Annotated in this window: 42 protein-coding genes, 1 tRNA gene and 3 rRNA genes (1 of these 46 running past the window's edge); 10 read left to right on the forward strand and 36 right to left on the reverse strand. The window is 70.6% G+C overall.

What is annotated here, in order from left to right; translation table 11 throughout:
- Positions 1 to 47: 47 nt before the first annotated feature.
- Positions 48 to 1100 carry a response regulator transcription factor gene (locus IFT73_RS11930; protein WP_192167830.1) on the reverse strand — a complete coding sequence of 351 codons (1053 nt, stop codon included), beginning with the start codon at positions 1098 to 1100 and terminating at the stop codon, positions 48 to 50.
- A 68-nt stretch (positions 1101 to 1168) separates the two neighbouring features.
- Positions 1169 to 2134, reverse strand: coding sequence for a glycoside hydrolase family 6 protein (locus tag IFT73_RS11935; RefSeq protein WP_197984149.1), 966 nt, complete (start codon positions 2132 to 2134; stop codon positions 1169 to 1171).
- 216 nt (positions 2135 to 2350) lie between these two features.
- On the opposite strand from IFT73_RS11935, the gene IFT73_RS11940 reads away from it, so the two are divergent.
- Positions 2351 to 3679, forward strand: a complete 1329-nt coding sequence (locus IFT73_RS11940) for a collagen binding domain-containing protein (protein ID WP_192167832.1) — start codon at positions 2351 to 2353, stop codon at positions 3677 to 3679.
- Positions 3680 to 3815: 136 nt separating this feature from the next.
- Here the strand turns inward: IFT73_RS11940 and IFT73_RS11945 are convergent, their stop codons facing one another.
- The 6 genes from IFT73_RS11945 to IFT73_RS11970 form a co-directional block, all read right to left on the reverse strand.
- Complete coding sequence (locus tag IFT73_RS11945) at positions 3816 to 4793, reverse strand: ribose-phosphate diphosphokinase (RefSeq protein WP_056610633.1); 978 nt, start codon at positions 4791 to 4793, stop codon at positions 3816 to 3818.
- Positions 4786 to 6258: a bifunctional UDP-N-acetylglucosamine diphosphorylase/glucosamine-1-phosphate N-acetyltransferase GlmU gene (gene glmU / locus IFT73_RS11950; RefSeq protein WP_371811253.1), complete on the reverse strand. Its 1473-nt coding sequence runs from the start codon at positions 6256 to 6258 to the stop codon at positions 4786 to 4788. The genes IFT73_RS11945 and glmU overlap by 8 nt, the downstream gene beginning before the upstream one ends.
- Positions 6259 to 6308: 50 nt before the next feature.
- Positions 6309 to 6390 (reverse strand) — tRNA-Gln (locus IFT73_RS11955).
- Positions 6391 to 6445: 55 nt separating this feature from the next.
- The gene (locus IFT73_RS11960) at positions 6446 to 7216 is read right to left on the reverse strand and encodes a methyltransferase domain-containing protein (RefSeq protein WP_192167833.1); all 771 of its coding nucleotides are present in this window, start codon (positions 7214 to 7216) and stop codon (positions 6446 to 6448) included.
- Between the two features lie 46 nt (positions 7217 to 7262).
- Positions 7263 to 8612 carry an amidase gene (locus IFT73_RS11965; protein WP_192167834.1) on the reverse strand — a complete coding sequence of 450 codons (1350 nt, stop codon included), beginning with the start codon at positions 8610 to 8612 and terminating at the stop codon, positions 7263 to 7265.
- A gap of 87 nt (positions 8613 to 8699) precedes the next feature.
- A complete protein-coding gene (locus tag IFT73_RS11970) occupies positions 8700 to 9392 on the reverse strand; it encodes an SDR family oxidoreductase (protein ID WP_192167835.1) in 693 nt (230 codons plus the stop codon).
- A 104-nt stretch (positions 9393 to 9496) separates the two neighbouring features.
- Here IFT73_RS11970 and IFT73_RS11975 point away from each other — a divergent pair, with 104 nt between their 5' ends.
- Positions 9497 to 9985, forward strand: coding sequence for a MarR family winged helix-turn-helix transcriptional regulator (locus IFT73_RS11975; protein ID WP_192167836.1), 489 nt, complete (start codon positions 9497 to 9499; stop codon positions 9983 to 9985).
- Between the two features lie 23 nt (positions 9986 to 10008).
- Complete coding sequence (locus IFT73_RS11980; RefSeq protein WP_192167837.1) at positions 10009 to 11814, forward strand: ABC-F family ATP-binding cassette domain-containing protein; 1806 nt, start codon at positions 10009 to 10011, stop codon at positions 11812 to 11814.
- Between the two features lie 6 nt (positions 11815 to 11820).
- Here IFT73_RS11980 and IFT73_RS11985 read toward each other — a convergent pair whose 3' ends face one another.
- From IFT73_RS11985 to IFT73_RS12010, 7 genes are all read right to left on the reverse strand, one after another.
- Positions 11821 to 12738, reverse strand: coding sequence for a 4-(cytidine 5'-diphospho)-2-C-methyl-D-erythritol kinase (locus IFT73_RS11985; RefSeq protein WP_371811254.1), 918 nt, complete (start codon positions 12736 to 12738; stop codon positions 11821 to 11823).
- A 170-nt stretch (positions 12739 to 12908) separates the two neighbouring features.
- Positions 12909 to 13025 (reverse strand): 5S ribosomal RNA (gene rrf / locus IFT73_RS11990).
- Positions 13026 to 13158: 133 nt separating this feature from the next.
- Positions 13159 to 16261: ribosomal RNA gene (locus tag IFT73_RS11995) — 23S ribosomal RNA — on the reverse strand.
- A gap of 359 nt (positions 16262 to 16620) precedes the next feature.
- Positions 16621 to 18136, reverse strand: a 16S ribosomal RNA gene (locus IFT73_RS12000).
- The 16S, 23S and 5S rRNA genes sit together here, the layout of an rRNA operon.
- Before the next feature lie 484 nt (positions 18137 to 18620).
- Positions 18621 to 19880, reverse strand: coding sequence for a tyrosine--tRNA ligase (tyrS, locus tag IFT73_RS19015; RefSeq protein ID WP_371811255.1), 1260 nt, complete (start codon positions 19878 to 19880; stop codon positions 18621 to 18623).
- 20 nt (positions 19881 to 19900) lie between these two features.
- The gene (locus IFT73_RS19020; RefSeq protein WP_244633412.1) at positions 19901 to 21085 is read right to left on the reverse strand and encodes a hypothetical protein; all 1185 of its coding nucleotides are present in this window, start codon (positions 21083 to 21085) and stop codon (positions 19901 to 19903) included.
- A gap of 76 nt (positions 21086 to 21161) precedes the next feature.
- On the reverse strand, positions 21162 to 21548 hold the full coding sequence (locus tag IFT73_RS12010; protein WP_192167838.1) for a universal stress protein: 387 nt from the start codon (positions 21546 to 21548) through the stop codon (positions 21162 to 21164).
- Positions 21549 to 21622: 74 nt separating this feature from the next.
- On the opposite strand from IFT73_RS12010, the gene IFT73_RS12015 reads away from it, so the two are divergent.
- Positions 21623 to 22285 (forward strand): DsbA family protein, encoded by a 663-nt coding sequence (locus IFT73_RS12015; RefSeq protein WP_192167839.1) that lies wholly within the window; start codon positions 21623 to 21625, stop codon positions 22283 to 22285.
- Positions 22282 to 22404: a hypothetical protein gene (locus IFT73_RS19310; RefSeq protein ID WP_256435512.1), complete on the forward strand. Its 123-nt coding sequence runs from the start codon at positions 22282 to 22284 to the stop codon at positions 22402 to 22404. The genes IFT73_RS12015 and IFT73_RS19310 overlap by 4 nt, the downstream gene beginning before the upstream one ends.
- On the opposite strand, the gene IFT73_RS12020 is transcribed toward IFT73_RS19310, so the two are convergent.
- The 6 genes from IFT73_RS12020 to IFT73_RS12045 form a co-directional block, all read right to left on the reverse strand.
- The gene (locus IFT73_RS12020; protein ID WP_192167840.1) at positions 22394 to 25387 is read right to left on the reverse strand and encodes a glycosyl hydrolase; all 2994 of its coding nucleotides are present in this window, start codon (positions 25385 to 25387) and stop codon (positions 22394 to 22396) included. The genes IFT73_RS19310 and IFT73_RS12020 overlap by 11 nt on opposite strands.
- A gap of 115 nt (positions 25388 to 25502) precedes the next feature.
- The gene (locus IFT73_RS12025) at positions 25503 to 26627 is read right to left on the reverse strand and encodes an aminotransferase class V-fold PLP-dependent enzyme (protein ID WP_192167841.1); all 1125 of its coding nucleotides are present in this window, start codon (positions 26625 to 26627) and stop codon (positions 25503 to 25505) included.
- Positions 26624 to 27466 (reverse strand): carboxylating nicotinate-nucleotide diphosphorylase, encoded by an 843-nt coding sequence (gene nadC / locus IFT73_RS12030; protein WP_192167842.1) that lies wholly within the window; start codon positions 27464 to 27466, stop codon positions 26624 to 26626. The genes IFT73_RS12025 and nadC overlap by 4 nt, the downstream gene beginning before the upstream one ends.
- Positions 27459 to 29015, reverse strand: a complete 1557-nt coding sequence (gene nadB / locus IFT73_RS12035; protein ID WP_192167843.1) for an L-aspartate oxidase — start codon at positions 29013 to 29015, stop codon at positions 27459 to 27461. The genes nadC and nadB overlap by 8 nt, the downstream gene beginning before the upstream one ends.
- A gap of 17 nt (positions 29016 to 29032) precedes the next feature.
- A complete protein-coding gene (nadA, locus tag IFT73_RS12040; RefSeq protein ID WP_192167844.1) occupies positions 29033 to 30319 on the reverse strand; it encodes a quinolinate synthase NadA in 1287 nt (428 codons plus the stop codon).
- Positions 30316 to 31008 (reverse strand): NUDIX domain-containing protein, encoded by a 693-nt coding sequence (locus IFT73_RS12045; RefSeq protein WP_056611706.1) that lies wholly within the window; start codon positions 31006 to 31008, stop codon positions 30316 to 30318. The genes nadA and IFT73_RS12045 overlap by 4 nt, the downstream gene beginning before the upstream one ends.
- A 270-nt stretch (positions 31009 to 31278) precedes the next feature.
- On the opposite strand from IFT73_RS12045, the gene IFT73_RS12050 reads away from it, so the two are divergent.
- Positions 31279 to 32781, forward strand: coding sequence for an ATP-dependent DNA ligase (locus IFT73_RS12050; RefSeq protein WP_192167845.1), 1503 nt, complete (start codon positions 31279 to 31281; stop codon positions 32779 to 32781).
- A 13-nt stretch (positions 32782 to 32794) separates the two neighbouring features.
- On the opposite strand, the gene IFT73_RS12055 is transcribed toward IFT73_RS12050, so the two are convergent.
- The 12 genes from IFT73_RS12055 to IFT73_RS12110 form a co-directional block, all read right to left on the reverse strand.
- Positions 32795 to 36196 (reverse strand): error-prone DNA polymerase, encoded by a 3402-nt coding sequence (locus tag IFT73_RS12055; RefSeq protein ID WP_192167846.1) that lies wholly within the window; start codon positions 36194 to 36196, stop codon positions 32795 to 32797.
- 21 nt (positions 36197 to 36217) lie between these two features.
- On the reverse strand, positions 36218 to 37726 hold the full coding sequence (locus tag IFT73_RS12060) for a DNA polymerase Y family protein (RefSeq protein ID WP_192167847.1): 1509 nt from the start codon (positions 37724 to 37726) through the stop codon (positions 36218 to 36220).
- The gene (locus tag IFT73_RS12065; RefSeq protein WP_197984151.1) at positions 37726 to 38400 is read right to left on the reverse strand and encodes a hypothetical protein; all 675 of its coding nucleotides are present in this window, start codon (positions 38398 to 38400) and stop codon (positions 37726 to 37728) included. Before IFT73_RS12065 ends, IFT73_RS12060 begins: the two co-directional genes overlap by 1 nt.
- A gap of 203 nt (positions 38401 to 38603) precedes the next feature.
- Positions 38604 to 40310, reverse strand: coding sequence for a dipeptide ABC transporter ATP-binding protein (locus tag IFT73_RS12070; RefSeq protein ID WP_192167849.1), 1707 nt, complete (start codon positions 40308 to 40310; stop codon positions 38604 to 38606).
- Complete coding sequence (locus IFT73_RS12075) at positions 40307 to 41284, reverse strand: ABC transporter permease (protein ID WP_056611688.1); 978 nt, start codon at positions 41282 to 41284, stop codon at positions 40307 to 40309. The genes IFT73_RS12070 and IFT73_RS12075 overlap by 4 nt, the downstream gene beginning before the upstream one ends.
- The gene (locus IFT73_RS12080; protein ID WP_056611686.1) at positions 41277 to 42203 is read right to left on the reverse strand and encodes an ABC transporter permease; all 927 of its coding nucleotides are present in this window, start codon (positions 42201 to 42203) and stop codon (positions 41277 to 41279) included. The genes IFT73_RS12075 and IFT73_RS12080 overlap by 8 nt, the downstream gene beginning before the upstream one ends.
- A 95-nt stretch (positions 42204 to 42298) precedes the next feature.
- On the reverse strand, positions 42299 to 43891 hold the full coding sequence (locus IFT73_RS12085) for an ABC transporter substrate-binding protein (protein ID WP_197984153.1): 1593 nt from the start codon (positions 43889 to 43891) through the stop codon (positions 42299 to 42301).
- A 273-nt stretch (positions 43892 to 44164) separates the two neighbouring features.
- On the reverse strand, positions 44165 to 45112 hold the full coding sequence (locus IFT73_RS12090) for an electron transfer flavoprotein subunit alpha/FixB family protein (protein WP_192167851.1): 948 nt from the start codon (positions 45110 to 45112) through the stop codon (positions 44165 to 44167).
- 19 nt (positions 45113 to 45131) lie between these two features.
- Positions 45132 to 45914: an electron transfer flavoprotein subunit beta gene (locus tag IFT73_RS12095; RefSeq protein ID WP_371811256.1), complete on the reverse strand. Its 783-nt coding sequence runs from the start codon at positions 45912 to 45914 to the stop codon at positions 45132 to 45134.
- Between the two features lie 166 nt (positions 45915 to 46080).
- Positions 46081 to 46251 carry a hypothetical protein gene (locus tag IFT73_RS12100; protein WP_157432712.1) on the reverse strand — a complete coding sequence of 57 codons (171 nt, stop codon included), beginning with the start codon at positions 46249 to 46251 and terminating at the stop codon, positions 46081 to 46083.
- An 87-nt stretch (positions 46252 to 46338) separates the two neighbouring features.
- A complete protein-coding gene (locus IFT73_RS12105; protein ID WP_192168187.1) occupies positions 46339 to 47286 on the reverse strand; it encodes a hypothetical protein in 948 nt (315 codons plus the stop codon).
- Positions 47287 to 47335: 49 nt separating this feature from the next.
- Positions 47336 to 49957, reverse strand: coding sequence for a hypothetical protein (locus IFT73_RS12110; protein WP_192167853.1), 2622 nt, complete (start codon positions 49955 to 49957; stop codon positions 47336 to 47338).
- Positions 49958 to 50218: 261 nt separating this feature from the next.
- Between IFT73_RS12110 and IFT73_RS12115 the strand changes: the two genes are divergently transcribed.
- Genes IFT73_RS12115 through IFT73_RS12130 form a run of 4 tightly spaced genes read left to right on the forward strand, consistent with a single transcriptional unit; the run spans position 50219 to position 53993 of the window.
- Positions 50219 to 51475, forward strand: a complete 1257-nt coding sequence (locus IFT73_RS12115) for a glycosyltransferase (RefSeq protein ID WP_192167854.1) — start codon at positions 50219 to 50221, stop codon at positions 51473 to 51475.
- A 32-nt stretch (positions 51476 to 51507) separates the two neighbouring features.
- Positions 51508 to 52221, forward strand: coding sequence for a bifunctional 2-polyprenyl-6-hydroxyphenol methylase/3-demethylubiquinol 3-O-methyltransferase UbiG (locus tag IFT73_RS12120; protein ID WP_192167855.1), 714 nt, complete (start codon positions 51508 to 51510; stop codon positions 52219 to 52221).
- Entirely contained in the window at positions 52222 to 53277 is a 1056-nt protein-coding gene (locus tag IFT73_RS12125) for a prenyltransferase (RefSeq protein ID WP_192167856.1), read from the forward strand.
- A complete protein-coding gene (locus IFT73_RS12130; RefSeq protein ID WP_371811257.1) occupies positions 53265 to 53993 on the forward strand; it encodes a class I SAM-dependent methyltransferase in 729 nt (242 codons plus the stop codon). Before IFT73_RS12125 ends, IFT73_RS12130 begins: the two co-directional genes overlap by 13 nt.
- A 103-nt stretch (positions 53994 to 54096) precedes the next feature.
- Here IFT73_RS12130 and glgB read toward each other — a convergent pair whose 3' ends face one another.
- The 3 genes in view from glgB to treS are tightly spaced (each overlapping or abutting the next) and all read right to left on the reverse strand, a layout consistent with a single transcriptional unit that may run on beyond the window.
- The gene (gene glgB, locus IFT73_RS12135) at positions 54097 to 55995 is read right to left on the reverse strand and encodes a 1,4-alpha-glucan branching protein GlgB (protein ID WP_192167857.1); all 1899 of its coding nucleotides are present in this window, start codon (positions 55993 to 55995) and stop codon (positions 54097 to 54099) included.
- On the reverse strand, positions 55992 to 57404 hold the full coding sequence (locus IFT73_RS12140) for an aminoglycoside phosphotransferase (protein WP_192167858.1): 1413 nt from the start codon (positions 57402 to 57404) through the stop codon (positions 55992 to 55994). The genes glgB and IFT73_RS12140 overlap by 4 nt, the downstream gene beginning before the upstream one ends.
- Positions 57401 to 57671 carry the final stretch of a maltose alpha-D-glucosyltransferase gene (treS, locus tag IFT73_RS12145; protein WP_192167859.1) on the reverse strand. 1574 nt of this gene lie beyond the right edge of the window, so the window shows 271 of its 1845 coding nt (coding positions 1575-1845); its start codon lies beyond the right edge, outside the window; it ends in the stop codon at positions 57401 to 57403. Before treS ends, IFT73_RS12140 begins: the two co-directional genes overlap by 4 nt.

Here is a 57671-nt window from a genome sequence, read left to right on the forward strand (position 1 = left end):
CCAGCCGGTTCGGCTGGGGCCTCTGGCGTGTCGTCGGGCGGTCGGGGTCAGCCGACCTCGCGGTCGGACGCCAGCCGGTAGCCCACGCCCCGGACCGTCTCGATGAAGCGCGGCGTCGCCGAGGAGTCGCCGATCTTGCGCCGCAGGTTCGCCATGTGCACCTCGACGGCCCGCTTGTCGGCGTCGTTGACGTAGTACGTCGTCACGTAGGTCTCGCCGCGCAGCGCCAGCACCAGATCGGCCTTGCTGCGCACCCGGCGACCCGAGCCCATCAGCGTCGCGAGGAGGTCGAACTCGCTGCGCGTCAGCTCGACGCCACGGGCGTCGACCTGCACCAGGCGCGTCTGCGTGTTGAGCTGCAGGCCGCGGTGCTCGAGCCATCCGTCGGCCGACGGTGCCGGGGCCACGGACATGGGCTCCTGGACGGGCTGGCGGTAGGGCCGGTCGGGAGCCGGAGGGTGCTGCGGCGCCTGGTGCTGCGGCGTCGGGACCGGCGCGTAGACGGGCGGGGCCGGTGGTGGCGCGTAGGTGGGCGCCGGCTCGGCGGGAGCGACCGGAGGGTGCTCGACGACCGGGAAGGGCACGGTGGGCGGGGCCTGCTGGGCAGGCTGGGCGAACGGCTCGGGTGCCTGCTCGAAGGCCGGTTCGGCGGCACGGGCGGGAGCGGCGGAAGCCGCCGCCGGCGACGGAGACGGCGCGCTCGACCCGACGCCGGCGCGGTCACGGGGCCGGCGCAGCATCGTCTCGATGCGCGCGCGCAGCTCGCGCGGGCGGAACGGCTTGAGCAGGTAGTCGTCGGCGCCCGAGTCGAGGCCCTGCACGATGTCGATCTCGTCGGCCAGCGCCGTCAGCATCACGATGTACGTCGTGCTGAACTCGCGGATGCGCTTGGCGGCGGCGAACCCGTCCATGCCGGGCATCGAGACGTCGAGCGTCGTGAGGATCGGGTCGTGCGTGCGCACGGCCTCGATGCCATCGGCGCCGTTGGTCGTGAGGATCGTCTGGAACCCGCTCTGCGTCAGCACCGTCTTCAGCAGGTGCCGCACATCGGCATCGTCTTCGATGATGACCGCGAGCTTGGGCTCGCCTCCCTCAATCATGACCCCGATCCTAGTGGTCCGCGGGGACGAGCGGAGTCAACGCGGAGAACCGTGACGAGACGCATGTCTCACCACCCCGCGGCGCGCGCCATCGCCAGAGCGCGCTCGGTCCAGAACTGACCCGCCGGAGGGCCCCCGCCGCACGTGCCGTCGCTCTCGCCCGGGGGCTTGATCCACAGGTAGGCGTCGAGCGCGCCGTCGGTGCTCGCGGCGGGTTCGCGACCGAGGGCCCGGCCCTCCGGATTGCACCACTCGCCGTTCGACCCGGCACCGTTGCGCCCGGTGTCGGTGACGTAGTGCGCACCGTCCAGCGCGGTGCTGATGGTCTCGGCGTAGGTCCGCTCGTCGGCGTCCGACTCGTAGCCCGAGACGTTCGTCGAGAACCCCCGCGCCTTCTCGACCCCGGCGTCCCGCAGCAGGCCCGCCATGACCTGCGGGTCGGTCCAGCTCGCGTGGCCGGCGTCGAGGTACACCACGGCGCCCCGGTCGGCCAGCACCGTCACGGCGTCGCGCAGCAGGGTCGCGCGCTGCTCGCCCTGGCCGCACTCGGCAGCCGTGGCCAGCGCGTCGGGCTCGACGACGACGGCGGCGTCCGAGCCCATCGCGGACGCGATCTCGGCCACCCACGTCGGGTACTGGTCGGCGGGCAGGCCGCCGCTGGACTCCTCGCCGCTGCAGTCGCGGTCGGTGATGCCGTAGACGACGAACACCGGCGTGCGCTTCTCGACCTCGGCCTGCGCCGCGACCTTGGAGACCCGCGCGCCGACCTGGCCGACCGGGAAGGCCTCGGGCGTCAGCCACGTGCCCTGCGGCACCTTCGACAGACGGTCGAGCAGGTCTCGGTCGCCGCCGGACGCGCTGGCCGCCGCGCCGGCTGCCGCGGTGTCGGCGACGACGAGGGGCGGCCGGTCGACGAACGGGTTGCCCGGGGGGCCGCCACCGATCATGCGGGCGCCGATGAACACCACGACGAACAGGAGGACGGGGACGACGACCAGCAACGGCCGACGGAGCCCTCCACGCGCTTCGGACATGCGATCGACACCTTCCTCCACCTCGCGACGCCGGTTCGGGACGGCTCTACGATCCACTCGTCGCATGGTATCTCCCGCACCGGGCACGGGCTCCCCGATCGGTGCGGGGTGACGCAGGACACGAGGGCCGGGATCGCCCGTGGTTGACACCGATCGCGGCTAAAATGATCGCGTGTCGGAACCCCGCGGCACCGTCCCGGACGGAGATCCACACCCATGCTCGCTCGACGTCGCCCGCTCGTGGCCGCACTGCTGTCCGTCCTCGTGACGGTCGGCGCACTCGTGGGGGTCTCGACGCCTGCGCAGGCCGCCGGCCCCCAGGTCTACGGCCGCGTCACCGACGCCTCGACCGGGTCGCCCGTCAGCACCGTGCGGGTGCTGCTGTTCGACGCCAACTGGACCTACCTCAAGCGCGTCAAGGTCAGGGGCAACGGCATCTACCAGCTCGTGCCGCCCGGTCCCGGCAACTACCACCTGCAGTTCGTCGACGGCCGTCCCGCCTACAACACCAAGGCGTACGCGGCCCGTCTCGACGTGCGGGTCCGCGTCGGATCGGGTCCCGTCCAGAAGAACGTCCGCATGAAGCGCGGCGGGGCGATCGGCGGCGTCGTCAAGGTCCGGGGCAAGCGGGCGGCCAAGGCGCACATCCGCGCGGTCAGCAACGGCGGCCAGGTCATCGAGGTCGACGCCAACAAGAAGGGCGAGTACGCGCTCGGCGGTCTCGCCAAGGACGACTACCGGGTCTTCGCCTACGACGCGCGCAACCGCCGCGTGGGCAAGAGCAAGCTGATCCGCTCGGTCAAGCTGCGGACGTTCCGCCAGGCCTCGTTCAACCTGACGACCAAGCCCGGCGCGATCCGCGGCTTCCTGACGCTCGGCGGCGCACGGGCGCGGGGCGTCACCTACGTCACGGCGGTCAACAAGAAGTCGGGCGAGTACTGGGTCAAGAAGGTCTCGGCCGGCAACATCTCGCTGCGCGGCCTCACGCCCGGTCCGTACCGCCTCCAGGTGCCCGACACCAACGGCTACTTCGGCGGCTCGTTCACCATCGGCTCGGTCCGCGCCGGCGGCAAGCGCAACGTCACGATCGACCTCGGCACCCGCGGTGGCACGTTCACCGGCCAGGCCGTCGACAAGAACGGTGTCGGCATCCCCAACATCAGCGTGCGGATGACCGACGCGCAGGGCCGGGTCCTCGACGAACGACCGACCAACCAGGACGGAACCTTCGCGATCGGCGGGACGGCTCGTCAGCAGGGTGGCGTCACGGTCGTGGTGTTCCCGTACAGCACCATCCAGGGCCACACGTACCAGGCGTGGACGTCGTCGGTCCTCACGCTGTTCAACAACCAGGACCTGAGCCTCGGACGCATCACGCTCCAGCGCGAGCCCGATCCCGTGACGCCCACGACCACCGCGCCGACAACCCCGGCGCCGACCACTCCCGCGCCGACCACTCCCGCGCCGACCACTCCGGCACCGACGACCACCGCGCCGACGACTCCGGCGCCGACGACCAGCACCGCGCCCGCTCCGGTCGCCTAGGTCGTCCGCTCGGGTTCCCCGCGGGGCGGGTCGGCCTGATCGCCCGCCCGGGAGGCTTCGCTGCGGGCGGCTGCGCCGCGCGGCGCTCACGCTCCGCTAGCCTCCTTCGGCGCTCGCTCGCAGAGCTCGCTCGGCCTCAGGACTTGAACAGGCTGGTGACGCTTCCTTCTTCGAAGACCGCGGCGGACGCCTGCGCCAGCAGCGGGGCGATCGAGAGCACGGTGAGCTTGTCGAACCGCTTGTCGTCGGCGATCGGCAGCGTGTTGGTCACGATGACCTCGCGGGCCGTCGAGTTCTTGAGCCGGTCGACGGCGGGGCCCGAGAACACCGCGTGCGTCGCCGCGATCACGACGTCCTCGGCGCCGTCGGCCATCAGGGCCTCGGCGGCCTGGACGATCGTCCCGCCGGTGTCGATGAGGTCGTCGACCAGGATGCACACGCGCCCCGTGACGTCACCGACGACCCGGTTGGCCTTCGACTCGTTCGGGCGGCGCGGGTCACGGGTCTTGTGGATGAACGCCAGCGGCGCCCCACCGAGCGCGGCGGCCCACTGCTCGGCGACCTTGATGCGTCCGGCGTCGGGCGAGACCACCGCGAGGTCCTTGTTGCCGTAGTGCTTCTTGACGTGACGCGTCAGGATCGGCATCGCGAGCAGGTGGTCGACCGGCCCGTCGAAGAATCCCTGGATCTGCGCCGTGTGCAGGTCGACCGTCATGAGCCGGTCGGCGCCGGCGGTCAGGAACAGGTCGGCCATCAGACGGGCCGAGATCGGCTCGCGGCCCAGGTGCTTCTTGTCCTGGCGGGCGTAGCCGTAGAACGGCAGGATCACGGTGATGCGCTTGGCCGAGGCCCGCTTGAGGGCGTCGATCATGATGAGCTGCTCCATGATCGCCTCGTTGATCGGCGCGGCGTGGCTCTGCAGCACGAAGGCGTCGCAGCCGCGGACCGACTCGTCGAAGCGCACGTAGATCTCGCCGTTCGCGAAGTCGTAGGCCGTCGTCGGGACGACCTCGATCTCGAGCAGGTCGGCGACCTCCTGGGCCAGCGTGGGGTGCGCCCGTCCCGAGAAGAGCAGCAGGTTGCGGGTCGGGGTGCGGCGGGAAAGGCTACTCACCGGAGTCCTCCATGGTCGTTGCGCTGTCGGCCTCGCGCGCGGCTTGGTCTGACGGGGTGCCCGGACGCTTGCTGGCGACCCAGCCCCCCATGTTCCTCTGTCGGCCCGCGCTGACCGCCAGCGCCCCCGGCGGGACGTCCTCGCGGATCGTCGCGCCCGCTCCCGTGAAGGCGCCGTCGCCGACCGTCACGGGGGCCACGAACGTGTTGTTGGAGCTGGTCTTGGCGTGCCGGCCGATCGTCGACCGGTTCTTGTGGACGCCGTCGTAGTTGGCGAAGATCGTGCCGGCACCGATGTTGGCGCCCTCACCGATGTCGGCGTCCCCGACGTACGACAGGTGCGGCACCTTGGCTCCGGGGCCGATCGAGCTGTTCTTCACCTCGACGAACGTGCCGATCTTGCCGCCCTCGCCCAGCTCGGCGCCGGGCCGCAGGTACGCGAACGGGCCCACCGTGGCGTCGACGCCGATCACCGCGTCGGACCCGTGGGTGCGCTCGACCGTGGCCCCCGCCCCGACCTCGACGTTGCGCAGCGTCGTGTCGGGACCGATCGTCGCGCCCTCGCCGACCTCGGTCGCGCCCAGCAGCTGCGTGCCGGGCAGGAGGGTGACGTCGGGCGCCAGCGTGACGGCGGAGTCGATCCACGTGGTGGCGGGGTCGACGATCGTGACGCCCTCGGCCATCCAGTGCCGGGTGATGCGCCGGTTGAGCTCGTGGCCCAGCCGGGCCAGCTGGACGCGGTCGTTGACGCCCTCGGTCTGCCAGACGTCCTCGAGCACGTGCGCCCCGACGGGCCGTCCCTCGGCGACGGCGGTGCCGACGATGTCGGTGAGGTACAGCTCGCCCTGGGAGTTGTCGGACCTCAGCCGGGCGACGGCGTGGTCGAGGAACGGTCCGTCGACGACCAGGATGCCGCTGTTGATCTCACGGATCGCGAGCTCGTCGTCGGACGCGTCGCGGTGCTCGCGGATCGCCAGGACCGAGCCGTCGCGGTCGCGCACGATGCGCCCGTACCCCGTGGGGTCGGCCACCTCGGACGACAGGATCGTGACGGCCCGCCCGGCGGCGCGGTGGCCGACGACCAGCTCGGCGAGGGTCTGCGACGTCAGCAGCGGCACGTCGCCGTAGGTGACGACGACGGTGCCCGTGACGGGCGCGCCCAGCGCCTCGAGCGCGACGCGGACGGCGTGGCCCGTCCCGTTCTGCTCGTGCTGGACGGCCAGGACGATCGCGGGATCGTGCTCGGCGATCGCGGCCGACACCTGGTCGCGGTCGTGCCCGACGACCGCGACGGTCGTGTGGACGCCTGCCCCCGCGACGGCGGCGAGGGCGTGGCCGAGCATGCTGCGGCCGGCGATCTCGTGCAGGACCTTCGCGCGCTGCGAGCGCATCCGGGTGCCGGCACCGGCCGCCAGCACGATCGCGGTGACGGCGGTGGCGTCGGTGGAGTGCGGGCTCGTGGTCACAGGGCTCCTCGGTCGACGGCGGGGGTCCGCGCGGGCGCGGAGCGGTGGCGTGGCTCCCCGGGTAGGAGTCGAACCTACGTCGCTTGTCCGCATTCAAAGTGCGGCGGGCCCTGCCGGCAGACCAACCGGGGAACAACCGTCGGGGGTCGGCGGGCCGACCCGGGACAGCCCGCCCAGCGTACCGGAGTCAGTCCGTCCGGCGGGCGGCGGCGAAGACGCGGGCGAACGGCATGACGGTGCCCCAGGGCTGCGCCGGATAGGCGGCCCGCAGCGCCGCGCGGTACTCCTCGACGAACGCCTCGCGCAGCGGATCGGGCAGGGCGGCCAGCACCGGCCGGGCTCCCGTGCCGAAGATCCAGTCGAGGACCGGGTCCTCCCCGGGCAGCACGTGCAGGTAGGTGGTCTCCCACACGTCCGTCGCCCAGCCGAGACGGCTGAACAGGTCGAGGTAGGCCGCGGGCGGCGTGCCGCGGTCGTCGTGCAGGCCCTCGGTCAGGTCGCGGTACGGCGGCTGCGAGGCGATCTCGGACAGCAGCCGGTGGCTCGGCCCGCCGTAGTTGTTGGGGGTCTGCAGGGCGAACGTCCCACCCGGAGCGACGTGGGCCGCGAGGCGCTCGATGACGGTCAGCTGATCGGGCACCCACTGGAACAGGGCGTTCGAGACGATCAGGTCGACCGGGCCGTCGGGCTGCCACGTCGCGACGTCGGCCAGCTCGTACGACGTCCGGGCGTCGGTGTCGTCGGCCCGGGCCCGCTCGATCATCTCGGGCGACGAGTCGACGCCGACGATCGTCGCCTCGGGCCAGCGGGCCCGCAGGACGGCCGAGAGGTGGCCGGGGCCGCAGCCGAGGTCGACGATCGAGCGGGGCTCGCCCTCGATGCGGGCGACGAGCTCGACGAACGGCCGCGACCGCTCGTCGGCGTATCGCAGGTAGCGGTGGGGGTCCCAGTTCGTCATGCCCCGACGGTACGACGCATATATCTTGATGTCAAGATACTTGACGTCATGACACCGGCCGTCGCTCCCACTGGCCCGCCAGGGCCATGAGTCGCGCGTCGTCGCCGCGGCGCGCGACGAGCTGGATCGCGAGCGGCAGCCCGTCCTCGGTCGACCCCGACGGCATCGACACCGCCGGGACGCCCGCGTGGTTCCACTGCGCGGTGTACGGGTAGAACGCGTTCATCGCGAGCACCGTCGACAGCCCGCCCCGTCCCTTCCAGTGCTCGACCGGGATCGCCGGACCGCTCATGACCGGCGTCAGCAGCACGTCGACGTCCAGGACGTCGTGCACCGACCCGCCCCACGTCGCACCCTGCCGTCGCGACCACGCGACGGCGCGTCGCCCGAAGGGACGGCCGAGCCGGGCGATCGACCGCGTCCTGGCCTCGACCGCCTGCGGGTCGTCGAGGTCGGCGGCGGCCTGCGCGATGCCGCCGAGGTAGCGCGCGGTCAGCGCCTTGGCCGCCACGGGGTACGGGATGTCGACCTCGGTCACGGCGTGTCCCGCGTCGCGCAGGAACGTCGCGGCGCGCTCGACCTGCTGCCGCACCCGCGGGTCGAGGGGTGCCGCCTTGGTCGCGGCCGCGGCACTGAACGAGACGCCGATCCGCAGCGGGGCCGGGTCGGCGGACGCCGCCTCGACGAGGGACGTCCCGAAGCTCCCGAACGCGTCCAGGAACACGGCGCTGTCGACGACCCGGGCGGCCAGACACCCCTGCGTCGAGAGGTCGTGCCACCCGCCCGAGCTCGGCATGGTGCCTTGAGTCGGCTTGAAGCCCACCAGCCCGCAGCACGCGGCCGGGATGCGGATCGAGCCCGCGCCGTCGGACGCCGTCGCGAGGCCGACGGCTCCCGCGGCGACGAGGGCCGCCGAGCCGCCCGACGACCCACCGGGCGTGTGGCCCGGGTGGTGGGGGTTGCGGGTGACGCCGGTCAGCTCGGACTCGGTGAACCCCGTGATGGCCAGCTCCGGCAGCGTCGTCTTGGCCACCACGACCATGCCGGCGGCGCGCATCGCGGCGACGAGGTCGGCATCGGCGGTCGCCACCGCCGTGGCCCCTCGGCTGCCCCGGCCCGTCACGTGACCACGGATGTCCAGGTCGTCCTTGACCGCGACGGGGATGCCGAGCAATGGGCCCGACTCCCCCGCCGCACGCCGGCGGTCGGCGTCGTCGGCGGCCTCGAGCGCCTCCTCGGCCAGGACCGCGACGGTCGCGTTGATCGCGGGCTCCGCCGCCTCGATCGCGGCCACGGTTGCCTCCGTGAGGCGTCGTGACGTCAGGTCGCCGGCGCGCATCAGCTCGGCGAGGCGTGTGGGACCGGCGGCGACGAGGGCCGCGTCATCGAGGGACATCTCATGACCGTACCGCCGTGGCCCGGGCCGCGGCGGCGGTTCCGTCCGACCCCCAGGACGTTCGCGGGCCTGCCGTACGTGATCCCGCTACGGCGTGAACGCGTCCGAGCCGAGCACCTTCTCGCCGTCGGTGACGGCCCGGACGATGCGGGCGGCGACGGCGTCCGGGTCGAGCCCGGTCTTCATGCGCGGGGCGGTGCCGGCGAGCGGACGATCGGCCAGCCCCGTCTCGGTGTGCGGGGGCCGCACGTCGAGCAGCCTGACCTTCCGCCGACGCAGCTCGCTCGCGACCGCCGCACCGAATGCCGTGAGCCCGGCCTTGCTGGCGCTGTAGGCGGCCATCCCCGGCATCGGCCGCTCGGCCACGACGGCGCTGACCTGCACCACGAACCCGCCCTCGGCCAGATGCGGCGTGACCGCGCGCACGACCCGGATCGGCCCGATCAGGTTCAGCAGCAGCAGGTCGTCCAGCACGTCGTCCTCGAGGTCGACCACGTCACCGAAGGCCACGACGCCGGCTGCGAGCACCACCCCCGTCAGGGGCCCACCCTCCACGGCGGCGCCGACGACCTCGTCGGGACCGCCCGGCAGGCGGAGGTCCACGGCCGTGGTGCCCAGCACCGACGACCCCAGCTCGTCGGCCAGCGCGGCCAGACGGTCGCCGGACCGGGCGGACAGCCACACGTCGGCGCCTGCGGCCACGAGACGACGCACGACGGGAGCACCCAGGCCCCCGGTCGCGCCGAGCACGAGCACGCGGGCCCCCTCGAGTTCGGTCATGGTCCCATCGTCGTCCCGATCGACCGACGCCGCACGGCGTCGTGGGCGCCGCGGTCAAGAATCTCGACATCAAGAATCTTGACGAGCCTTGGTAGTCTGTCGGCATGGAGGACGACGTCGACCGGCTCATCGCCGCCTGGCAGCGCGAACGTCCCGACATGGACGTCACGCCGATGCACGTCCTCAGCCGGGTCTCGCGACTCGCCCTGCACCTCGACCGGGCCCGCAAGGAGGCCTTCGCGGGCCACGGGCTCGAGCCGTCCGAGTTCGACGTCCTCTCGGCGCTGCGCCGCTCCGGGGAGCCGTACCAGCTCTCCCCCGGTCAGCTCGTGCAGGAGACCCTCGTGACCAGCGGCACCATGACGAACCGGGTCGACCGTCTCGTCACGAAGGGGCTCGTCGAGCGCCTGCCCGATCCCGCCGACCGACGCGGCGTCCAGGTGCGGCTGACGCCGTCGGGGCGGCGCGCCGTCGACGGGGCCCTCGACGCCCTGATCTCCCGCGAGCGTGATCTGCTCGCGGGCCTGCCGGCCGACCGTGCCGCCGACCTCGCCGCCGCCCTGCGCATCCTGTCCCGCCCGTTCGACGCCTGAGGGCCCGCCCCTAGACTCGTGCAGTGGCACATCTCCTCGGCGTGGAACAGATCGCGCTCGACTTCCCGACCAAGACCGTCTTCGAGTCGGTGACGATCGGCATCGACGAGGGTGACCGCATCGGCATCGTCGGTCGCAACGGCGACGGCAAGTCGACCCTGCTGCGCATCTTCGCCGGGACGCTCCAGCCGGACTCCGGACGCGTCACGACCCGTGGCGGCGTCACGATCGGGATGCTCGACCAGACCGACGTGCTCGACCAGGCCGGGACCGTCGGACGCGCGATCGTCGGCGACATGCAGGACTACGAGTGGGCCGGCGACGCGAAGGTCCGCGACGTCATCGCGGGTCTGGTCTCCGACATCGCGTGGGACGCCACGGTCGGGACGCTCTCGGGCGGTCAGCGCCGCCGGGTCGCGCTGGCCCGCCTGCTGGTCGGCGACGACGACGTCCTGTTCCTCGACGAGCCGACCAACCACCTCGACGTCGAGGGCATCACGTGGCTCGCGGGGCACCTGAAGAAGCGGTGGTCCTCCAATGCCGGAGGGCTCCTCGTCGTGACGCACGACCGGTGGTTCCTCGACGAGGTGTGCACCGCGACGTGGGAGGTCCACGACGGGATCGTCGAGCCCTTCGAGGGCGGTTACGCGGCCTACGTCCTGCAGCGCGTCGAGCGCGACCGTCACGCGTCCGCCACCGAGTCGAAGCGCCAGAACCTCATGCGCAAGGAGCTCGCGTGGCTGCGCCGCGGCGCGCCGGCCCGCACGTCGAAGCCCAAGTTCCGCATCGACGCGGCCAACGAGCTGATCGCCGACGAGCCGCCGGCCCGCGACCCCATCCAGCTCAAGCAGATGGCCACGTCGCGCCTCGGCAAGGACGTCGTCGACATCCTCGACGTGTCGGTGTCGTACCCCGCCACGGGGTCGGAGACGGCCCCCAACGACGTGCTCAAGCAGATCGAGTGGCGCATCGGACCGGGCGAGCGCACCGGCATCCTCGGCGCCAACGGTGCCGGCAAGTCGACGCTCCTGGGCCTCGTGACCGGCAAGGTCGAGCCGACCTCCGGGCGGGTCAAGAAGGGCAAGACCGTCAAGGTCGTCACGCTGACGCAGGAGCTCGACGAGCTCAAGGACGTCGGCGCCGACCGCGTCAGCGACGTCGTCGGTCGTCAGCGCACGGCCTACGTGTCGGGCGGCAAGGAGATGACGCCGTCACAGCTGCTCGAGCGTCTCGGCTTCTCGAGCGCCCAGATGTCGACGCCGGTCCGCGACCTGTCGGGTGGCCAGAAGCGACGCCTGCAGCTGCTGCTGATCCTGCTCGACGAGCCGAACGTCCTGGTGCTCGACGAGCCGACCAACGACCTCGACACCGACATGCTGGCCGCGATGGAGGATCTCCTCGACTCGTGGCCCGGCACCCTGCTGGTCGTCTCGCACGACCGGTACCTGCTCGAGCGCATCACCGACCAGCAGTACGCGATCCTCGACGGCCGTTTCCGGCACCTGCCGGGCGGCGTCGACCAGTACCTCGAGCTGCGCCGTCAGCAGGACTCCCCCGCGGCCACCAATCCGTCCACCGCCGGCCACGTCAAGGTCTCACGCCTGTCGAGCGCCGAGGAGCGCACGACCCGCAAGGAGGTCGGCTCGCTCGAGCGCAGGATCGCCAAGCAGACCGCACGCATCGACGAGCTGCACGCCGAGCTCGCGACGCACGACCCGTCCGATGTCCCCGGCCTGCTCGCCCGCTCGAAGGAGGCCGACGAGCTCGCAGCTACCGTCAGCGGTCTCGAGGAGCGCTGGCTCGAGCTCACCGAGCTGCTCGAGGGCTGACGCGGCTCAGATCAGCCGCGCGCCGGGCACGGGTCCGCGCGACTGCACCACGTCGGCGCAGCCCGCCGCGCTGGTGAGCGCGAACGCGATGTCGAGACTGTGCTGCTCGTCCGACGCGAGGAACAGCGCCGTCGGACCCGAGCCCGACAAGATGGCTCCGAGCGCTCCCGCCTCGATCCCGATGCTGAGGGTGTCCTCGAGCTCGGGCCGCAACGACAGGGCCGCCTCGGTCAGGTCGTTCGACAGCGCATCACCCAGAGCCTCGGCATCGCCGGCCCGCAGCGCCGCCAGCAGGGCATCGGGGACAGCGGGCTCGGCCACGGTGCGTCCCTCGTTGATCCGGTCGAACTCGGCGAAGACCGCCTTGGTCGACAGTCCTTCGTGGGCCATCGCGAACACCCAGTGGTACGAACCCCTCGCCAGCACGGGGCTCACGGTCTCTCCGCGTCCTCCCCCGACGGCGTTGCCGCCGTGCAGCAGGAACGGGACGTCGCTGCCGAGCTGGCCGGCCAAGACCTCCAGCGCAGGTCTCGCCAGACCAGTGCCCCATGCCTCGTTGCACGCGACGAGCGACGCCGCGGCGTCGGCCGAGCCGCCCGCCATCCCGCCCGCCACAGGGATGACCTTGCGGATCGCGAGGTCAACACCTGCCGACACGCCCGTGCGATCGCGCAGGAGCCTGGCCGCCCTGACCGCGAGGTTGTCGTCGTCGACGGGCACCACTGCGACCTCGGAGCGGGCGTCCACGTCGGAGTGCACCGTCACGGTGATCGCATCGTCCTCCCGCACGACGGCCCGTACCTCGTCGTGCAGGTCGACGGCCTGGTAGACCGTCGCGAGCGGGTGGTAGCCGTCATCACGCACCGGCCCCACACCCAGGCAGAGGTTGATCTTGGCGGGCACACGGACGCTGACGGGACTCACCAGCCCAACCTATGGCACGGCGCGGCCGAGCTTGCACCGACGGTCGTGCCCGGACGCACGAATGGCCGGCCCCCGACGTGTGACGTCGTGAGCCGGCCATGAGGCACGCTGGTTTTCCCTGGGGAAATGCAGCGAGGCCGCCCCTGGGGGGCGGCCTCGCGCTAATGATTGTCCGGCGACGTCCTACTCTCCCACACCGTCTCCAGTGCAGTACCATCGGCGCTGAGAGGCTTGACTTCCGGGTTCGGAATGTTGCCGGGTATTTCCCTCTCGCCATGGTCGCCGAAACTCTATGGAGATATCAGTTAAACCTTCCCCCACGCCCCGTGTGGTTCCGATGAACCCGGGGTGTATTGGTGGGGGTGGTTCCCGATCATATCTCGGGAACCTCACAGTGGACGCGGTAGTGCAAACTTTGTAAGAAACAAGCCCTCGGCCTATTAGTACCGGTCGGCTCCACACATTGCTGTGCTTCCACCTCCGGCCTATCAACCCAGTGGTCTGCTGGGGGCCTTACCTGGTAAACCAGTGGGAAACCTCATCTTGAAACACGCTTCCCGCTTAGATGCTTTCAGCGGTTATCGCTTCCGAACGTAGCTAACCAGCAGTGCTCTTGGCAGAACAACTGGCACACCAGAGGTTCGTCCATCCCGGTCCTCTCGTACTAGGGACAGATTTTCTCAAGTTTCCTACGCGCGCGGCGGATAGGGACCGAACTGTCTCACGACGTTCTAAACCCAGCTCGCGTGCCGCTTTAATGGGCGAACAGCCCAACCCTTGGGACCTGCTACGGCCCCAGGATGCGACGAGCCGACATCGAGGTGCCAAACCATCCCGTCGATATGGACTCTTGGGGAAGATCAGCCTGTTATCCCCGGGGTACCTTTTATCCGTTGAGCGACGCCGCTTCCACTTGCCAGCGCCGGATCACTAGTTCCGACTTTCGTCCCTGCTCGAGCTGTCACTCTCACAGTCAAGCTCCCTTGTGCACTTACACTCGAAACCTGATTGCCAACCAGGCTGAGGGAACCTTTGAGCGCCTCCGTTACATTTTAGGAGGCAACCGCCCCAGTTAAACTACCCATCAGGCACTGTCCCTGATCCAGATAATGGACCTAGGTTAGATATCTAGTACAGCCAGAGTGGTATTTCAACGATGACTCCACACTCACTGGCGTGAATGCTTCACAGTCTCCCACCTATCCTACACAAACTGAACCAAACACCAATACCAAACTATAGTAAAGGTCCCGGGGTCTTTCCGTCCTGCCGCGCGTAACGAGCATCTTTACTCGTAGTGCAATTTCGCCGAGTCCATGGTTGAGACAGCGCCCAAGTCGTTACTCCATTCGTGCAGGTCGGAACTTACCCGACAAGGAATTTCGCTACCTTAGGATGGTTATAGTTACCACCGCCGTTTACTGGGGCTTAAGTTCTGTGCTTCGCTTGCGCTGACACGTCCCCTTAACCTTCCAGCACCGGGCAGGAGTCAGTCCGTATACGGCGTCTTTCGACTTAGCACGGACCTGTGTTTTTAGTAAACAGTCGCTTGGGCCTGGTCTCTGCGGCCGTCAACGCTTCTCACAGCAAGTGTGATAACGAATCGGGCCCCCCTTCTCCCGAAGTTACGGGGGCATTTTGCCGAGTTCCTTAACCATGGTTCACTCGATCACCTTAGTATTCTCTACCTGACCACCTGAGTCGGTTTGGGGTACGGGCGGCTCTAGATCTCGCTAGATGCTTTTCTCGGCAGCATAGGATCACTCACTTCGACTAAAACGTCTCCCCATCAGATCTCAGGCTATGTGAATGACGGATTTGCCTATCATTCGCCCTACATCCTTAGCCCGGGACAACCATCGCCCGGGATGAGCTACCTTCCTGCGTCACACCATTGCTTGCCTACTACCAGATCGGGTCATGCGCAGCACTGGCATCGCTCCGAAGAGTCCCGCCAGATTTGGGCACTTAGCATTTCTGGGTTCAGCATGGGCGATCTAATGCCGGTACGGGAATATCAGCCCGTTGTCCATCGACTACGCCTGTCGGCCTCGCCTTAGGTCCCGACTTACCCAGGGAAGATTAGCTTGACCCTGGAACCCTTGGTCATTCGGTGGAGGAGTTTCTCACTCCTCATTCGCTACTCATGCCTGCATTCTCACTCGTGTAGCCTCCACGGCTGGATCACTCCGCCGCTTCGCTGGCCACACGACGCTCCCCTACCGATCCATACGCCTGGACCACGAAGGCCTGGCTATTGCATGAATCCCATAGCTTCGGTGGATAACTTGAGCCCCGCTAAATTGTCGGCGCGGAATTACTTGACCAGTGAGCTATTACGCACTCTTTCAAGGGTGGCTGCTTCTAAGCCAACCTCCTGGTTGTCTCTGCGACTCCACATCCTTTTCCACTTAGTTATCGCTTTGGGACCTTAGCTGATGGTCTGGGCTGTTTCCCTCTCGACAATGGAGCTTATCCCCCACTGTCTCACTGCTGCGCTCTCACTTATCGGCATTCGGAGTTTGGCTGAGTTCAGTAAGCTTGTAGGCCCCCTAGCCCATCCAGTGCTCTACCTCCGACAAGAAACACGCAACGCTGCACCTAAATGCATTTCGGGGAGAACCAGCTATCACGGAGTTTGATTGGCCTTTCACCCCTATCCACAGCTCATCCCCCCAGTTTTTAACCTAGGTGGGTTCGGTCCTCCACGCGGTCTTACCCGCGCTTCAACCTGGCCATGGATAGATCACTCCGCTTCGGGTCTAGATCCTGCAACTATGGTCGCCCTATTCGGACTCGCTTTCGCTACGGCTACGGCTCAACGCCTTAACCTCGCTACAGAACGCTAACTCGCAGGCTCATTCTTCAAAAGGCACGCTGTCACCCGTCACAAGGACGAGCTCCAACGGATTGTATGCACATGGTTTCAGGTACTATTTCACTCCCCTCCCGGGGTACTTTTCACCTTTCCCTCACGGTACTAGTCCGCTATCGGTCATCGAGGAGTATTTAGGCTTAACGGGTGGTCCCGCCAGATTCACACCGAATTTCAGGGGTTCGGTGTTACTCGGGGTAACGCAAAAGAGCCATGAGCTTACGTGTACGGGGGTATCACCCTCTATGCCGCGACTTTCCAGTCGGCTTTCACTTCACTCATGGTTTATGACTCTTTGCCAGGTCGGCAGACCAGGCCATGCGGCCCCACAACACCCAAACGACAACGCCTGCCGGCTATCACATCGTCTAGGTTTAGCCTCTTCCAGTTTCGCTCGCCACTACTACCGGAATCACTGTTGTTTTCTCTTCCTGTGGGTACTGAGATGTTTCACTTCCCCACGTTCCCTCCTACTGCCCTATGTGTTCAGACAGAGGTACCTGGACTTTACTCCAGGTGGGTTTCCCCATTCGGACATCCCCGGATCACAGGTCGGTTGTCACCTTCCCGGGGCTTTTCGCAGACTCCAACGTCCTTCATCGGCTCTCGATGCCAAGGCATCCACCATGTGCACTTAGTAGCTTGTTGTTACTACAAAGATGCTCGCGTCCACTGTGAAGTTCTCAAAATACGATCGGTCCCACATACAAGTCCCACGCCTACCCGAACCGCCTCCCAAAGGAAACGAACCCGAATGGTTCATGGGGATATGTGGTCCGAGAAACCAACCCTCGCGGACTGATCCCTCAGGACCCAACAGTGTGCCTGATTCAATGAACACCCACCCAGCAAGGTTCCACTCCCCGAAGGGAAGTACTGACGCTGGAAGCATCCATCAAGCCAAATAATCGACGATCCACTAGTGAGCTGAGACCGCGTCAACACATTCGGCTGACAAACGACTCATGGACAACCACCACGATGGGCAGCTGCCAGATGCTCCTTAGAAAGGAGGTGATCCAGCCGCACCTTCCGGTACGGCTACCTTGTTACGACTTCGTCCCAATCGCCAGCCCCACCTTCGACAGCTCCCTCCGTAAACGGTTGGGCCACTGGCTTCGGGTGTTGCCGACTTTCATGACGTGACGGGCGGTGTGTACAAGGCCCGGGAACGTATTCACCGCAGCGTTGCTGATCTGCGATTACTAGCGACTCCGACTTCATGGGGTCGAGTTGCAGACCCCAATCCGAACTGAGACCGGCTTTTTGGGATTCGCTCCACCTTACAGTTTCGCAGCCCTTTGTACCGGCCATTGTAGCATGCTTGAAGCCCTGGACATAAGGGGCATGAAGACTTGACGTCATCCCCACCTTCCTCCGAGTTGACCCCGGCAGTCTCCTATGAGTCCCCACCATTACGTGCTGGCAACATAGAACGAGGGTTGCGCTCGTTGCGGGACTTAACCCAACATCTCACGACACGAGCTGACGACAGCCATGCACCACCTGTATACCGACCAAAAGGGGGCTACATCTCTGCAGCTTTCCGGTATATGTCAAACCCAGGTAAGGTTCTTCGCGTTGCATCGAATTAATCAGCATGCTCCGCCGCTTGTGCGGGCCCCCGTCAATTCCTTTGAGTTTTAGCCTTGCGGCCGTACTCCCCAGGCGGGGCGCTTAATGCGTTAGCTGCGGCACGGAAACCGTGGAAGGTCCCCACACCTAGCGCCCAACGTTTACGGCATGGACTACCAGGGTATCTAATCCTGTTCGCTCCCCATGCTTTCGCTCCTCAGCGTCAGGTAATGCCCAGAGAACCGCCTTCGCCACCGGTGTTCCTCCTGATATCTGCGCATTCCACCGCTACACCAGGAATTCCGTTCTCCCCTGCATACCTCTAGTCTGCCCGTATCGGAAGCACGCTCAGGGTTGAGCCCTGAGTTTTCACTCCCGACGCGACAAACCGCCTACGAGCCCTTTACGCCCAATAATTCCGGACAACGCTCGGACCCTACGTATTACCGCGGCTGCTGGCACGTAGTTGGCCGGTCCTTCTTCTGCAGGTACCGTCACTCTCGCTTCGTCCCTGCTGAAAGAGGTTTACAACCCGAAGGCCGTCATCCCTCACGCGGCGTTGCTGGATCAGGCTTTCGCCCATTGTCCAATATTCCCCACTGCTGCCTCCCGTAGGAGTCTGGGCCGTGTCTCAGTCCCAGTGTGGCCGGTCACCCTCTCAGGCCGGCTACCCGTCAATGCCTTGGTGAGCCATTACCTCACCAACAAGCTGATAGGCCGCGAGCTCATCCTTCTCCGCCGGAGCTTTCCAACCCCCAACATGCGAAGGGGGTTCATATTCGGCATTAGCCATCGTTTCCAATGGTTATTCCAAAGAGAAGGGCAGATTGCTCACGTGTTACTCACCCGTTCGCCGCTCGTGTACCCCGAAGGGCCTTACCGCTCGACTTGCATGTGTTAAGCACGCCGCCAGCGTTCGTCCTGAGCCAGGATCAAACTCTCCGTTGAAAGCCACAAAAGCGTGACTCAAACTTCAGTTCAACCTGACAAACTATTTGCTGACAAATAAATTGTCGGAATTGATTACCATCAAGATTCCGAACAACCCAAAGGCTGTTCGGCGGGATCTCGACGGGGTACTACTAATTAATCTCGTCGACTTTTGGCACACTGTTGAGTTCTCAAGAATCAGACGCACACCTCAGACCCGACCAAAAGCCAGACCTTCAGGGCAACTCGTCCAACTTACACGGCTCGTTTTCACCGGTCAAACCCGGGTCGGTCACCATGCTCAGCTTCCGTTCTCAGCGATCTGTCTCCGGGGGCTGTGAAGCACCGTGCCGTTGATCGTTTCGGTTCAGCTGATCGGAAGCTTCGGGGCCTTGCCCCCCGCTGTCCAACAAGAAGAACATTACGTGGACGTTTCCTCGCTCGTCAAATCGCCGTCCTGTGGTCCATGCCACAGCGGCTCGACCCCCTGCAATCGCAGGGATCAGCCGATCGAGACGCCCGAGACCGACCGTTTGCCTTTGCGGATCACGGCCCACGTGTTGTAGAGGAGCAGGTCGTCCGTGAGCACCAGATCGGGGTCGGTGACGCGCTCGTTGTTCAGGTACGCGCCCCCCTCCCCCACGGTGCGCCGGGCCGCCGAACGGCTGTCGGCCAGCCCGGAGGCGAGCAGGGCGTCGACGATCGTCGGACGGTCGGACGTGCTCAGCTCACCGGCACCCGCCTCGCGCAGCGCTGCGGCGAGCGTCGCCTCGGGCAGCTCGGCGAGCTCACCGCGCCCGAACAGCGCACGGGACGCCAGCTCGGCGGCCTGCACCTCGGCCTCGCCGTGCACGATCGTCGTCACCTCTGCGGCGAGACGCCGCTGCGCCCCGCGCAGGCCCGGCTTCTCGGCGTGCTCGGCCTCGATCCGGTCGATCTCGTCCAGCGGCAGGAAGGTGAACTGGCGCAGGTACTCCACGACCTTGGCGTCCTCGGCCTGCATCCACGACTGGTAGAAGGCGTAGGGGCTCATCAGCTCGGGATCGAGCCACACCGTGCCGCTCTCGGTCTTGCCGAACTTGGTGCCGTCGGCCTTGGTGATCAGGGGCGTCGCCAGGGCGTGCGCCTTCCGGCCGTCGGCGCGACGGATCAGCTCGACACCCGCGGTGATGTTGCCCCACTGGTCGCTGCCGCCCGTCTGCAGGACGCACCCGTGCCGGCGGTTGAGCTCGAGGAAGTCCATCGACTGCAGCAGCACGTAGCTGAACTCGGTGTAGCTGATGCCCGACTCCAGGCGGCTGCTGACGACGTCGCGGGCGAGCATCCGGTTGACCGGGAAGTGCTTGCCGATGTCGCGCAGGAAGTCGATCGTGCTGAGACCGGCGGTCCAGTCGAGGTTGTTGACGATCGCGGCCGCGTTGTCGCCCTCGACGTCGACGAAGCGCGAGACCTGCGACGCGATGCGGTCGACCCACTCCGCCACGGTCTCCTTGGTGTTCATGACCCGCTCGCCGGCCTCCTTGGGGTCGCCGATCAGCCCGGTCGATCCGCCGACCAGCAGCAGCGGCCGGTGCCCTGCCAGCTGGAGGCGCCGGGCCGTCAGGATCTGCAGGAGGTTGCCGATGTGCAGGCTCGGCGCCGTCGGGTCGAAGCCCACGTAGTACGTGATCGGCCCCGCTGACAGCTCCGCGCGCAGGGCGTCGCGGTCGGTCGAGTGCGCGATGAGTCCGCGCGCTTCGAGGTCGTCGAGTACGTGGGTCACGGGATGCCTTTCGAGCGGTGTCAGGTTCTGGGTGAGGGGGTTCCCCGGTCGGCGACCAGGGCGTCGAGGCGCGATCGCAGGATCGTCGCCGTCAGGTCGGCCGAGCGGGTCGCGGCCAGGTAGTCGCGGCCCGCCCGCCGGTCTCGTACCGCGTCGCGGCGCAGGCGCGCCCGATCGTCCACGAGACGCTCGAGGGTCGCGAGCCAGGCCTGCGGGTCCTCGGGCACGCGATCGACGAAGCCGTCGAGCTCCGCGACGCGATAGGGCTCGACGTCGGACACCACGGGGCGCGCACCCAGTGCCAGGTAGTCGAGGCACTTGATGTCGGACTTGGCGCGATTGAACGGCGAGTCGAGCAGCGGCGACAGCCCGACGTCGAACGGGCCCTGCTCGACCAGCCACGGCACGAACCGGTGGTACGAGCTGCTCGGGGGCTTGACCACGTGCATCCACGGCCGCTCGACCAGGCCCTTGGCGACGCCCACCATCACCACGCCGAACGCGCCCGGACGTGAGGCGTGCAGCCGTTCGAGCACCGGGGCCAGCATCGCGAGGTCGCCGTCGTGCGTTGTCGTGCCCATGTAGAGCATGCGGAGCGGGGCGTCGGGGTCGGGCGCCGTGGCAGGCTCGTCGGCGGGACGCCACAGGGCCAGGTCGAGCGTGTTGCGGACGACCCGGGCGTTCGGCAGGTCGTGCGCGCGGAGCAGGTCGTCGGTCGACAGCCAGACCTCGTCGGCGCGGCGCATGACGTCCTCGAGGACGCCCGCCCGAGCGATCTGCTGGTCGTACTGCGGGTGGTCGGGATCGAGGGTCGAGAATGCGTCGTCGCTGTCGACCACGACGACGCATTCCCTCCGGCGCGCCTCGTCGACGAACCGCTGCGCCGTCACCGGGTCGTCGAAGGCCGTCCGCTGGACGATGCAGACGTCGGAGCGCCGCGAGATCCACAGGTCCTTGTGGTCGACGACGTCGAGCCCCACGCGTCCGAACGCGGGACGCGACATGGGGCTCAGCAGCCGGATGTACGTCGAGCTCGTCGGCCGCTTGGCGCTGCGCAGGACGAGCGTGACGTTCAGACGTCGGCGCCCGTGCCCGGCGAACACGTAGTGCGGCAGTAGGTCCGACCGCCGCTCGGCGAGCCGAGCGGTCCGGCGCCGGCGTCGGGCCAGCGCATGCTGCAGGCGGCGCGGCGTCAGGGGGCTCACGATCGGCAAGCCTAGCGAGCCGCCCCGGAGGCGCCGCCCACGGCGTCCGGCGCGACGGGGCCCCCGACCCGGTGCGTCAGGGCTTGACGGCGACGACCGGGACGGACGCGTCGAGCAGGATCGACTGCGCGACGCTGCCCATCAGCATCTTGCCGACGGGGCTGCGCCGACGGATGCCGACCACGATCATCGTCGCGCCGGCCTGCTCGGCCTCGAACAGGACGGCCTCGGAGACGTTGTCGCCGACGGTCTGACGCACCTCGATCGACACGCCCTTGGACTTGAGGCCCTCGGTCATGTCCTGGATGTCGCGCCCGCGCGCGAACCCGGCGTCGAGGCGCGGCTCGCCCCGGCTGATGTTGATCACGATGATCGACTCGTCGACGGTGGTGGCGTGCTCCGCCGCCCACTCGAGGGCTGCGCGTCCGAACTCGTCAGGCCGGTAGGCCACGGCAATTGTCATGACATGAACCTACTCCTCCGAGGGGCCTGCGCGAAAGCGGAATAGTCCGGGGACGTCCCGGCGTTGTGGCGCACGTGAGCAACTCCGTCAAGGTCGACATCTGGTCCGACATCGCATGCCCCTGGTGCTACATCGGCAAGCGCCGCTTCGAGACGGCGGCCGCCGACTTCGCCGCCGCCGGCGGCGAGCTCGAGGTGGAGTACCACTCCTTCGAGCTCTCCCCCGACACCCCGGTCGACTTCGAGGGGTCCGAGGTCGACTTCCTCGTGTCGCACAAGCGTCTCGCCCCGCAGCAGGTCGAGCAGATGCTGGCGCAGATGACGCAGCTCGCCACGACCGAGGGGCTGTCGTACGACTTCGACGCGCTGCAGCACACCAACACCGTGCGGGCGCACGAGCTGCTGCACCTCGCCAAGGCCAAGGGGCGCCAGCTCGACCTCGTCGAGCGGCTGTTCGCGGCGTACTTCGAGGAGGGCCGCCACATCGGGCGCGTCGACGACCTCGCCGGCCTGGCGGCCGAGATCGGGCTCGACCGCGACGAGGCCGTCGAGGCCCTGACGTCGGGCACGTACCGCGCCGATGTCGACGCCGACAAGGACCAGGCGGTCGCCTACGGCATCAGCGGCGTGCCGTTCTTCGTGATCGACGGCCGTCTCGGCGTCTCCGGGGCGCAGGAGCCCTCGGTGTTCACCGACGTGCTGCGCGAGGCCGCCGGGCTGACCGCGGCGACGCCGTGAGCGGCCCGCTCGAGATCGTCGGGGAGCCCGACGCCCCGTCGTGCGCCGACGGCGTCTGCGAGGTCCCGGCCGCCGACGAGGAGGCGTCGCCGGCCGGTCCCCCGCCCGTCAGGCCCTGACCTCGGCCGTCCCGTAGGGCCGCAGGGTCACCGGCCCCACCAGGCCGTACCGCTGACGGGCCGACGAGCCGAACACGACGGCCTGCGCGGTCCGGAGGCGGTTGAGGAGCGTCGACGCCACCTCGACCTCGACGGTGTTGCGCCCCCTGCGCAGGGAATCGCCGAGGTCGACCACGGTGTCGAGCGGGTTGGTGCCGGGCACGCGACGGCCGTTGACCCTCACCCGGAACGAGCCCAGCACCGAGCCGAGGTCGAGGTGCGCACCGACGTGACGGGCGGCGTCCCAGTCGACCACGGTCGTGTAGCGACCGATGCCCGACACGTCCTCGAGGCCCGGGATCTCGAGCCACGGCACGAGCGCCGACAGGGTCCGCCGCACGACGGGCTTGCGGGTCGTCGACGGCCTGCTCCCGGGCTGCCAGTCCTCGACCTCGAGGGTCCACGACGTGAGCGGGCGCTCGGCCGGCACGGCGCCGACCGTGGTGCGCCGCGACCGGGAGTCGCCCAGGACCGTCACGAACGTCCCCTGCCTCGACGACCGCAGCACGAGGCGTGAACCGTCGACGCGGATGTCGTCCGCCTCCGTCGAGACGACCTGGGGCACGCGCCTCGACGAGGCGGCGGCCCACGACGACCCGGCGAGGACCACCACGGTGCTCTGGCCCGCGAGCAGCCGCAGACGGACGCCGATGCGGTCGCCGTCGCGCTGGTACCGGGCGATCCGTCGCACCTCGCCGGTCCACGCGTCGAGGACGAACGGCACCTGCCGCGCGTCGCGCCGGTCGAACCACACCGTCTGGTCGACGGTCTCGAGCTTGCGGTTCTCGGCGTGGCGGGCGTTGGCGACGTAGAAGAAGTCGGCATCGTCGGTGCGCCGGTGCACGTGCACCAGCGTCGACCGCTCATGGGTCACGTGCGGACGCACCCGCAGCGCCGCGAGCGCGCCCGGCACGTCGGCGGGCAGCGCCACGGTGCGGACGCTCGGACGTCCTTGCGCCGACCTGACGGCCGCCGCGACCGTCGCGTCGTCGGCCGCCGACCCGAGCCCCTCGGCCGTCGGGGTGCTCCAGTCGCCGAGGAAGACGATCGGGAAGCCGGCCGCCGCCAGCTCGGCCACGCGTCGAGCGGCCGCGACGGTCAGCGTGGCCCGCCGGCCGCGGAACGCGTCGCCCTCGATGATCATGGCCTTGTACGCCGGGCCGTCGGGCGCCAGACGTCCGCGCCGTAGCGACGCGGACCGCCAGCCCAGCACGTCGGAGCTGATGAAGCTGTGGCTCCAGCCCAGCGGGATGCCGTCGTTGGTGGCCCACAGCGCGCCGATGCCGGTGGCCGCCCAGCCCTTCTGGCGGTAGTAGACCAGGTCGACCGAGTTGGTGCCGGTCTGCAGCACCCACTGCGTCCGCTTGAGGTAGGCGGCGATGTCGGGCACGTGGGCCCACGACGGCTGGCGCGGACCCCATGCCTCGGAGAAGCCCGGCGTGTTGTTGCCGTAGGGCGAGAACGCGGCGAAGCCGGGCCAGGCGGCACCCGGTGCCTCGGCGTACGCGAAGCCGTGCAGCACGGCCTGGTTGACGCCGGCGGCGTAGATGCTGTTGACGGTCGTGAGCACGCGGTCCCACGTCACGTTGTAGGCCGAGCCGTTGTAGGCCGCCGCCTCGCACGACAGGATCGTGCGTCCGCCGAGGTCACGACCGCCCGCCATGACGCGGTAGTCGTCGAGGTTCTTGAACCCCAGCGACTCGGTCTCGGGGACGTCGAGCAGCCCGGAGTAGGCGAGCGTGTCGGTCTCGAGCCCGTATGCCTGGATCCTCAGCCGCAGCCCCTGCCGGTGGGCCCAGTCGCGGGCCGGGACGAGGTGGTGGTCGCGGTAGAGGTCGCTGAAGACCTGCGCGACGTCGTCGCGGACGCGGCTCGTGCGGTCGGTATCGAAGGTGTAGAGGTACTTCTCGTCGACCTCGAGCATGATCGGGAGGTACGGCGCGAGGTCGTACCCGCGGTTGGCGCGGAAGGCCTCGAGGAACCCGGGGGTCCAGATCGTCGCGTCGGTCTCGATCTCGAGCGAGTCCTCGAAGAACGTGCTGCCGGACCGGCGCAGGAGCCGCGCGATCCTCGGCGACAGGATGCGGCGGTCCCAGTAGGACGTGAGGGCGTCCGTCGCCGCCCGGCTGAAGTGGTCGATGACGTACGAGTCGGGCGACGTGTGCGGTCCTGCCTCGGGCATCTGGCCCGAGCCGCGCTCCCAGTAGGCCAGCAGCAGCCACGAGCCCTCGGTAGGCGCCGTCCAGGTGATCGTGCCCGCGACGACCCGATCGGTCAGGTCGATCAGCGACGCGCGGTCGAGGACGCTCTCGCGCGTCGACGGCGTCACGAGCCGCACGGCCTGCACCCGCACGAGGGTCGACCGCGTGACGCCCCTCGACGCCTCCACGACCGGGTCCGGCAGCCGTCCGTCGAAGGTCTGCCCCGCGGCGACGGTCGCGAGCCCGTGGGCGAGCTCGTGCGACGCGACCGGCGAGTCGGGCTGGACCGTGGGGACGGCCGCGGGCCACGACGGGCCCGCGGTGACGTCGATCGTGATGCCCTCGCGGCCCGCCTGCGTCAGCGCGGCGTCGAGGCCCGCGATCCACGGCTCGGTCGCCCAGCCGTGACCTGCGGGGTCGAGGCCGCTGCGGACGCTGTGGTGGACGTCGGCCACCTCGAGGCCGCCGAATCCGGCCTCCGCGACCTGCTTGACCTCACGGGCGATCTCGGACGGGGTCACGTGGCCGTTGGGCCACCACCACCGGAAGCGGGCACCCGCCGACGTCGGCGGCGAGGCGAACCGCCGCTCGAAGGAGCCGCCGCCTCCCGTCGCGGCTCCCGGGGAGCCCGGGAGCACCGGTGCGGCGAGCATCCCGAGCCCGGCCGCCGCACTCACCTGCAGCACCCGGCGGCGACTGGGACCGGAACCGGTCGTGGATGGGTCGGTCGTGTCGTCGTTCATGGGGCCCCCGAGCATTGAAACGATTTATTGGATCGATCCAAGACTATGGCGCCCGTCACACCGCGTCAACGCTCGCGAGACATGGTGTCCTCATCCGGCCAGGACCGGCACGACCCTAGGCACGCAGACCTCCGACGGTGCGCACCGCCGTCGCGAGCTCGGTGGCCGCGACCTCGAGGTCGCCGTCCGACGTGCCGCGTCCGAACGTGAACCGGACCGCGGTCTGGGCGACCTCGGGCTCGACGCCCATCGCCAGCAGCACGTGGGAGGGATCGTCGCTGCCGGCAGCGCAGGCCGATCCCGACGAGCAGACGACGCCGCGCGCCTGCAGCTCGAGCAGCACGGACTCCCCGCTCGTGCCGGGCAGCACGAACGATGCGCTCCCCGGCAGGCGGTCGTGAGGATGACCCGTCAGCCGGGCACCCGGCACGCCGGCCAGGACCCGCGCGACGAAGGCGTCGCGGCGGGCCACGACGTCGTCGACCGGGCCTCGTGCCAGCCTCAGCGCCGCTGCCATGCCGATCGCCGCGGCGACGTTCTCGGTGCCAGACCGTCGACCCGCCTCCTGCCCACCGCCGTGCACCAACGGCTCGACGGGGGTCCGGCGGGCGACGTGCAGCACGCCGATGCCCTTCGGCGCCCCCAGCTTGTGCCCCGAGATGCTCATGGCCTGGACACCCAGGCCGCCGACGTGCAGATCGAACCAACCGGCGGTCTGCACCGCGTCGGTGTGCAGGGGGACGCCGCGCTCGGCGGTCACGGCGGCGAGGTCGGCGATCGGCTGGACCGTGCCGACCTCGTTGTTGGCGTGCTGGATGCTCACGACCGCGGTGTCGTCGCGCAGTGCGCCGGCCAGGACGGCGGGATCGACCAGGCCGTCGCGGTCGACGGGGAGCACCGTGACGTCGTAGCCGAACCGCCCCAGCCACGCCGCCGACTCGAGGACGGCCGGGTGCTCGACCGCCGAGACGACGACGTGGCGTCCCGGCGAGGCCAGCGCGATCCCCTTGACCGCGGTGTTGTCGGACTCCGTGCCGCCGGACGTGAACGTGACCTCGGACGGCCGGCAGCCCAGCACGTCCGCGACGTCGGCCCGCGCCCGCTCGAGGCCCGATCGCGCCGACTCCCCCACCTCGTGATGGCTCGACGGGTTGCCGAACTCGGGCCCGAGGTAGGGCCACATGGCCTCGAGCACCTCGCGGCGCACCGGCGTCGTCGCCGCCTCGTCGAGATAGATCACGTGACGCTGATGTCGAGCCCGAGGTCGAGCGCCCGGACGCTGTGGGTCAGGGCGCCGACCGAGACGACGTCGACGCCCGTGGCCGCGACATCGGCGATCGTGTCGAGGGTGATGCCGCCACTGGCCTCGACGAGCGCTCGTCCGTCGATGTGCGCGACGCCGGCCCGCAGGTCGTCGAGGCTGAAGTTGTCGAGCATGATCGTGCCGACGACCCCCGCCGCGAGCACCGCGTCGAGCTGGTCGAGGCGGTCGACCTCGACCTCGATGTGCGTCGTGTGCGGCAGCTCGTCGGCGGCGCGGCGCAGCGCTGCGGTGAGGTCGGGGATCACCGCGAGGTGGTTGTCCTTGGCCATCACGGCGTCCGACAGCGAGTAGCGGTGGTTGTGCCCGCCGCCGCACCGCACGGCGTGGCGCTCGAGCGCGCGCAGCCCGGGCGTGGTCTTGCGGGTGTCGACGACGCGGGCACCCGTGCCCGCGACGGCCTCGACGTACGTGCGCGTCAGGGTCGCGATGCCGGTCATGCGCTGGACGAGGTTGAGCGCGACCCGCTCGGCCTGCAGCACGACCCGTGCGGGACCCTCGACGCTCGCGAGCACCGCGCCCGCGCCGAACACGTCGCCGTCGGCCGCGTGCAGCGTGACCTCGACGGACGGGTCGAGGGTCGTCATCGCGATCGCGAAGACCTCGACACCCGCCAGCACGCCCGGCTCGCGGGCGACGAGGTCGGCGTGCGCGACGGCCGACGCCGGCACGAGCGTCTGCGACGTGAGGTCGCCGAACGGGGCGTCCTCGTCGAGCGCCAGGTCGACGACGCGCTGGATCTGACGACGCTCAAGCACGGGGGGCTCCTTCGGCACGGACGATCGCGGAGTGGCGCGCCTGCGCGGGATCGGTGAGCGGGAAGTCGGTGCGGTAGTGCCCGCCGCGCGACTCGTGCCGGGCCAGCGCGCTCTCGACGACGGCGCGGGCCACGACGAGCAGGTTGGCGTCCTCGGCGGACTTGGCGTCGGTGACGTCGGGCGACTTCCACCGCCGCAGCTCGACGGCCGCCTGGCGCAGGTCGGCCCCGTCGCGGGCCAGGCCGGCGGCGTCCCACATGACCTGCTGCAGGTCGGCGCGGCTGACGTCGTGGGCGTCGGGGTCGTCCGTCAGGTCGAGGACCAGCGGAGCCGCCCAGTCGTCGTCGAAGACGTGCACGGGCGGCCCGGACCGCAGCCCCTCGACGACCCGCCGTCCGTAGACGGCGCCCTCGAGCAGGGAGTTGGACGCCAGGCGGTTGGCCCCGTGCACCCCGTTGCAGGCGACCTCGCCGACGGCGAGCAGGCCCGGCACCGAGGTGCGTCCCCACTCGTCGGTGCGCACGCCGCCCATGAAGTAGTGGGCCGCGGGCGCGACGGGGATCGGCACGCGAGCCCAGTCGAAGCCCTGGGCGCGGCAGGCGGCGTCGATCGTGGGGAAGCGACGCGCGAGGAAGTCGGCGCCGAGCGCCGTCGCGTCGAGCCGCACCGGCACACCCGGTTGCCGGTTCATCTGCTGGGCGATGCCGCGGGCCACGACGTCGCGCGGGGCCAGCTCGGCGTCGGGGTGCACGTCGGTCATGAAGCGGTGACCGTCGGCGTCGGCCAGCACCGCCCCCTCGCCGCGGACGGCCTCGGAGACCAGGAAGCTGCCCGGGGCGTCGAGCGCCGTGGGGTGGAACTGGTAGAACTCCAGGTCGGCCGCGACCGCGCCGGCGCGCAGCGCCATGCCGAGACCGTCGGCCGTCGCGACCTCGGGGTTGGTCGTGTGGGGGAACAGCTGACCCGCTCCCCCGGTCGCCAGGACGACTGCGTCGGCCCGCAGCTGCTCGCCGCCGAGCAGCTCGACGCCGACGCAGCGACCGCCGTCGAGGAGCAGGTCGACGACGGTCGTCCGCTCGCGCACCGTCACGGCGCTCTCGCGCACCCGCTGGATCAGGGCGTACGCGATCGCGGCACCCGTGGCGTCGCCGCCGGCGTGCAGGATGCGCGGGTGCGCGTGCGCCGCCTCGAGACCGTGCGACAGCTCGCCGTCGTGACGGTCGAACGGCACGCCGCGCGCGATGAGCCCGTCCATCGCGGCGGGGCCCTCGGCGCACAGGATGCCGACGGTGTCGGCGTCGCCGATCCCCGCTCCGGCGACGAGCGTGTCGGCGACGTGCGAGGCGACGGTGTCGCCCATCGTCGGCGCGCCGGGGTCGGCCATGTCGTCGATGACGACCGCGACGCCACCCTGCGCGTAGCGGGTGTTGCTCTCGGCGAGATCGGCCTTCGTGATCAGCGTGACGTCGTACGTGCCGGCGGCGTCGAGCGCCGTGGTCATGCCGGCGACGCCGCTGCCGACGACGACGAGGTGCTGGGCTCGGGTCATGTCAGTCTCCTTCGACGTCACTTCGGCAGCGCGGCGAGCATCCGCTCGAGCGCGACACGGGCGTGGGTGGCGACGTCGTCGGGGACGACGATCTGGTTGGTCACCTCGCCGGCCACGAGGCCGTCGAGCGTCCAGGCGAGGTAGCCGGGGTGGATGCGGTACATCGTCGAGCACGGGCACACGACCGGGTCGAGGCAGAAGATCGTGCGGTCGGGGAACTCGGCCGCGAGCCGGTTGACCATGTTGATCTCGGTGCCGATCGCGATGGTGTCGCCCGGCTCGGACGCGATGACGAACTTGCGGATGGCGTCGGTGGAGCCGGCCGCGTCGGCGGCGTCGACGACCGGCATGGGGCTCTCGGGGTGCACGATGATCTTGACGCCCGGGTGCTCGGTGCGAGCCTTGTCGATCTGTGCGACCGTGAACCGCTTGTGCACCGAGCAGAAGCCGTGCCACAGGATGACCTTGGCGTCGGCGAGCTCCTCGGCGGTGCTGCCGCCGAGCGGCTTGCGGGGGTTCCACATCGGCATCTGCTCGAGCGGCACGCCCATGGCCTTGGCGGTGTTGCGACCCAGGTGCTGGTCGGGGAAGAACAGCACCCGCTGACCGCGCTCGAAGGCCCACTCCAGCACCGTCGCGGCATTCGAGGACGTGCAGACGATGCCGCCGTTGCGGCCGCAGAAGGCCTTGAGGGCCGCCGAGGAGTTCATGTACGTCACGGGGATGACGGGCTGGCGTCCGTCGGCGTCCGGCTCGGAGCCGTACAGCTCCATGAGGTCCTCCCAGCACGCCTCGACCGAGTCCTCGTCGGCCATGTCGGCCATGGAGCAGCCGGCCGCGAGGTTGGGCAGGATGACCTTCTGCTCGGGACGCGCGAGGATGTCGGCCGTCTCGGCCATGAAGTGCACGCCGCAGAACACGATCGTCTCGGCGTCGGGCCTGGTCAGCGCCGCGTTGGCGAGCTGGAACGAGTCGCCCACGAAGTCGGCGTACTGGATGACCTCGTCGCGCTGGTAGAAGTGGCCCAGGATGACCAGCCTGTCGCCGAGCGTCCGCTTGGCCGCGACGATGCGGGCGTGCAGCTCGTCGGCGTCCATGCGCTGGTAGGCGGCCGGCAGCTGGCCGGGGCGCACGACGGGCTCGGGGATGACGTCGTCCTCGGACGCGCCCGGCCCGTATCCGGGCAGGGCGTCGAACTCCCAGGGCCCCTTGGCCAGCTCGACGTCGCAGCTCGCGGCGGGCTGCTCGACGATCAGGGTGTCGACGGACCTGCCGTGGGCGGGCTGGGTGGTGGATGTCGTCATCTACGCTCCTCGGGGGCGGGAGAGGCCGCGCCGGCCTCGAAGCGGTACAGCGCGGGGGGACGGTGGCTCGTGCCCGTCAGGCACGTGCCGGTGGGGACGAGGGTCTTGGTGGCGAGGGCCTGCCGGCGGAAGTTGGCGGGATCGAGCGTCGTCCGCAGCACCGCCTCGTGCACGGCCCGCAGGTCGGCCAGGGTGAACTCGGGGGGCAGGAACGCGTGCGCGATCGGCGTGTAGGTGATCTTGGCCCGTAGGCGCGCCAGCGCGTAGTCGACGATCTGGGCGTGGTCGAAGGCCAGCGGGGGCAGGTCGTCGGCCACGAACCACTCGACGTTCTCGCCGTCGACGGCCCGGGCGACCTCGTCCTGGCGCACCAGGGCCCAGTAGACGATCGAGACGACCCGGTCGTCGGGCGAGCGGTCGACGCGGCCGAAGGCGTAGAGCTGTTCGAGGTAGTTGGGGGCCAGGCCCGTCGTGCGCTCGAGGGTGTGCTGCGCGCTGGCCGCGAGGTCCTCGTCGGCCTCGAGCGGTCCGCCGGGCAGGGCCCACATGCCCTCGTACGGCTCGCGGATGCGGCGCACGAGCGGCAGCCACAGCGTCATGAGTCCCGACTCGGGGTGCGGTCGGAGGGCGAAGACGACGGTCGACACCGCGAGCGAGACGCGCTGGTCGATCGATGACGAGACCGTCATGGCGAACCCTCCTCGACTTAAAGTAGGTGTGACTCTAAGGTCACTCTAACGCCACCTTAAAGTCACGTCAACATTAAGCCCGCCCCCCGCGGTTCGCCGACGAGTCACGCACGCCCCGCGACGAGTCGCTCGCGCCCACCGACGAGTCGCTGCGGGCGGCCCGCCCTCGGCGGGAGTGACTCGTCGGCGGGAATCGGCGACTCGTCGGCGGGAATCGGCGACTCGTCGGCGTCGCGTGCGGGGAGCGGCGGGGACGGCGATGATGGACCGATGCTCCTCGCCGACGTCGTCGCCACCTCGCTCGCCGTCGCCGCGACACGGTCGCGCATCGCCAAGGTCGCGGTGCTGGCCGAGCTGCTCGCGCGCCTCGACGACCCGGACGACGTCGTCACCGTCACGTCGTACGTGGCCGGATCGCTGCGGCAGCGTCGCACGGGCCTGGGCTGGCGCTCGCTGCAGCACCTGCCCGCACCCGCCGACGAGCCGAGCCTGACGGTCGCCGACGTCCACGCCGCCTTCGAGCACCTCTCGACGGTGGCCGGCCCCGGCTCGCAGGTCGCGCGCGCCGCTGCGACGGCCGACCTGTTCGGGCGCGCGACGCCCGACGAGCAGGTCTGGCTGCGCAGCATCGTGACGGGCGAGGTGCGACAGGGTGCGCTCGACTCGCTGGTGCAGGAGGCCCTCGCCGCGGCCGGAGACGTCCCCGCCGCCAGCGTCCGGCGTGCCGCGATGATGGCCGGCTCGACGGTCGACGTCGCGGTCGCGGCACTGACCGGCGGCGAGGAGGCGCTGTCGGCGTTCGTGCTGCAGGTCGGACGTCCCGTGCTGCCGATGCTGGCCTCGTCGGCGACGACCGTCGGGGAGGCGATGGCCAAGGCCGGCGGCGGGACCGTCGCGATCGACACGAAGCTCGACGGCGTCCGCATCCAGGTGCACCGCCACGGCGACGACGTGCTGGTGGTCACGCGATCGCTCGACGACGTCACGGGTCGGCACCCCGAGGTCGTCGAGGTCGCCCGCACCCTGCCGTGCCAGAACGTGGTCCTCGACGGCGAGGTGCTGGCACTGGGCCCCGACGGGCGCCCGAGGCCGTTCCAGGAGACCGCGTCGCGGGCCGCCTCCGCGTCCGGTGTCGAGCTGACCCCGGCCTTCTTCGACGTGCTGCACCTCGACGGCCGCGACCTGGTCGACTCCCCCACGCACGAGCGGCTCGACGTGCTGGAGTCGTTGGTCCGGCCCGAGCACCTCGTGCCGCGCGTCCTCACCGACGACGAGGCCGAGGCCGAGGCGTTCACAGCCCGCGTGCTCGACCTCGGCCACGAGGGCGTCGTCGTCAAGAGCCTCTCGGCGCCCTATGCCGCGGGCCGCCGTGGCGCGACGTGGGTCAAGGTCAAGCCCGTCCACACGCTCGACCTCGTCGTGCTCGCGGTCGAGCGGGGCTCGGGCCGGCGCAGCCAGTGGCTGTCGAACATCCACCTCGGCGCCCGCGACGGCGACGAGCTGGTGATGCTGGGCAAGACGTTCAAGGGGATGACCGACGAGGTGCTGCGTTGGCAGACCGAGCGGTTCGGTGAGCTGCAGACGTCCGACGACGGCCACGTCGTGACGGTGCGGCCCGAGCAGGTCGTCGAGATCGCGTTCGACGGCGTGCAGCGCTCGACCCGCTACCCCGGGGGCGTCGCGCTGCGCTTCGCCCGCGTGATCGGCTACCGCGACGACAAGACCGTCGCCGAGGCCGACACGCTCGACACCGTCCGGTCGCACCTGCCCTGACCTCGCGATCGCGTCACTGGAAGTCGCGGCCGCGGTGCTTGGGCGAGATCGCGCGGCCCGCCTCGGGGTAGACCTCCTCGATGCGCATGAGCTTGTCGGCCACGAGGTTGACGACGCCCTCGGCGCTGCGCTCGAGGATGCCGCGGATGACCATGCCCGCGGCATTGCGCCCGACGACGCGGTAGCGCGCCCACAGGGCCTGGGAGCACACGACGTTGAGCATGCCGGTCTCGTCCTCGAGGTTGAGGAACGTGACGCCGGACGCCGTCGCCGGACGCTGGCGGTGCGTGATGAGCCCCGCGACCTTGACCCGTCGGTCGGCCTCGGCCGTCACGGTGTCGGCGACCGACAGGATGCCCTCGCGCCGCAGCAGGGGGCGCAGGTGCTCGACGGGATGGGTCTCGGGTGAGATGCGGGTCGCCCACAGATCGGCCATCGTGACCTCGACGTCGCTCATGCCGGGCAGCATCGGTGGCGGCGCCGTGACCGCCGTGCCGTCGAGCTGGTCGGCGCTCTCGACGTAGCCGGCGTTCCAGAGCGCCTGCCGCCGGGTGATGCCGAAGCCGTCGAAGGCACCGGCCGTGGCCAGCGACTCCATCTGCGCGACCGACAGACCCGTGCGGCGGGCGACGTCGGCCATGTCGGCGAAGGGACGCTCGGCGCGGGCCGCCACGATCTGCCGCGCGACGTCCGGGCCGATGCCCTGCACCTCGTCGAGGCCCAGGCGGACGGCGAAGTGCCCGTCGCGCCGGTGCTCGGGCGTCGGATCGGGTGTGCCCCGGACGAACCGGCCGACCGGCGGCTGCTCGTGCTCGAGGCACGCATCGCGCCCGGTCGCTCCGGCGGCGTCGCCGACCTGCTCGAGATCGGCCTGCGCCCCCGACCACATGATGTCGGGACGCAGCACCGTCACCCCGTGCCGCCGCGCATCGGTCGTGAGCGACTGCGGCGAGTAGAAGCCCATCGGCTGGTTGCGCAGCAGCGCCGCGAGGAACGCCGCCGGGTAGTGCAGCTTGAGCCACGAGCTGGCGTAGACCAGCAGCGAGAAGCTCAGGGCGTGGCTCTCGGCGAAGCCGAAGTTGGCGAACGACTTGATCTTGACGTAGATCGCCTCGGCCTCCTCGTCGGTCAGGCCGTGGCGGGCCATGCCCGCGAAGAGCTTGTCCTCGAGCGACTCGATGCGCTCGATGCCGCGCTTGGACCCCATGGCGCGGCGCAGCAGATCGGCCTCGTCGCCCGTGCAGTCGCCGATCGCGATCGCCATCTGCATCAGCTGCTCCTGGAACAGCGGGACCCCCATCGTCCGCTCGAGCACGGGCTGCAGGATCGGGTGCGGGTACGTGACGGGCTCCTTGCCCATCGCACGGCGGATGTAGGGGTGCACCGCACCGCCCTGGATGGGACCGGGACGGATCAGGGCGATCTCGATCGCGAGGTCGTACGCACGCCGGGGCTGCAGTCGCGGCAGGGTGCCGATCTGGGCACGGCTCTCGACCTGGAAGACACCGATCGAGTCGGCCCGGCACAGCATGTCGTAGACCGCCGCCTCCTCCTTCGGCATCGCGTCGAGGTCCCACTGCTCGCCCAGGTGCTCGGCGACGATGCGCATCGTGTGGTCGAGCGCCCCTAGCATGCCGAGACCCAGCAGGTCGAACTTGACCAGCCCCATGTACTCGCAGGCGTCCTTGTCCCACTGCAGCACCGTGCGCTTGTCCATGCGGCCGCGCTCGATGGGGCACACCTCGCCGATGGGGCGCTCGGTCAGGATCATGCCGCCCGAGTGGATGCCCAGGTGCCGGGGCGCGGTCATCATCTGCCGGGCCAGCGACGTGACCGGCGCGGGGATGCCCTCGACGTCCTCGCTGCCCATCGGCCCCCAGCCGTCGATCTGCTTGGACCACGCGTCCTGCTGGCCGACCGAGTAGCCGAGGGCCTTGGACGCGTCGCGGATCGCCGACCGCGGACGGTAGCTGATGACGTTGGCGACCTGCGCGGCGTTGTGCCGGCCGTACTGGTCGTAGACCCACTGGATGACCTCCTCGCGACGGTCGGAGTCGAAGTCGACGTCGATGTCGGGCTCCTCCTCGCGGGTCGTGGCGAGGAAGCGCTCGAACGGCAGGTCGAAGAAGATCGAGTCGATCGCGGTGATCTCGAGGGCGTAGCAGAGCGCGGAGTTGGCCGACGAGCCCCGCCCCTGGCAGAGGATGCCCCGGCCCCGGGCGAACTGCACGATGTCGTGGACGATCAGGAAGTAGCCCGGGAAGTCCTTCTCCTCGATGACCGCGAGCTCGCGCTCGATGCGCTCGCGGGCCGCTGCCTGGTTGTTCGCGTAGCGCTTGCGGATGCCCCGATCGGCCAGCACCCGCAGCCAGCTCATGGCCGTGTGACCCTCGGGGATGCCGCGCTTGGGCAGTCGGGGGGTGGCGGCCCGCAGGTCGAAGGCGAGCTCGTCGGCCAGCGGGACGGTGCGTGCGACGGCGCCCGGGTAGCGCCGGAAGAGCTGCTGCATCTCGGCGCCGGAGCGCAGGTGTGCCGCCCCCGTCGCGGGCAGCCAGCCGTCCATCTCGGCCAGGCTGCGCCGCGCGCGGACGGCCGCCGTGGCCGCCGCGAGCCGGCCGTTGGCGGGTCGCGCGAAGTGGACGTTGTTGGTCGCGACCGTCGCGAGACCGTGGTCGCGGGCCAGGTCGGCCAGGACGTCGTTGGTCGCGCTGTCGGTCGCGAAGCCGTGGTCGACGAGCTCGACGCCCACCCCGTCGAGACCGAAGCGCTGCGTCAGCAGGTCGAGCGCCGAGGCCGCCGCCTCGCGTCCGCCCGCGGCGAGCGCCTGGCGCACGTGCCCCTTGCGGCACCCCGTCAGGACGACCCAGTGGTCGCGGCCCCGCTCGGCGAGCTCGTCGAGGTCGTAGACGGGGCGGCCCTTCTCGTCGCCGCGGAGCTGGGCATCGGTGATCGCGGCGGCCAGCCGGTGGTAGCCCTCGACGCCCCGGGCCAGGACGAGCAGGTGGGTGCCCTCGGGATCGGCGACCCCGTTCTGGGGAGCGTGCAGGCCCAGCGAGAGCTCGGCGCCGTAGACCGTCCGCAGGCCGGCCGCCGGGTACTTGGCTGCCTCCTCGGCGAACCGCGGGGCCCCGTAGAAGCCGTCGTGATCGGTGATCGCCAGCCCGTGCAGCCCCAGCGAGATCGACTCCTCGACCAGGTCGCCCGGTCCGCTCGCCCCGTCGAGGAAGCTGAAGTGGGTGTGGCAGTGCAGCTCGGCATAGGGCACGACGGGACCCGACGGCTGCTCGATCTCGCGGGGACCGGTCTTCCTGCGCTTGCGCGACCACCCGGGCGCGTCGCCGCCGTCGGGCTCGGGCCGCCCGGACAGTCGCCGCTCGAGCTCGCCCCACGAGACGTTCGGGTTGTTCCAGCCCATCGCTACACGGCTCCCGCGTGGTCAGTCATAGGTGGCCTCGGTCCACCAGTGACCGCCCTCGACGATCATCAGGAAGGCGCTGCCGTCGACGCCGACGACCTGGAACCGGGCGAGCCTGCGGGCCGCGGCCTCGTCCCACCACTGGTCGTCGACGGGCCACGGCCCCGCCCACGACGCGACGGGCTGCCACGCCTGGTCGGCCGCGGCCCGGAAGCGGGCCGGCTCGCCCGTGACCAGGCCCCGCCCCGTGACGCCGATCGTCTGCCCCTCGGCACCGACGACCATCGCCTGGCGCGGCTCGCGGTAGACCGTCGCGGGCGCCGGGGCCGGCAGGCTGCCGGGCCACGGCAGGCTGCCGGGGCGCGTGGGCATCGGCCGCTCGCCCCACGGTGTCAGCAGCCGGCGCTCGGCCGGACCACGACCGCCCTGCACCGTGACCGACACGACAGCCTCGTGCCCGACGATGCTCTGCACCCGGGCGACACCCCGCTCGACCCGCTCGTCGGGCCCACCGCCGAAGAGGCTGTCGGCGTGATCGCCCAGCGGCTCGGTGACCTCGGGGATCAGCCGCACGGCGTCGACGGGGGCACGGATGGCCCCGTCGACGGACAGCTGCCAGCGCACCCGGTCGACCAGGTCGGTCGCACCGAACCAGCGCGGGTGCATCCAGCGGCGCGAGGTCGCGAGCGAGCCGTCGGCGTCGACCTCGATCAGCACCGTCGTGCAGACCAGGCCGTGGTCGGCCAGATCGCTGACGAAGGCCTCGGCCGTCGTGCGCAGGCTGAACGCGATCGGCTCGACGTTGTCGAGCGGCGGCTCGAGCAGCAGCGTCGCGTCGAACTCCGGCGGCACCTGCCGACGGCTGATGAGCTGGGGGTCGAGACCGCGGGCGAGCCGGTGCAGCAGCGCCCCGTGCGTGCCGAAGCGGGTGTGGACGTCGGCGGGCGGCAGCGAGGCGAAGTCGCCCAGCGTCAGCAGACCCATGCGCCGCAGCAGCCCCACGAGCGAGGCGTCGTCGAGGGCCTCGACGGGCAGATCGCGCAGGAACTGCGCCGACCCGCGCTCGGGCACGACGATGCTGTCCTGCGCCAGGGCGCGACGGGCGGCCTGCTCGGCGGCGAACAGCCCGTCGGCGACGCCGGCGCGGACGTCCCACACCCCGAGCTCGACGAGCCGCTCGGCGATGACGGCCGCCGCCTCGGCCTCGCCGCCGTAGAACCGGGCCGGCACCTCGAGCGCGCACAGACCCGGACGCAACGGCGCGACGCCCGGACTGAGCTGCTCGATCGCCGTCAGGACGGCCTCGAAGGCCCGGGCGTCGACATCGGGGTGGTGGTCGTGCAGGACGAGCTCGGGGCACCGCGACTGGGCGTCGCGCCGCCGCATGCCCCGGCGCACGCCCTCGGCACGGGCCGCCTGCGAGCAGGCCAGCACCGAGCCCTTGTCGAGCACGACCGCCGGGACGGACGCCGGGACGTCGACCGCCACGATCGGCCAGTCGGGCGCCCACAGCACCATCGTGCGGGCCATCAGGACACGCTCCGCAGACGCGCGGGCGCCTCGGACGGCACCGCGGTGACGACGTCCTCGGCCCTACGGATGACCTGGGCGGCATCGGGCATCCACAGTCGGCGCCGGCGGGCCGGCGCCGTGCCCCGCCGCACCTCGACGGTGGCTCGGCGGGCCTGCAGGTGGCCGTGACCCTGACCGACGCCGACCCACTCGACCTCGCTCATCGACAGGCGTGCTTCGCTGCGCGGCCAGTCGCCGTGGGCGATCAGGATGCCGCCGCGCTGGCGCAGGCGGGCACTGACGCGGCTGACGTCCTTGGGTGCGACGTGGGCGGGCGCCCGCAGCACGACGACGCCGAGCACGTCGATCAACGCGGCCGTGACCTCGAGCCACGCCTCGCCCGGATCGGGCACCAGGATCGTGCGGCGCAGCTCGACGCCGGCGGCCGCGGCGGCCTCGAGACCGAGCTCGGCGGTGCCGACCACGCCACACCAGGCGCCGTCGGCGGACGGCCCGGCCATCAGGGTGACCGCGAGGCTCATGGAGTCGACCGAGTAGGTACCGCCGGCCTGCAGCTGCAGGAGCCCGGCCAGGGCCGGGTGGGTCGCGACGGGCTGGGCCGCGGGGCGCCCCTGCATCTGGTCGACGCGCGCTCGCAGCTCGCTCAGGGTGGGGGCTGCGACGGCGTTCATGACTCCATGATCGAACATCTGTTCGAACGAGTCAATCTCGCGTCCACATCCTCCCGAGGGGCGGACACCGGAGCGCAGAGCGCCCTCGCGAGTGGTGCGTTCACGTCCCCGAGCGGTGCGTCCTGGTCAGACACGCCGTCCCGGAAAGACCAGAACGCACCACTCGCCGACTCGCCGTGCCGGCGGGAGACACCCCCGGCGGACTAGGCGCCGAGGGGGATCGAGCCTCCGGGGATCGCGTCGAGCAGACGACGCGTGTACTCCTCGCGGGGGCTGTCGAACACCGTCGAGACCGAGGCCGACTCCACGATGCCGCCGTTCTGCATGACCAGGACGTTGTCGGCGATCTGCCGGACGACCGCCAGATCGTGCGTGATGAACAGATAGCTCAGGCCCAGCTCGCCCTGCAGGTCGTTCAGCAGCTTCAGGATCTGCGCCTGCACCAGCACGTCGAGCGCCGAGACCGCCTCGTCGAGCACGACGACCTCCGGCTCGAGCGCCAGGGCGCGCGCGATCGCGACGCGCTGGCGCTGACCGCCCGACAGCTCGTTGGGATAGCGCCGCATGACCGCCGCCGGCAGCGAGACCTTGTCGAGCAGGTCGCGGATGCGCGCCTCGCGCTCCTTGTCGTTGCCGATGCCGTGCGTGCGCAGCGGCTCCTCGATCGACCGGTAGATCGAGTACAGCGGGTCGAGCGAGGCGTACGGGTTCTGGAACACCGGCTGCATCTGCCGGCGCAGCGCGAGCTGCTGCTTCTTGCCCGACAGCGTCGTGATGTCGACGCCGTCGAACTCGACGGTGCCCGACGTCGCGTCGAGCAGCCCCAGCACCATGCGGGCCACGGTGGACTTGCCCGATCCGGACTCCCCCACGATCGCCGTGGTGGTGCCGCGGGCCAGCGTGAACGACACGTCGTCGACCGCGCGGAACGCCGACGACGACCCCGGACGTCCGCCGGGCAGCGTGAAGTCCTTCGTCAGGTTCTTGGCCTCGACGACGGTGGCCTGGCCCACGCCGAACTCGTCGGCGTGCGTCGCGACCTCCTCGGCGATCTCGGCCGCGGTCTGCACGGCCTGCTCGCGGACCTCGACGCGCGCCCGCTCCGACGACAGCCGCTGCGACGCCAGCGACGGCGCCGACGACACGAGCCGCTGGGTGTACGGGTGACGGGGGTCCTGCAGGATCTGACGTGCCGGACCCGACTCGACGACCTGGCCCTTGTACATCACGACCAGGTGGTCGGCCCGCTCGGCGGCCAGGCCGAGGTCGTGCGTGATCAGCAGCACCGCGACGCCCAGCTCGTCGGTCAACGAGTCGAGGTGGTCGAGGATCTGCTTCTGCACCGTGACGTCGAGGGCCGAGGTCGGCTCGTCGGCGATCAGCAGCTTGGGCCGGGCCGCCAGGCCCATCGCGATCAGCGCACGCTGCCGCATGCCGCCGGAGTACTCGTGCGGGAACTGGCGAGCACGACGCTCGGCGTCGGGCAGACCGGCCTCCTCGAGCAGCTCGACGACACGACGGTCGGCGTCCTTGCCCTTGGCGACCCCGTTGGCGACCAGCGCCTCCTTGATCTGGGCGCCGACCCGCCACAGCGGGTTGAGGTTGGTCATGGGGTCCTGGGGCACCAGGCCGATCGACGAGCCGCGCAGCGCGAGGATGTCGCCCTTCTTGGCGCCGACGACGTCCTTGCCCTCGAACAGGATCTCGCCGCCGGTCACGACACCCGTGCCCGGCAGCAGGTCGATGATCGCGTGGGCCGTGGTCGACTTGCCCGATCCCGACTCCCCCACGATCGCGACGGTCTGACCGGGGTAGACGACGAGGCTGGCGCCCCGGACGGCGGGGATGAGCTTCTTGCCGGCGCGGAACGCGACCTGCAGATCCTTGATCTGCAGCACGGGGGTGGTCACTCGGTCCTCCTCTTGGGGTTGAGGGCGTCGCTGACGGCATCACCCAGCAGGATGAATCCGAGCGCCGTGAACGCCAGGGCGCCGGCGGGCCAGAACATCACGCCGATGCGCTGACCCGAACGGATCTGGTTCTGCGCGGCGTTGATGTCGTTGCCCCACGAGACGACGCCCGGGGGCAGGCCGATGCCGAGGAACGACAACGTCGCCTCGGCGACGATCAGGATGCCCAGCGAGACCGTCGCGGTCACGATGACCGGCGGCAGCGAGTTGGGGATGACGTGGCGCAGCAGGTTGCTGCGCTTGGTCGCGCCGATCGCGCGCGCGGCGTCGATGAACTCCATGTTCTTGACCTGCAGCACCTGCCCGCGCGTGATGCGGGTGATCTGCGGCCAGCCGAAGACACCGAGGGCGATGACCACGGCGACGATGCCGCCGAACTCACCGCGGTCGGGGAACAGGTTGTTGATGACCGACAGGCCGACCAGCGCGCCCAGCAGCAGCGGGATCGCGAAGAAGATGTCGGCGATGCGCGAGATGACCGAGTCGACCCAGCCGCCGTAGAAGCCGGCGACGGCTCCCGTGATCAGGCCGACCACGACGATCAGGATCGTCGTGAGCACGCCGACCAGCACCGAGGCGCGGGCACCGTAGATCATGCGGGCGAAGACGTCGTAGCCCTGCTTGTCGTAGCCCGCGATGTGGCCGCTGCTGCCCGGGTCGAGGCTCTTGGACAGATCGGCGTACGACGGGTCGAGGTTCGTGAACAGACCCGGTGCGATCACGACGACCGCGACGAGCAGGATCATGGCGCCGGAGACCCAGAACAGCCAGTTGCGGCGCAGCTCCTTCCAGGCCTCCTTCCACTGGCTCTCGGGCGGCGACGACGTGTCGAGCGCGCCGGTCTCCTGCAGCGGGGTCTCGTCGAGGGGGGCCAGGAACCGCTCCTGGCCGGGCAGTGGTGTGGTCTCAGGCATAACGGATCCTCGGGTCGAGCCAGGCGTAGAGAAGGTCGACGACCAGACTCATCACGACGTAGATGAGCACCATCAGCGTCACGATCGAGACGACGGTCGAGCCCTCGCCACGGTTGATGGCGCGGAAGGCCAGGTTGCCGATGCCCGGGACGTTGAAGATGCCCTCGGTGACGATGGCACCGGCCATCAGCGTTCCGAGATCGGCGCCGAGGTAGGTCACGACGGGGATCATCGAGTTGCGCAGCACGTGGCGGCTGTTGACCGAGCGGTCGCTGAGCCCCTTGGCGCGTGCGGTGCGCACGTGGTCGGCCGTCAGGTTCTCGACGACCGACGTGCGGGTCAGGCGCAGGATGTAGGCGAACGACACGAGACCGAGGACGATCGCCGGCAGCATCAGGTTCTTGATCGAGGCGTCACCTCCGACCGTGATGGGCGCCCAGCCGAGCTTGACGCCGAAGATCAGCTGCATCAGGAAGCCGAAGACGAAGATCGGGACGGCGATGACCAGCAGCGACACGATGAGCATCGTGGAGTCGAACAGCTTGCCCTTGCGCAGTCCGGCGTAGAAGCCGGCCGCGACGCCGAGGACCGACTCGATGATCAGGGCCATGACCGCGAGCTTCAGCGTCACGGGGAAGGCGTCGCCGATGACCTGCGACACGGGCTGCTGGGCGTACGTCAGGCCGAAGTCGCCGGTGAGGGCGTTGCCGAGGTACTTGAGCCACTGGATGAGGAAGGGGTCGTCGAGGTTGTACTGCGCCGCGATCGAGGCCCGGATGGTCTCGTTGACGGGCTTCTCGCCGAACAGTGCCTTGATGGGGTCGCCCGGTTGCAGGAAGACCATTGCGTAGATCAGGAGTGTCGCTCCGAGCACGACAGGGATTGCCTGCAGTGCTCGACGACCGATGTACCACCACATGAGGAGTGCGCCTCTCGTCAAGAAAAGGGTCGCCCGCACAGGGTGGGGCGGGAACCCGAAGGTTCCCGCCCCACTCTAGACGCGGACGTCGAGGACTACTTGGTGATGTCCTGGAGCTCCGGCTTGTTCTGCCAGTTGAACTTGACGTTCTTGACACCGTCGGCGGCAGCCGCCGAGATGCTGGTGTTCCACAGCGGGATCGCCGGCAGGTCCTTGAACAGGATCGCCTGCGCGTCGGCGTACAGCTTGTAGCGCTCGGTGTCGTCCTGCGCACCCGAGGCCTGCTGCAGCAGGGCGTCGAGGTCCTTGTTGCTGTAGTCGCCGTCGTTCGAACCCGCACCCGTGCCGAAGATCGGCGCGATGTAGTTGTAGATCGACGGGTAGTCGGGCTGCCAACCGGTACGGAACGCCGTGCCGATCGTGCGGTCGGTGACCTCGGTGCGCAGCTCGGCGAACGTCGGGAACGCCTTGGGCTCGACGTTGATGCCGAGGTTGTTCTTGAGCTGGTTGGTCAGGGCCTCGACCCACTCCTTGTTGCCCGGTCCGTCGGCGTTGTACGCGACGACGAACTTGCCCTCGAAGGGCTTGATCGCGTCGGCCTGGGCCCAGAGGTCCTTGGCGCCGGCGGCGTCGAAGTCGAGGACGTCCTGTCCCTCGATGTCCTCGGTGAAGCCCGGCATCAGCGGCGAGCTGAAGTCGGTCGACGGGATGCGCGAGCCGTCGAAGATCTTGTCGGTGATCTCCTCACGGTTGATGGCCTTGGAGATGGCCTGACGACGCAGGTTGCCCTCCTCGCCCTTCTCGAAGCCGGGCAGCGACTCGGGGATCGTGATCGTCGAGTTCGGCGAGCCGGGCTCGCTGAAGGCCTGGATCGAGTTGTCGTCCTTGTAGGTCGTCAGCGCGCTCGGCGGGACCTGGTCGAGGACGTCGAGGTTGCCGGCCTGCACGTCGGAGAACGCCGTGTCGGGGTTCTCGTAGAACTTCAGCGTGACGCCGCCGTTCTTGGCCGGACGGACGCCCTCGTAGGTCTTGCTCGGTGTGAGCACGGCCTCGACGTTGTCGGTCATCGACGCGAAGTCGTAGGGGCCGTTGCCGATCGGCTTCTTGCCGAACGCGTCCATGTCGTCGAAGGCCGACGCGGGCAGCGGGAAGAACGCCGAGTAGCCCAGGCGCGACGGGAAGTCGGACTCGGCCTGCTTGAGCTCGATCGTGAACGTCGAGTCGTCGACGACCTTGAGGCCCGAGATCGTCTTGCCGCCGTCGGGGATCGTGCCCTCGTCGTCGGTGCCGGCGATCGGGTAGAAGAAGTAGGCCGAGAGCTGCTCGTTGGCGGCGTCGGCGCCGTAGTTCCAGGCGTCGACGAACGAGTTCGCGGTGACGTCGGTGCCGTCGGAGAACTTCCAGCCCGACTTGATCTTGACGGTCCACAGCTTGTTGTCGTCGGAGGTGATGGAGTCGGCGACCTCGTTCTCGCTCGAGCCATCGGTCTTGTACGAGATCAGACCGGCGAAGATCAGGTCCACGATGTTGCCGCCGCCGACCTCGTTGGTGTTGGTCGGGATCAGCGGGTTCTGGGGCTGGGTGCTGAAGGACGTGATGACCGCGTCGGACGAACCGCCGCTGCCACCGCCCTCGCTGTCACTGCCGCCGCCGCACGCTGCCAGGGTGAGGCTGGCGGCGGCGATCATGGCCACTCCCGCTAGGCGTGTTCGCCGGGTGAGTCGCATGTAGTCCTCCTGTGGATGAGTCAGGTGCACGCTGGCGCGCGCCCCCTATGACTATCACCGCGGACCGCCCGCCGAACAGCACCTGGGCGATGCTTAATCAAAGTGACACCTAACAAGTCAATAGTTCCGGGGTGTCATCCGGCATGGCTCACATGGTGAGGAGCTGTCTCACATGACAAGACGGCGGCCGGTCCGCACCAAGGTGCGAACCGGCCGCCGAGGGGCGCTGCTAGATCAGCCCTTGCGCTTCTTGACCTCGTCGGTCGCGGCGGGCAGGACGGCCTTGAGGTCGCCCACGACGCCGAAGTCGACGAGCTCGAAGATCGGCGCCTCGTCGTCCTTGTTGACCGCGATGATCGTCTTGGACGTCTGCATGCCGGCGCGGTGCTGGATCGCGCCCGAGATGCCGTTGGCGACGTACAGCTGCGGCGAGACCGTCTTGCCGGTCTGCCCCACCTGGAACGAGTGCGGGTACCAGCCGGAGTCGACCGCGGCGCGCGAGGCGCCCACGGCGGCGCCGAGGCTGTCGGCGAACGCCTCGACCTCGGTGAAGTCGCCGCCGGTGCCACGACCACCCGAGACCACGATGGCGGCCTCGGTCAGCTCGGGACGGCCCGAGGCGGCCTTCTCCTTGGACGACGTGATCTTTGCGCCCTTGGCGCCGTCGGAGATCTCGGCCGACTTGGCCTCGACCGTCCCGGCACCCGCGGCGGCCTCGGGGGCCGTCGAGTTGGGCTTGACCGAGATGACCGGCGCGCCCTGCGTCACGTTCGACTTGACCGTGAAGTTGCCGGCGAAGACCGACTGCGTCGTGGTGATGGTGCCGCCGTCGGCCTGGACGTCGACGGCGTCGCCGATCCAACCCGACTCGGTCTTCAGCGCCACGCGGGCGCTGATCTCCTTGCCCTCGGTGCTGGCGCCGGTGAGCACCGCGGCGGGGCTCGTCTCGGCGACGAGCTGCGCCAGGGCCTCGGCCTTGGGGCCGACGAGGTACTCGCCGTAGACGGCGTCGTCGTAGGTGTAGATCTTCTCGGCGCCGTACTCGGCCAGGACGCCGGTGTCGGCGGTGCCGAAGACGACGGCCGAGGGCTCGCCGATGCGGCGGGCGATCGTGAGCAGCTCGAGCGAGGGCTTGGTGACCTTGCCGTCGGGAGCGTCGATGAGAACGAGAACTTCAGTCATGTGGGATTCCTCAGCCTTCTCAGACGAACTTCTTGGACGCGAGGAACTCGACGAGCTTGGTGCCGCCGTCTCCCTCGTCGGTGACGATCTCGCCGGCCGTGCGCGGCGGGCGGGGCTCGTACGACTCGACCTTGGTCCAGGCGTTGTCGAGACCGACCTTGCTCGCGTCGAGGCCCAGGTCGGCCAGCGACCACTCCTCGACCGGCTTCTTCTTGGCGGCCATGATGCCCTTGAAGGACGGGTAGCGGGCCTCGCCGGTCTGGTCGGTGACCGAGACGACGAGCTTGCCCGTGCCCACGATCTCCTGCGTCGCGACGTCGCCGTCGCGGCGGATCGTGACGGTGTCGCCGTCGACCGTGATCTCGGAGGCGAACGTGACGGCAGGCAGGCCGAGGCGCTCGGCGACCAGCGTCGGGACGACGCCCAGGCCGGCGTCGGTCGACGCCATGCCGAAGAACAGCAGGTCGTAGTCGCCGACCTTCTCGATGGCCTTGGCGAGGATCTCGGACGTCGCGAAGGCGTCGGACCCGTGGATCGCGTCGTCCTGGACGTGGATGCCGGCGTGCGCGCCCATCTGCAGGGCCTTGCGCACCGCGTCGGCGGCCTGCTCGGGACCGACGGTCAGGACGGTGACCTCACCGTCACCGGCCTCGATGGTCTGCAGCGCCTGCTCGACCGCGTACTCGTCGAGCTCGGACAGCAGACCGTCGACACCGACGCGATCGACGGTGTTATCGGCGCTGAACGTCCGGTCGGCCGTGGCGTCCGGGACATACTTCACAGCGACAACGATTTTGGTCACGAGGACCCTCCTGCGCATCAGGGGCACGACGACCAGACGGCCGTCGCGTCAGTCAGTGGACTGGTGGGCACCGTGGCCCGCCGCGAGGCGGGTGAGGCGACCCTTCTTCACCTGAATGTTACCCACTCGTAGTAATGAGGGCGACAGGTGTGTGACATGCGGTAGATCACATCGGGCGGCCGCCACCCACGCGCGGCTGCCTGCGGCGGTCGAGCACGACGTCGACCATCGAGCCGTCGTCGAGCGAGGCCGCGCGGCGGGTGCTGATCAGCAGGGCGGCGGCGACGGACAGCACGAAGGCCGCGACGACCGCCGTCGCGACGAGGGAGAGGAGCATGTGGGGGTCCGTTCGTTGGTGTCACGCGCCGTGACACCAGTGCAGAACCTCGCGGCCCCCGATCATGACGCGATCGCGCCGACCGTCTCAGTCCTCGACCGTCGACCGGAGCAGCGACTGCGCGACCACGCCGACCACGAGGTACGCGATCGCGCCGGCTCCCCAGGCCACCAGCGCCTCCTTCATGGCGGCGTTCTCGCCGGAGAACGAGACGGCGCCGCGCAACGGGCCGACGAGGGCGTCGCAGATGCCCGACACGGTGTCGTAGACCGATCCGTCGGTCGAGTCGAGCGCCACGAGCAGGGCGCCGAACGCCAATACGACCGAGCACACGAGCCCGACCGCGCCGAGCAGGCCGGCCAGCGCCACGACGAGGCGTCGCCGGCCCTGCCCGTCGCCACGGGGACGTAGCCGCTGCGACAACGGCACCGCGGGCTCGCGGGGAGCCTCGACGATGCCGTCGTCGTCGGGCGTGGCGGGGATCGTGACGGCGACGCGTGCCGGCGCGGGAGCCGGACGGTCGTCCGCGGGCGACGTCTCGGGGGCGGGCGACGTCTCCTCGGCGCTCGCGCCGGCCGACGCACGGTCCGCCGGCAGCAGGTCGTCGTCGTCCTCGACGTGGAGGGCCTGCTCGACCCGCTCGTCGTCGGCGGGCGGTTCGGGCTCCGGCTCTGGCTCCGGCTCCGGCTCCGGCTCGGGTTCGGGTTCGGGCGCGTGCTCGGGTTCCGGCTCGGGCCGGGGCGCGACCACCTCGTCGTGGTGCGTCACGACCTCGGGTGACTCCTGGGCCGCGGTCTCGTCGTCGACGCGCTCCGCGGCGGCCGCCGGCGCCGCCTCGCGCCGCGCCACCGCAGCGGCCTCGACCGCCGCCGCCCTGGCCTCGGCCCGTCGCTGCCGGGCCTCGAGCTTGGCCGCACGCCGCGACTCGCGCGCCCGTCGTCGCTCCTCGGCCCGGTCGCTCGCGGACTGGTCGACGGCCCGCCCACGGTCGGACGGCTCGGGCAGCGGCGCGTGCTCGGACGCGTCGACCGCCACGCGGTGCGGCAGCGCGGTGATCGTCGCCGCGCAGGGGCGCGGGCTCAGCTCATCGGCGTCGGACGACTCTTTTTTTGATCTTGGGGGCGAGTGCCCCGGACTCGTCGCTCACCTCTTCGGGCGTGCGGTCGTCGCCGTCGTGCTGGGCGGGCGCCTCGTCGACGTACTCGTCCACGAGCGGCTGCGGCGCCGAGAGAGGCGTCGCGGCCGACGAGTGGTTCGCCATCACGATGTGCGCCTGCGCGACCCGCTCGGCCTCGGCCTCCGCGGCCGCGACCCACTCGAGGGCCGTGCGCTCGGCCTCCTGCAGCTTCTCCTCGGCCGCGGACCGCGCCGCGGCCACCGCCTGGCTGAGCCGCTCCTGGGCGTCGCGCTTGGACTGCAGCGTGACCCTCTCGGCCTCGGCCTCGGCGGCCGCGACGCGCTGGCGGGCGTCCTGCTCGGCCTTCTCGGCGACGCGTCGGGCCTCCTCCTGCGCGGCCTCGACGCGGGCCGCGGCATCGCGCTCGGCCTCGGCGATCTTGCGCTCGGCGTCGAGGCGCGCGGCCTCGACGTCGGTCGCCAGCTTTCGCTCGGCCTCGTCGCGGGCGGCGGCGGCGAGCCGGTTGGACTCCGCTGCGTCCGCGGCGACCCGCTCGGCGTCGGCCTCGGCGGACCGGATCTTCTCGGCCGCGTACCGCTCGGCCTCGGCCAGCTTGGCCGCGGCGTCGGCACGCTCGGCCTCGGCCTCGCGCGCCAGTGCCGCGGCCTCCTCGGTCGCGCGGTCGACGCGCGCCTTGGCCTCGTCGCGCTCCCGGGCGAGCTGGGCGGTGGCCTCCTCGTGCCGCTGGGCGGCCTCGGCGGCCAGTCGGTCGGCCTGCACCTTGGCCGCGGTGAGCTTCTCCTCGGCGGCACGCTCGGCGTCGGCGACCCGCACCGCGATCGCGACCCGCTCGGCCGCGGTCTCCTGCGCGTACTTCTCGGCCTCGCCCTTCGCGGCGGCGACGTGGCTGGCGGCCGACTCCTCGGCGTCCCTGATCGTCGCCTCGGCCTGTCGCCTGACCTCGGCGAGGCGGGCATCGGCCTCCTCGCGCTCTCGGGCCAGCCGCGCGATGGCGGCCTCGCGCTCGGCGGCGGCCTGCGCCGCGACCTTGCCGGCCTCGGCACGCGCCTCCTCGACACGGCGCTGGGCGTCCTGCTCGGCGAGCTCGAGCCGGCGCTGGGCGGCCTCCTCGGCGGCCTTCTCGGACTCGGCCAGGCGCCGCTCGGCAGTGATCTTGGCCTCGGCCTCGGCCTGCTCGGCGAGTCGGCGCGCCTCGGCCTCGGCCTGCTCGATGCGCTGCTGCGCCTCGGCCTCGGCCTTCGCCTTGGCCTCGGCGACCCGGGCGTCGGCCTCGCGCTGGAGCTGGGCGATCTTGGCGGCGGCGGCCTCGCGCTCGCGGGCGATCTCGGCCGCGACGCGGTCGGCCTCCTGCTGGGCGGCGCTGACGCGCTCGGCGGCGGCCTGCTCGGCGGCCTTGAGCTTGGCGGCGGTGACCTCGCGCTGGGCGGCCTCGTCGGCGGTCAGCCGGGCCGAGACCTCGGCACGTTCACGAGCGGCCTCCTCCATCAGGCGCGCGGCCTCGGCGCGTGCCGCGGCGACGCGCTGCTGCGCCGCGGCGCTGGCGGCCGCGAGCTTCTCGGCGAACGTCACGGGAGCCGGGTCGGCGGGCGCGGCGGGACGGGAGGCCTCGACCGGGACGGGCTCGGGCTCCGACTCGTGCTCCTTCTCGGCAACCGGCTCCGGCTCGGGCTCCGGCTCCACGACGGGCTCGGGCGTCTCGTCCACGACCGGCTCGGGCTCGGGCTCGGGCTCCTCGTCGACGATCGTCTCGACGACGCGCTCCTCGACGACGACCGGACCGGCCTCCTGCTGCTCCTCGGCCGGCTCCTCGACGACGGCGGTGTCGGACGGCTCGTCGTCGCCCGGGCCCTCGGCAGCGGGCTGCTCGGCGGTCGGCTGCTCGGCGGTGGGCTGCTCGGCGGTCTCGGCCGACAGCTGCGCCGCGGTGGGCGCACTGCCCAGACGCCCGAACACGGACGTCTCGCGGGCGGGGGGCTCGGTGCGTCCCTCGTCGGCGGAGGTCGCCGGCGAGGACCCGACGGCGTCGAACGTGCTGGTCGACACGACCGTCTCGTCGGGGCGGGGCTGCTCGGCGGGGCGCGGCTGCTCGGCCGGTCCGGTCGCGGTCGCGGACGCGGACGCGCCGCGGGCCGCGGCCAGCCGCTGGGCCAGGGTCTGCTCGACGGGGGGCTGGGGGGACGCGTCGGCGTCACGGCTCGACGACGGCGCGGCGGTCGGTGCCGATCCGGCGGACGGGGCGGCGTCGGTGGCCTGCGCGGTGTCGGCCTCGGCGGCGCGGCCCGGCTGGCGCCTCGACGAGGCGAAGCTCTTGGCGGCGGCACGCTCGGCCCGGCGCTTCTCCGCGGCAGCCTGGCGCGCCGCCCGTGCCGCGGCGCGGCGTGCCCGCGGGCTGTCGTCGGCGGCGGCCGCCTCGCGCCCCGCGTCGGCGCCGTCGCGACGTGACGGCGGGGTGTCGGACGTGGCCGGAGTCGACGACTCGCCGTTCTCCTGGTCGATCATCTCGGCGGCTACCTGCAGGGGATCTGCACGCCGACGGTCGACCTGCTGGGGGGACTGTGAGTCGGTCATGACTCCCTTTCATCTACCGCTGGTGGCACGTCGTGGATCAGTATGCCCCATGTGTTACTCCCGTCACATGGGAATCGAGCCGCGCCGATCGACGGGACGGCACGGGGCCGCGACGTCGTCACGGCGGCTCGAAGGCCTCAACGAGCGGACCGGCCGAAGGTCCCGCACGACCTGCGGACGGTCGACGACACGGCCGACGCGGCGACGACGGCGGCCACCCGGCATGATGGACCTCTACCCATCAGTAACCGAGGAGGTCGGGTGCGGATAGCGCTGCTGTCATACCGGACGAAGGAGCACTGCGGTGGTCAGGGCGTCTACGTCCGGCACCTGAGCCGCGGACTCGCCGAGCTCGGCCACGAGGTCGAGATCTTCTCCGGCCAGCCGTACCCCGAGGACCTCGACCCCCGGGTCAGGCTCACGAAGGTCCCGAGCATGGACTTCTTCCGCGAGCCCGACCCGTTCCGCACGCCCCGCCCCGGCGAGTTCCGCAGCGCCACCGACGTGCTCGAGTACGCGCTGACGCTGACCGGGTGCTTCGCCGAGCCGCTGACGTTCACGCTGCGGGCCGCGAAGATCCTCAAGCACCGCGCCGACGAGTTCGACGTCGTCCACGACAACCAGAGCCTCGGCTACGGGCTGCTCGCGATCATGCGCCGCGGCATGCCGGTCGCGGCGACCGTGCACCATCCCATCACGCGCGACCGGCAGGTCGAGCTGGCCGAGGCCCGGGGCCTGCGCAAGCGGCTGTCGGTGTCGCGGTGGTACAGCTTCGTCCCGATGCAGGCCCGCGTCGCCCGACGCATCCCGGTCGTGCTGGCCGTGGCCGGCACGTCGGCCGCCGACTCCGTGGCCGACTTCGACCTCGACGCCCGGCAGATGCGGGTCGTGCCCCTCGGCGTCGACACCGACGTCTTCGCACCGCGCGAGACCCGCGTGCCCGGCCGCATCGTCGCGATCGCGAGCGCCGACAAGCCGCTCAAGGGCGTCGTCCACCTGCTCGAGGCGATCGCCAAGGTGCGCACCGAGCACGACGTCCACCTCGAGCTCGTCTCGCACCTCGAGCCCGGCGGCGCGACCGAGCGGCGCATCGCCGAGCTCGGGATCGCCGATGCCGTGCACGTCGCGAACGGCATCTCCGACGACGACCTCGGCGAGCTGCTGGCCTCGGCCGAGATCATGTGCGTGCCATCGCTCTACGAGGGCTTCTCGCTGCCGACCGTCGAGGCGATGTCGTGCGGCACGCCGGTCGTCGCGACCCGCGCGGGGGCACTGCCCGAGGTCGTCGGCGTCGACGACGACGGAGCCAGCGAGTGCGCCGTGCTGGTCGAGCCGGGCGACGCCGAGGCGCTCGCCGCCGCGATCCGCACGCTCGTCGAGTCGCCCGAGACGCGCGAGCGGCTCGGTGCGGCCGGACGCCGCCGCGCGCTCGAGCGCTACAGCTGGACGGCGGTCGCCGAGAAGACCGTCGAGGCCTACGCCGAGGCCGTCGCCGCCGCACGGACCAGCCACCCCTGACCACCGCCACCCCTGACCACGAGGACGACCCCATGCTGACCGTTGACTTCGACCGCCTGCGGGTCGGCCGACGCACCCGCTTCATCGACGTCGGTGCCGGAGCCGGCCGCCACTCCTACGAGGCCCTGCGCCGCGGCGCCGACGTGACGGCGTTCGACATGGACGAGGTCGAGCTCAAGGGCGTCGACGACATGTTCGGCGCGATGGCCGAGGTCGGCGAGGTGCCGCCCGGCGGAACGGCCCGTGTCACGGTCGGCACGATCCTCGACATGCCCTACGACGACGGCGAGTTCGACGTCGTGCTGGCCTCGGAGATCCTCGAGCACGTGCCCGAGATCGAGCAGGCCGTCGCAGAGCTCGTGCGCATCACGGCCCCCGGCGGCACCCTGGCCGTCACGGTGCCGCGGTGGCTGCCCGAGCGCATCTGCTGGGCGCTGTCGGACGAGTACCACGCCAACGAGGGCGGGCACATCCGCATCTTCAAGGCCGACGAGCTGCAGGCCATGGTCGAGGCGCACGGGCTGACCACGACGCACCGCCACCACGCGCACGCCCTGCACTCCCCCTACTGGTGGATCAAGTGCGCCGTCGGCGTCGACCGCGACCAGCACCCCCTCGTGCGCGCCTACCACCGCCTGCTGGTGTGGGACATGATGAAGGCCCCGGCGGCGACGCGCCTGGCCGAGCGGGCGCTCGACCCCGTCATCGGCAAGAGCGTCGCGCTCTACTTCACCAAGCCGTTCTGAATGCCGCACCCGCTCCCCCACGTCGCAGGCGTCCTGACCGCCGCGCAGGTCGCGCAGACGGCTGACGCGATCGCCCGGACGCAGCTCGCGTCCGGCGCGATCCCGTGGTTCGAGGGCGGTCACACCGATCCGTGGGACCACGTGCAGGCGGCGATGGGGCTCAGCGCCGCGGGCCGGCTCGACGAGGCGGCCCGCGCGTACGAGTGGTCGCGGTCGACCCAGCGCGACGACGGCTCGTGGGCGATCCGCTACGACGGCGAGGTCGTCACCGACGCGCACGTCGACTCCAACTTCTGCGCGTACGTCGCCACCGGCGTGTGGCACCACTGGCTCGTGACGGGCGACCGGACGTTCGCCGAGACGATGTGGCCCGTCGTCGAGCGGGGGCTCGACGCCGCCCTGATGATGCAGCGCGACGACGGCGCGGTCGTGTGGGCGTCCGCCGACGGCCGGCTGGTCTCCGAGGCGCTCGTGACGGGCAACGCCAGCATCCACCTGAGCCTGCGATGCGGTGTCGCGCTGGCCGAGCTCGTGGGGGCGGCGCGCCCCGACTGGGAGCTCGCGGCCGCGCGACTGCGTCACGCGCTCGACGAGCACCCCGGGGTGTTCGTCGAGAAGCCGCACTCGATGGACTGGTACTACCCGGTGCTGGGCGGCGCGATGTCCGCGGACGCGGCCGGTGCACGCCTGCACGACCGGTGGGACGACTACGTCGTGCCGGGGCGCGGTGTGCGCTGCGTGACGCCGAACAACTGGGTCACGGGCGCCGAGACGTGCGAGCTCGTGCTGGCCCTCGACGCCGTCGGGCGCGGCGACGACGCCGTCGCCCTGCTGGCCGACATGCAGCACCTGCGCGACCCGGACGGCTCCTACTGGACCGGCCTGGTCTACGAGGACGACGTCAGGTGGCCCGTCGAGCGCACCACCTGGACCGCCGCCACCGTCGTGCTCGCCGCCGACGCGCTGTCGCGCACCACGCCGGGCAGCGGGCTGTTCCGCGGCACCGGCCTGCCCCTGCTCCGCGACTGGAAGGTCGAGACCCCGTGTCCCCTGTGACCCCCTCCCCCCAGGCACCCGACGACCGCGCACCCGGCGCCGATGCCTCCGCCGCCGCCCCGGCTCCCGTGACGCTGCCCGACGCGCTGGTCTCGCTGGTCGAGGCGACCAAGGGGTTCATGCCCGCCGACGAGGGGCTGGCCCTGCACGCCGCCGCGGTCGAGCACCTGCGCGAGGGCGGCGTCGCGCTCGAGATCGGCACGTACTGCGGCAAGTCGACGATCTACCTCGCCCACGCGGCGTCGGTGACGGGCTCGACCGTCGTGACGATCGACCACCACCGCGGCTCGGAGGAGCAGCAGCCGGGCTGGGAGTACCACGACGAGTCGCTCGTCGACCCGCACGTGGGACTGATGGACACCCTGCCGTTCGCCCGGCGCGCGATCGCCGACTCGGGCCTCGAGGACGTCGTGGTCGCGATGGTGGGTCGCTCGTCGGCGATCTCGCGGTGGTGGCAGACGCCGCTCGACCTGGTCTTCGTCGACGGCGGCCACACCGACGAGGCCGCGCAGGCCGACTTCCGGGGCTGGGCGCCGCAGGTGCGGCTCGGGGGCGTCCTGGTGATCCACGACGTCTTCCCCGACCCGGCCGACGGCGGCCAGGCGCCCTACCGCATCTACCGTCAGGCCCTCGACGGCGGTGAGTTCGTCGAGCGGTCGGTCACGGGCTCGCTGCGCGTGCTGCAGCGCGTCGTGCTGTCCGCCCACCACCACTAGGGGCGCGCGGGCTACGCCCGCAGGCGACTCCGTCGCCTCCACGCTTCGCGTGGGCGCCAGCCTCGCTGCGCTCGGCCCATGGTGGGGGCCGAGCACAGCCGGATCAGGTGGTCGGGGTCAGCCAGAGGACGCCGCTCGGGGGCAGCTGCAGCACCGCTGAGTGCTCGAAGCCGTGCAGCGGGACGTCCTCGGCCTCGACCGCGCCGAGGTTGCCGACGCCCGAGCCGCCGTAGATCTCGGCATCGGTGTTGAGCACCTCGCGCCACGTGCCTCCCGACGGCAGGCCGATGCGGTAGTCGTGGTGCGGCTCCCCCGCGAAGCTCGCGACGCAGGCGACCTGCGAGCCGTCCGACCCCGTGCGCACGAAGGCGATGACGTTGCCCGCGGTGTCGCTGGCGTCGATCCACCGGAACCCCTCGGGACGGTCGTCGATCGTCCACAGCGCGGGTGCCGAGCGGTAGAACGCGTTGAGGTCGGTCACGAGGTGCAGGATGCCCAGGTGCAGGGGGTCGTCGAGCTGGCCCCAGTCGAGCGAGCGCGACTCGGCCCACTCCGACTCCTGGCCGAACTCGCCGCCCATGAACAGCATCTGCTTGCCCGGGTGGGCCCACATGAACGCCAGCAGCCCGCGGACGCCGGCCGCCTTGTTCCACGCGTCGCCCGGCATGCGGCCCCACAGGGAGCCCTTGCCGTGCACGACCTCGTCGTGCGACAGCGGGAGCACGAAGTTCTCGGTGAACGCGTAGTCGATCGAGAACGTCATCTCGCCGTGGTGGTACGAGCGGTGGATGGGGTCGTGGCCGAGGTACGACAGCGTGTCGTGCATCCAGCCCATGTTCCACTTGAAGCCGAAGCCGAGCCCCCCGCCGTCGGTCGGACGGCTGACGCCGGGCCACGCCGTCGACTCCTCGGCGATCATCATGACGTCCGGGTGGTGCTTGTAGACCGTCGCGTTGAGCTCCTGCAGCAGCTGGACGGCCTCGAGGTTCTCGCGGCCGCCGTGCTGGTTCGGCACCCACTCGCCGTCGTTGCGCGAGTAGTCGAGGTAGAGCATCGACGCGACCGCGTCGACGCGCAGGCCGTCGAGGTGGAACTCCTCGAACCAGTACAGCGCGTTGGCGACGAGGAAGTTGCGCACCTCGCGACGTCCGAAGTCGAACACGTACGTGCCCCAGTCGGGCTGCTCGCCCCGGCGCGGGTCGGGGTGCTCGTAGAGCGGGGTGCCGTCGAAGCGGGCCAGCGCGAACTCGTCCTTCGGGAAGTGCGCGGGCACCCAGTCGACGATGACGCCGATGCCGCGCTGGTGCAGCTGGTCGACGAACCAGCGGAAGTCGTCGGGCGACCCGAACCGCGACGTCGGCGCGTAGTACGACGTCACCTGGTAGCCCCACGACCCGCCGAACGGGTGCTCGGCGACCGGCATCAGCTCGACGTGCGTGAAGCCCGTCTCGGTCAGGTAGTCGCCGAGCTCGTCGGCCAGCTCGCGGTAGTCGAGCCCGGGACGCCACGACCCGAGGTGCACCTCGTAGATGCTCATGGGCGAGGCGAGCGGCGTGCGGGACGCACGGTCGGCGATCCACGCGTCGTCGGCCCACCGGTGGGTGGCGGTCGTGACGACCGAGGCCGTCGCGGGCGGCACCTCGGTGCCGAACGCCATCGGGTCGGCCTTCTCGTGCCACGCGCCGTCGGGTCCCTCGATGCGGAACTTGTAGGCCGTGCCGGCGCCGACACCCGGGACGAACAGGTCCCACACCCCGGCGCCGATCGGACGCATCGCGTGGTCGCCGCCGCCCCAGAAGTTGAAGTCGCCGATGACCTGCACCGCGCGGGCGTGGGGTGCCCACACCGCGAACGACGTGCCGTCGACCGCGGTGCCATCGGCGTCGTCGAGGGTGCGGACGTGCGCGCCGAGGACGTCCCAGAGCCGTTCGTGGCGCCCCTCGCCGATCAGGTGGAGGTCGAGCTCGCCGATGCTGGCCGGCCAGTCGTGCTGCGTGGTCATGAGGGTCCTTCGGTCATGAGGCGCTCGATCGACGCGAGGGGCACCGAGAGCCAGTCGGGACGGTTGGCGTGCTCGTACGCGACCTCGTACACGGCCTTGTCGAGCTCGAGCGCGCGCAGCAGGACGGCGGCGTCGCGCGGGTCGGTGCCCGCGACCTCGGCGTAGCCGTCGCAGAACGCGTCGCGGTTGCGCCGCGCCCACCGCATCGCGACGTCGGCGAGCACGGGGTCGTCGGGCCCGCCGACCAGCAGCTGCTGCGCCGCGTAGTCGAACGAGCGCAGCATGCCGGCGACGTCGCGCAGCGCCGACCGCAGCCGTGAGCGCTCGGCCACCGAGGCGGCGGGCTCGCCCTCGAAGTCGAGGATCAGCCAGCCGCTCAGCGTGCGCAGCACCTGGCCGAGGTGCAGGTCGCCGTGGATGGACTGCATCTGCACGGGCACCTCGTGGTGCCGCATCGCGTCGAACGCGGCGCGCAGCCCGGGGACGTGCGGGACGAGCTCGGGGACGTCGTCCGCGACGCGGTCGAGCCGCTCGAGCATCACCGTCACGGTGCGCTCGAGCTCGGCGGCGTCGGCGTCCTCCGTGCCGAGCGCGGCCCGCAGGTCGGCGTGGACGTCGGCGACCGCGCGACCCAGCCGCGAGGCCTCGCCGGCGAAGTCGCCGCCGAGGTCCTCGGGCGAGACCGAGGGATCGGCCATCAGGTCGCGCACGCTGGTGCTCGCCATGACCCAGCCGTCGACGGCGTCGGGCATGAACCGCTGCAGCATGCCGATCGTCGTGGGCTCGCCGTCGAGCGTGCCGCTGATCGACCCGAGCGGCTCGGCGATGTGCTGCGAGCCGACCTCGCGCAGGGCGCGGTGCAGGCGCAGGTCCTTGTTGAGGCCGGGCGACAGCTTGCGGAACAGCTTGAGGATGTACTGCGACCCGTACACCAGCGAGGTGTTGCTCTGCTCGGTCGTGATGGGGTGGGCGCGCAGGCCCGCCGTCAGCTCGGCGCCGGGCTCGGTCTCGAACAGCAGGCCGTCGACCAGGGCGCCGTCGACCATCCGGTCGAGCAGCGCGGCGGTGAGGTCGGCGTCGCCGGACGCCTCGTAGTACGTCGCGCCGTCGACCTCGCCGATCGTCGCGGACGCCGCCACGTCGGGAACCTCCGCACGGCGGCTGCCGACCAGCAGCTGGTACGGCTCGAGACGGCCGTCCTGCTCGACCTCGACGACGAGGTGCAGCAGCAGGGGGTCGCCCTCCGTGACGGTCGTGCAGCTCAGCGCGCGCACGGCCGTGATGTCGCGGTCCTTGCCCGCGAACCACCGCTGCGTCGGCAGCCACTCGGGCAGCAGCGCCGCGAGCGCGTCCGCCACCCCGTCGTGCGTCTCGCCGCCGGTCTCGGTGGTGTCCAGGGGTCCGCTCATACCTTGCTCCTCCGCTCGCCCTCGTCGCCGCGCTCCGACAGCTGGAACCAGTAGAAGCCGTGGCCCGGCAGCGTCAGCAGGTACGGCAGCTCGCCGATCCGGGGGAACCGGACGTTGCCGGTCAGCTCGGCCGGCGTGAATCCCTCGTACGTCCCGAGCTCGAGCTCGACAGGCTGCGGGAACCTCGACAGGTTGTTGACGCACAGCACGACGTCGAGCTCGCCGTCCGGACGCTCCCAGCGCCGCAGGTAGGCCAGCACGCTGGGG

Origin of the sequence: Aeromicrobium sp. CFBP 8757 (assembly GCF_014841755.1) — a bacterium.
In the GTDB taxonomy this organism is placed as follows: domain Bacteria; phylum Actinomycetota; class Actinomycetes; order Propionibacteriales; family Nocardioidaceae; genus Aeromicrobium.

Bases quoted from the DNA above. Each gene is read 5' to 3' on its own strand.
- IFT73_RS11930 (WP_192167830.1), bottom strand. From the start codon at position 1,100: ATGATTGAGGGAGGCGAGCCCAAGCTCGCGGTCATCATCGAAGACGAT.
- IFT73_RS11935 (WP_197984149.1), bottom strand. From the start codon at position 2,134: ATGTCCGAAGCGCGTGGAGGGCTCCGTCGGCCGTTGCTGGTCGTCGTC.
- IFT73_RS11940 (WP_192167832.1), top strand. From the start codon at position 2,351: ATGCTCGCTCGACGTCGCCCGCTCGTGGCCGCACTGCTGTCCGTCCTC.
- IFT73_RS11960 (WP_192167833.1), bottom strand. From the start codon at position 7,216: ATGACGAACTGGGACCCCCACCGCTACCTGCGATACGCCGACGAGCGG.
- IFT73_RS11965 (WP_192167834.1), bottom strand. From the start codon at position 8,612: ATGTCCCTCGATGACGCGGCCCTCGTCGCCGCCGGTCCCACACGCCTC.
- IFT73_RS11970 (WP_192167835.1), bottom strand. From the start codon at position 9,392: ATGACCGAACTCGAGGGGGCCCGCGTGCTCGTGCTCGGCGCGACCGGG.
- IFT73_RS11975 (WP_192167836.1), top strand. From the start codon at position 9,497: ATGGAGGACGACGTCGACCGGCTCATCGCCGCCTGGCAGCGCGAACGT.
- IFT73_RS12010 (WP_192167838.1), bottom strand. From the start codon at position 21,548: ATGACAATTGCCGTGGCCTACCGGCCTGACGAGTTCGGACGCGCAGCC.
- IFT73_RS12020 (WP_192167840.1), bottom strand. From the start codon at position 25,387: ATGAACGACGACACGACCGACCCATCCACGACCGGTTCCGGTCCCAGT.
- nadB (WP_192167843.1), bottom strand. From the start codon at position 29,015: ATGACCCGAGCCCAGCACCTCGTCGTCGTCGGCAGCGGCGTCGCCGGC.
- nadA (WP_192167844.1), bottom strand. From the start codon at position 30,319: ATGACGACATCCACCACCCAGCCCGCCCACGGCAGGTCCGTCGACACC.
- IFT73_RS12045 (WP_056611706.1), bottom strand. From the start codon at position 31,008: ATGACGGTCTCGTCATCGATCGACCAGCGCGTCTCGCTCGCGGTGTCG.
- IFT73_RS12050 (WP_192167845.1), top strand. From the start codon at position 31,279: ATGCTCCTCGCCGACGTCGTCGCCACCTCGCTCGCCGTCGCCGCGACA.
- IFT73_RS12055 (WP_192167846.1), bottom strand. From the start codon at position 36,196: ATGGGCTGGAACAACCCGAACGTCTCGTGGGGCGAGCTCGAGCGGCGA.
- IFT73_RS12060 (WP_192167847.1), bottom strand. From the start codon at position 37,726: ATGGCCCGCACGATGGTGCTGTGGGCGCCCGACTGGCCGATCGTGGCG.
- IFT73_RS12065 (WP_197984151.1), bottom strand. From the start codon at position 38,400: ATGAACGCCGTCGCAGCCCCCACCCTGAGCGAGCTGCGAGCGCGCGTC.
- IFT73_RS12075 (WP_056611688.1), bottom strand. From the start codon at position 41,284: ATGCCTGAGACCACACCACTGCCCGGCCAGGAGCGGTTCCTGGCCCCC.
- IFT73_RS12080 (WP_056611686.1), bottom strand. From the start codon at position 42,203: ATGTGGTGGTACATCGGTCGTCGAGCACTGCAGGCAATCCCTGTCGTG.
- IFT73_RS12085 (WP_197984153.1), bottom strand. From the start codon at position 43,891: ATGATCGCCGCCGCCAGCCTCACCCTGGCAGCGTGCGGCGGCGGCAGT.
- IFT73_RS12090 (WP_192167851.1), bottom strand. From the start codon at position 45,112: ATGACTGAAGTTCTCGTTCTCATCGACGCTCCCGACGGCAAGGTCACC.
- IFT73_RS12100 (WP_157432712.1), bottom strand. From the start codon at position 46,251: ATGCTCCTCTCCCTCGTCGCGACGGCGGTCGTCGCGGCCTTCGTGCTG.
- IFT73_RS12110 (WP_192167853.1), bottom strand. From the start codon at position 49,957: ATGACCGACTCACAGTCCCCCCAGCAGGTCGACCGTCGGCGTGCAGAT.
- IFT73_RS12120 (WP_192167855.1), top strand. From the start codon at position 51,508: ATGCTGACCGTTGACTTCGACCGCCTGCGGGTCGGCCGACGCACCCGC.
- IFT73_RS12125 (WP_192167856.1), top strand. From the start codon at position 52,222: ATGCCGCACCCGCTCCCCCACGTCGCAGGCGTCCTGACCGCCGCGCAG.
- glgB (WP_192167857.1), bottom strand. From the start codon at position 55,995: ATGACCACGCAGCACGACTGGCCGGCCAGCATCGGCGAGCTCGACCTC.
- IFT73_RS12140 (WP_192167858.1), bottom strand. From the start codon at position 57,404: ATGAGCGGACCCCTGGACACCACCGAGACCGGCGGCGAGACGCACGAC.